Genomic DNA, 57,060 nt, shown 5'->3' on the forward strand with positions numbered 1-57,060 from the left:
CAGCGTGGCGCCCAGCCCGCCGGCGACCAGCGTGGCGCTCCCCGTCCGCAGCCGAGCGGTGAGCAGCGGGTCGTGGCTCGCGCCGAACCGACCGGCGACCAGCGTCCCGGGTCGGGCGAGGTGCGCCGGCCGTCGACCGCACGGGCCGAGCTGACCGGTGAGCACCGGCCGGTGGAGGCGCGTCGGCCGAGCCCCGGGCGGGCCGACCTGACGAGCGAGCACCGCCCGGTCGGACGTCCGGACCCGGTCGCCGAGCCCTCACGCCGCCCGGTGCCCCAGGCGGGCCTGACCGGTGAACACCGGCCGGTCCGCCCGGACCCGGTCATCGAGCCCGCGCGTCGACCGGCCGACCTGGCGAACGAGCACCGCCCGGCGGCCCGCCCCGACCCGGTCGCCGAGCCGTCGCGGCGTCCTGCCGTGCGGGCCGACCTGACGGGTGAGCACCGCCCGGTGGTTCGCCCCGGTCCGGTCAGTGAGCCGTCGCGGCGGGCCGAGTCGATCGGCGGCGAGCACGGTCCGGGGTCCGGTCGGCCGGTGGCGGGTCGGTCGGAAGCGGCGGACGCGTCGCCCACCGCGACCTCGTCCGAGGGCCGTCGTCGGGCGCACGAGGCCACCGACGGCGACTCGGGCGGTCGTCGTCGGGCCGACGAGGCCTGGGACTCGTGGGAGGACACCCCGAAGCCGTCCGGTCGGCGCAGCGCTCCCGAGCCGGCCGAACCCGCCGGCGCCCACGCGGACGGCAAGTCGGTCAGCGAACTGCTCGCCGCGTTCGGCGAACCCGAGTCGCCGCGCCGCCGTCGCCGACGCGAGGACTGACGTCCCGGGACGCCGGCTCGCCCCTACTTGTCGATGTCCCCGACGACCACGGCGAACGACCCGAGCACCGCGGGCAGGTCGGCGACCTTCGTGCCCGGCAGCAGCGCCGACAGGGCCTGGACGTTGTTGAACGACGGCGTCCGCAGCTTCAGCCGCCACGGCGTCTTCTCGCCCCGTGACGCCAGGTGCACGCCGGACGTGCCCAGCGGCGCCTCGACCCACGTGTAGACCGAACCCTCCGGCGCCTTGACCGCCTTGGGCAGGCGCACGTTGACCGGGCCGCCCGGCAGCCGGTCGAGGCACTGGCGGGCGAGCGCGACGGACTGGTGGACCTCGTCCACCAGTCCTCGCACGCGGGCGAGCGCGTCGCCCTCGGTCCGGACCACGGGACGCACGTCGAGGTCGCGGTAGCCGGGCAGCGGGTCGTCGCGGCGCAGGTCGAAGTCCACCCCGGACGCCCGGCCGATCGGACCGGTGACCCCGAACGCGAGCGCGGCGTCCCGGGTCAGCACGCCGAGCCCGGCCAGGCCCGCCGGCGGCTCACCGGGGTCCACAGTGGACAGCACTTCGCGCACCCGGTCGGTCCAGCCGGCCGGCACGTCCTCGCGCAGGCCGCCGATCCGGTTGAACATGAAGTGGATTCGACCGCCGGACGCCTCCTCCAGCACGGCCTGCACCGCGTCGCGGTCGCGCGCGCCGGTGAGCGGCGCGAGGAACACCAGGTGCGCCATGATCCGGTTCAGCTCGCACAACAGCGCCCGCAGGGCCTGCGCGCGGGGCGGGACGTCCATGCCGGTCATCCGCTCGACGGCCAGGGCGACGGCCAGCTCGTTGCAGAACGCGGCGAGCCAGTCGTGCCGGTTGGCCAGCGTGAGGACCTGCCGGTAGTCGCGCACCTCGAACAGCTTCTCCGCGCCCCGGTGCAGGTGCCCGACCAGCGGTTCGGCGGCGGTGATGACCTCGTCGTCCCGGACCGCCAGGCGCAGCCGGTACGCGCCGTGCGCCGACGGGTGCAGCGGGCCGAGGTCGACCACCCGGTCCACCCCGAGGTGCCGCGCCCCGGCGCCGACGCCAACCGTGATCTCCACCCGTTCATGCTCGCACGACCGCGTCGTCACCGGAGGTGAGGGCTAATCGCGTGTGATGGCGAACAGAAAGCACCCGTGGAAAACGCTGCGGACCTGGATTTCGGCCACCAGCGGATTGTCGAGCAATGCGGCGACGCGGTCCGGCAGGGTTTCCGGCCGGGCGATTTCGCCGTCGTGGATGCGGCCTTCGGCGGTGTAGGCACGGAGCGCTCGCGGCGCGTGGCGGAACGCTTCGGGGAACTTCGTGGTGCTCTCCGGTCCTTCACACGGTTCGGCGTGCGCGAACACGGGACCGACTTCCTCGTACGGCCCGACGCCGGCGGTGGGCGTGTGGCGGAAAAGGATCACGGGTTCGCCGGCTTCGGCTTTGCGCAGGCAGCAGCGCAGCGGTGCCCCAGGGGATTCCGCGTGCGACTCGTGGTGCTCGTCGGCGCCGGCCCGCTCACGCGCGCGGTCCAGGACATCGGCCGGGAGGGCGTGGATTCTCATGGCCGCGACCCTTGTCCGGAACGCCCCGCGCCGCCGGCGGTCTTCGGCCCTGTGAATGGCGGCCGGCGCCGATGGAGAGGTTCAAGGCCGCCACGGGGGCAAGGGCGGCAGCAGGGACGACACCGGCACGCCCAGCCCGTGCAGGAGCCACCCGAACGACCCCAGCCCGCCTTCCGCCCGCAGTTCCGCGATCCGCGACGCCCTTTCGGCCGCCGTCAGCCAGGCCGCGCCCTCGCCGTGCGCCGTGCCGACCAACCCCAGCGCCGCCAAGGCGTCCCGCTGCGACACCAGCACCCACTCACCCCCGGCCGCCGCCGCGCACGCGTCCAGCGCCACGTGGGCGGTCAGGTCGCAGCTCCCGTCGAACACCGGCTCCACCCGCCGACCGCCCCGGTACGCCGCGAACGTCCCGGACGCGTACCGCCCGGCCGCCCGGTCGGCCAGCACGTGCCCGTAGTCGATCGCCAGGGCCGCCCCGCGCACCCGCGACACCGCGTCCGCCCACGCCGCGTCCCTGGGCGCGCCGATCTCGGCCTTCTCCCCCTCGCCCACCGGCCACCACCGGTCCAGCCAGGGGTGCGGCAGCGGCCCGGTGACGAGCGGACAGGGCACCGCGTCCAGCCATTCGTGCCCCACCAGCAACCCGCACACCGACGACGGCAGCGACGACGTCCACCGCACACCCGGCAGCGACCGCGAAGGCCCGACGTCCACCGCCGTCACGACCAGCCGTGCCGCCACCGACCCCGAAGCGACAGACCGCACCGTCGCTGACAGCTCCCCGCCGCCCGCGCCGACGTCCACGAAGTCCAGCCGCGCGGGACGTCCGAGCGCGAAGTCCACCCGATCGAGCAGCACCAGCAGCGCTTCCGCCAGCTCAGGGCCCACCAGCGGCGCGGTGCGGAAGTGGTCGGCGGGCACCGCGCCGCGGGTGAAGAACCCCGTCGGCCCGTACAACGCCTCCCGCCACAGCGCTTCCGAGTCAACCATCAGTCAAGTGTCCCTTTAAGGTTGCTCCCCGTGACCACTCCCGCCCGCAAGCGCGCCGACCAGCACCGCTGGACCGTGCTGCTCCCGGTGGTGGGCCTGATCGGGCTGGGCGTCTGCGGGCTGGTGCTCCTCGGCCTCGGCACGAGCAGCGTCGGCCTGCTGCCCATCCTGGTAGGCGCGCTCGCCGCGCTGGTGCCCGTCGTCGGCGTGATCGGCGCCTACCTGTGGGTCGACCGCTGGGAACCCGAACCGGCGAAGATCCTGCTGCTGGCGTTCCTGTGGGGCGCGTGCGGCGCGACGATCACCTCGCTGGTGTTCAACCAGACCGCGCACGTGCTCGGCCAGCTGATCGACGGCGGCGACGGCAGCATGTTCGCCGCCGTGGTCGGCGCCCCGATCACCGAGGAGGCCGCGAAGGCGGCGTTCATCGTGGTGCTGTTCCTGCGCCGCCGGCAGGAGTTCGACGGCGTGGTGGACGGCGTGGTCTACGCGGGCGTGACGGCCGCGGGCTTCGCGTTCACCGAGAACATCTGGTACTTCGCCCGCGTCTTCTCCGACAGCGGGTTCGGGGACCTCAGCAGCGGCGTGATCGCGCTGTTCATCCTGCGCGGCGTGCTCTCGCCGTTCGCCCACCCGCTGTTCACGTCGATGACCGGCATCGGGATCGGCATCGCCACCATCACCACGAACCGGAAGCTGAAGATCGCCGCGCCGATCCTCGGCTACCTCGCCGCGGCCGGCCTGCACTCGCTGTGGAACTTCTCCACCACCGTCGGCACCGGCTCCACGTTCATCAACCTGTACTTCCTGATCATGGTGCCGATCTTCGCCGGCATGGTGTTCATGGTGGTCTGGCAGCGCCGCCGGGAGCAGCGGATCGTCGCGGGCCAGCTGCCCGACATGGCCGCCCGGAAGTGGATCGCGTCCAGCGAGGTGACCCTGCTGGCCAGCCTCCAGGGCCGCAGCCGCTGGCGCCGCACGGTCCGGCGCAAGGTCGGCGACGAGGCGGCGAAGGCGGTCGCGGGCTACCAGGTCGCCGCCACCGAACTGGCGTTCCTGCGGCACCGCATCGCCAACGGGACCGCGGGCCACGACGCCGACGAACGTCACTCGAAGCTGCTCGAAGCACTCGTCGCCGCACGTCAGGCCGCTGTCGACGCACCCGGCGCGCTGAAGGCCGCAGGTGGCGTTCGTCGCAGTTGACGGCCCACCGCACCCCACCGGATTACGCTCGCGGCCGTCGTCCGGTACCCACGCCAAGGGACTGGAACGCCGCCCTAAGGAGTACGTCGCATGGATGCGACCCCCCGCCCCGCGCGGCTGGCCGTGGGAGTGGTCTCGGCCGGCCGGGTCGGTTCGGTGCTGGGTGCCGCGCTCGCCCGAGCGGGGCACGCCGTGAGCGCCGTCTCCGCCGTCTCCCGCGACTCGCTGCGCCGCGCCGAAGAGCTGCTGCCGGACGTGCCGGTGCTGCCCCCGCCCGAGGTCGCCGCCGCCGCGGACCTGGTGCTGCTCGCCGTGCCCGACGACGAGCTGCGGGGCCTGGTCCGCGGGCTCGTCGCCACCGGGTCGCTGCGGGCCGGCCAGATCGTCGTGCACACCAGCGGCGCGCAGGGTGTCGACGTGCTGCGGCCCGCCGCCGAGCGCGGCGCGCTGTGCGTGGCGCTGCACCCCGTCATGACGTTCACCGGCCGCGCCGAGGACGTGCAGCGGATGAACGCCTGCTCGGTCGGCGTCACCGCGGCAGACGGCGACGAGATCGCCTGGAACGTGGGCGAGGCGCTGGTGGTGGAGATGTCCGCCGAACCGGTGCGCATCCCCGAAGCCGCCCGCCCGCTCTACCACGCCGCCCTCGCGCACGGCGCGAACCACCTGATCACGCTGGTCGCCGACTGCGCGGACCTGCTGCGCGGCGCGGGCATCGCGGACGCCGAGCGGATGCTCGGCCCGCTGCTGTCCGCCGCGCTGGACAACGCCCTGCGGCACGGCGACCGGGCGCTCACCGGTCCCGTGGCACGCGGTGACGTGGGCACCGTGGCCAAGCACCTGGCGGTGCTCGCCGACCAGGACACCCTGCCCGCGTACCGGGTTCTCGCGCACCGCACCGCGGCGCGCGCACAGGCCGCCGGACTGCTCAAGCCCGAACTGGCGTCCGACGTCCGCGACACTCTCGACGAGGAACAGGCATGACCAAGCCGCTCACCAAGGACGACTACGCGCCGAACGACGTCACGGTGCACCGCGACCCGGACCGGCTGCGCCGCGTCACGAGGGCGCTGAAGGCGGCGGGTCGCAACATCGCCCTGGTGCCGACCATGGGCGCGCTGCACGAGGGCCACCGCCAACTGATCCGCGAAGCCCACGTGATGCAGAACACCGTGGTCGTCGTCTCCATCTTCGTCAACCCGAAGCAGTTCGCGCCGAACGAGGACTTCGAGCGCTACCCGCGCAGCCTGGAGTCCGATGTGGACATCTGCCGGGCGGAACGCGCCGGTCTGGTGTTCGCGCCGTCGGTGGACGACATGTACCCGCCCGGCGGCACCGTCACGGTCGACCCCGGCCCGCTCGGCGACGAGCTGGAGGGCACCACCAGGCCCGGCCACTTCACCGGCGTGCTGTCCGTCGTGGCCAAGCTGTTCAACATCGTGCAGCCCACGTACGCGGTGTTCGGCGAGAAGGACTACCAGCAGCTCACGCTGATCCACCGGATGGCGCGGGACCTGAACTTCCCGCTGGACGTGGTCGGCGTGCCGACGGTGCGCGAGCCGGACGGCTTGGCGCTGTCCTCCCGCAACCGCTACCTGTCCGATGAGGAGCGTTCCGCCGCGACCGCGCTGTCCGCCGCCCTGGTGGCGGGCGCGTACGTCAGCGGCCAGGGGCCGGACGCCGTGCTCAAGGCCGCGCGCGACACCCTCGCCGCGGTGCCCGGCGTCGACCTCGACTACCTGGAGCTGCGCGCGCCCGACCTCGGTCCGGCGCCGGAGAACGGCGACGCCCGCCTGCTGGTGGCCGCCCGCGTCGGCTCCACCCGACTGATCGACAACACCGCCGTGCTGCTCGGCACCGGTGACGAGTAAGGGGACCGCGATGTTCCGCACCATGCTCAAGTCGAAGATCCACCGGGCCACCGTCACCCAGGCCGACCTGCACTACGTCGGCTCGGTCACGGTGGACGAGGACCTGATGGAGGCCGCCGACCTGCTGGCCGGCGAGCAGGTCGCGATCGTGGACGTCACGAACGGCGCGCGGCTGGAGACCTACGTCATCCCCGGCGCGCGCGGCACCGGCGTGATCGGCATCAACGGCGCGGCGGCGCACCTCGTCAAGCCGGGCGACCTGGTGATCCTCATCGCGTACGGGCAGATGGACGACGTCGAGGCGCGAGAGTACGAACCGAAGGTGGTCTTCGTCGACGCCGACAACAAGGTCGTCGAGCTCGGCGCGGACCCGGCGCACGCGCCCGCGGGTTCGGGGCTGGTGAACGGGTCCACGACCGCGCAGCCGGAGGCGGTGGCGGCGGAGACCGAGGACGCGGCGGCGCTGGACGCGTTGATCCAGGCCGAGAACCAGTAGGCCGAGAAAAGGGGAGACCCGCAGTGCTGCTCGCCATCGACGTCGGCAACACCAACATCGTGCTGGGCCTGTACGACGGCACCGGCGCCGCCGCGGCGCTGGTCCGCGACTGGCGGATGCGGACCGACGCCCGGATGACCGCGGACGAGCTGGCGCTGACCATGCGGGGTCTGCTCGGCGAGTACGCCGACAGGATCACCGGCATCTCGGCGCTGTCCACCGTGCCCGCGGTGCTGCGCGAGCTGCGCGTGATGCTCGGCCGCTACTACTCGGCCGTGCCGAAGGTGCTGGTGGAGCCGGGCGTGCGGACCGGCGTGCCGCTGCTGGTGGACAACCCCAAGGAGGTGGGCTCGGACCGCGTGATCAACACGTTGGCCGCGCACCACCTGCACAGCACCGCGTGCGTCGTGGTCGACTTCGGCACGTCCACGAACCTCGACGTGATCTCGGCCAAGGGCGAGTTCCTGGGCGGCGCGCTGGCGCCCGGCATCGAGATCTCGGTGGACGCGCTGGCCGCGCGCGCCGCGCAGCTCCGGAAGGTCGAACTCGTCCGGCCCCGGTCCGTGATCGGCAAGAACACCGTGGAGTGCCTGCAGTCCGGCATCGTCTACGGCTTCGTCGGCCAGGTGGACGGCCTGGTGCGCCGGATCGTGGACGAGCTCCAGCTCAGCGAGCCGGGTCCGGTCACGGTGATCGCCACCGGCGGTCTCGCGCCGCTGGTGGTCACCGAGTCGGCCACCATCGACTCGCACGTGCCGGACCTGACCCTGCTGGGCCTGCGATTGGTGTTCGAGCGCAACATGAAGTGACCGCCGCGTGGCGGGGATCAGGTGCGCCGCAACCGCTTCACGTAGACCGTGAACGGGACGTCGAACTCGCCTTCGGCGGTTTCGGGGCGGGACTTGAGGAACGCGAGCATCCGCGCGTTCAGCCCGGCCCGTTCGTCCTCCGGGACCACCAGCGCGTGCGAGTGCGTGTTGACCATCGCGACCAGGGACTCGGCGGTGCGCCGGTGCGCGTGCCGGAAGGAGGCGTGCGCCGGGTCGGTGAACAGCTCGTGGTCCGTCAGCGGGTCGAAGGCCAGCTCGTCCTCCGCGCTGACGGTGGTCCGGGCGACCCGGACGAACTCCGCCACCCACGGCGCGGAGGTGTCGTAGTCGTTCCACAGCGCGGCGAGCACACCGCCCGGCCGCAGCACGCGCGCGATCTCCGGCAGCGCCCGTTCCGGGTCGAACCAGTGGAACGCCTGCCCGACCACCACCGCGTCCACCGTGCCGTCCGGCACCGGGATCCGCTCGGCGCTGCCGGGCAGGGCGCGCACCGAACCGTGGTGCCGCACCAACTCCGAGAGCATCGCCTCGTCCGGTTCGACCGCCGTCACGTGGTGGCCTTCGGCGACCACGCAGCCGGTCAGCTTGCCGGTGCCCGCGCCGAGGTCCAGCACGTCGTGCGGTCCTTCGCCCAGTGGCTCCAGCGCCCAGTGGACGGCCGCGATCGGGTAGTCCGGTCGGTGTTCCGCGTAAGCCGAGGCGTGCGCTCCGAAGGAGTTCGCCCGCCGGGCCCGCAAGTCATCTCCGGTCACCACGCACAGCCTAGTGAGATCCGGTTCGTTTTCCCGAGTGGTCTTTCCGTACTCTTCCACTTGTGCGTGCGCGGACGGTGCCGGGTTCCCGGGTCCGGTTCGGGTCTCCGGTTCCGTGACCAGGGAGGATCTCCACGAGCCGGTGATGCGCATCGGGGTCGGTGGCGGACGGCGGACGATGGCCGCGAAGAAGACGCGTCGACCGGGCATCCGCGATCCGGCAACACGACGCGTTGTGCCGCCCGGTCGGTGAAGAAGTCACGCGCGAAACCACGGTGTCGACCTCGCAGTTTCACCCTCGGCGCGGTGGCCGGTGGATGAAGACTTTCCGCGATCGTCGCGGTACGGAATGCCACGGTGGGGTGGTGTGAATGGGCATCGGCGAGCCGCTGCTGGCGCTCGGGGGCGCGGTATCGGGAGACGATCCCCTTCACGCCGGTTCACCGCCGTTCGCCCTGAATGAGTAACTTCTCGGACTCCAGGCGGCGCATTCCGGGAGTTGTGCGCTAACCTGCACTCGCCAATGCTTTAGGTCGCGGTCGGGGAACACCGCGCATTCGAGTCCAGGAGGATACGCATGGCGCAGAAGGTCACCGTGACCCTGGTCGATGACCTGGACGGTGGGAAGGCCGAGGAGACGGTCGGCTTCGGATTGGACGGTGTGTCCTACGAGATCGACCTTTCCGCGGACAATGCGTCCAGGCTCCGCGACGCTCTCGCCGACTTCGTCGCCAGTGCCCGCAAGGCGGGTGGCCGCAAGCGCGGTCCGGGTCGTCCGGCCGGTGTGAAGGCAGCTCGTCCCGCCTCGGCGGATCGTGAGCAGAACCAGGCCATTCGGGAGTGGGCACGCAAGCAGGGCATGAAGGTGTCCGATCGCGGGCGCATCCCGGCCGAGGTGCTGGAGGCTTACCACCAGCAGGGCTGACCGGAGTGATTGGCGTGGCGCACGCCACGGCAATTACGTCGATCGACGAAGGGGCACCGGGTTACTCCGGTGCCCCTTGGTTGTTTTTCGGTCAGGGGTCTTCCGGGTGCAACCCCTGATAAGAAGATCCTTTTCACACTTCGCGTCGGTGTGTGGAGGTGTTCGCGAGTTTCGCTCGCAGAGTTCGGTGGCACGCAGCGTGCACGGCGGTGACCTGACAGTGTTCGGTTAGGCTTGCCTCACTGAATCCGGGTCGTCGCGGGAGGAACAGCACTGTGGCCCTCCGCACCACCCGCTTGCTGCTGCTCGTCGGGCTCCTCGTGCTGGTCGCGCTCGCCAGCGTGGCCATCGGCGCGAAACCCATCCCACTCGGTGACGTGTGGCACGCGCTGACCAGCCCGGCCGGGCTGGAGAACGACCTCGTGGTCCGCGAATTGCGGGTGCCCCGCACGCTGCTCGGCATCGCCGTGGGCATCGCGCTGGGCGTCGGCGGCGCGTTGATGCAGGGGCACACCCGCAACCCGCTGGCCGACCCGGGCATCCTCGGCGTCACCCAGGGCGCGGCCTTCGCGGTCGTGCTCTCGATCTACACGCTCGGTGTGACCAGCCTCTACGGGTACGTGTGGTTCGCGTTCGCCGGTGCGCTGACGGCCAGCGTCGTGGTGTTCCTGCTCGGCTCCGGGCGGTCCGGGCCCACGCCGGTCACGTTGGCGCTGGCGGGGGCGGCGGTGAGCGCGCTCATGCACGGGCTGGTGTCCGCGCTGGTGCTGCTCGACCGGCAGAGCCTGGACGCGTTCCGGTTCTGGCAGGTCGGCGGGATCGCCGGGCGCGACGTCGCGGTGCTGTGGCAGGTGCTGCCGTTCCTGGAGGTGGGGCTGCTGCTGGCGGCGGTCAACGCCGTCGGCCTGAACGCGCTGGCGCTCGGTGACGACGTGGCGCGGTCGCTCGGGCAGCGGGTGGTGGCGACCAGGGTCGTCGGCGTCGTCGCGATCACCTTGCTGGTGGGCGGCGCGGTGGCGGTGTGCGGGCCGATCGGGTTCCTCGGACTGGTCGTGCCGCACGCGGCGCGCGCGTTGACCGGGCCGGACTACCGGTGGCTGCTGCCGTTCGCGGGGGTGATCGGCGCCATCGTGCTGCTGGTCGCGGATGTCGTCGGACGGGTGGTGGCGCGGCCCGGCGAGCTGGAGGTCGGCGTCGTGATGGCACTGGTCGGCGCGCCGTTCTTCGTCGCCCTGGTGCGGCGGCGGAAGCTGGTGAAGCTGTGACGGGGTTCCGGCTCGGGCCGGTGTCCGGGGTGCTGCGGTGGCGGCCGTTCCTGGTCGTGGTCGTCGGGCTGGTGCTGCTGGTGCTCGCGGCGGCGGTGAGCGTGGCGCGCGGCGACTTCCCGATCCCGCTGGGACAGGTGTTCGACGTGCTCATGGGCGGCGGGCGGCGCGGGCAGCGGTTCATCGTGCTCGACCTGCGGTTGCCCAGGGCGTTGACGGGGGTGTTCGTCGGAGCGGCGCTCGGGATCGCGGGGGCGGTGTTCCAGTCGATCGCCCGCAACCCGTTGGCCAGCCCGGACATCCTCGGCGTGACGTGGGGCGCGGGGGCCGGGGCGGTGACCGTGATCACCTTCGGCGGGTCGCTCGGCGTGGTCGGCGGGACGGTGGCGGAGGTCGGCGTGCCGCTGGCGAGCCTGGGCGGCGGTCTGCTCGCCGGGCTGCTCGTCTACGGGCTGGCGTGGCGGCAGGGCATCGAGGGGTTCCGGCTGGTGCTCGTGGGCATCGGCGTGTCGGCGGTGGCGGGCAACTTCACCCACTACCTGCTGACCGTGGGCGACGTCACGGACGCGGCGCGGGTGATGATGTGGATCACAGGCAGCCTGAACGGGCGCGGGTGGGAGCACGTCGTGCCGGTCGGGGTGGCGCTGGCGCTGCTGATCCCGGCGGTGCTGGTCGGGGCACGGCTGCTGGGCGCGCTCCAGTTCGACGACGACACCGTGCGCGGGCTCGGCGTGCGGCTGAACGGCGCGCGGAGCGTGATGCTGCTGCTCGGGGTCGTGCTGGCCGCCGTGGCGACGGCCGCCGCCGGTCCGGTGGCGTTCGTCGCACTGGCGGCACCGCAGATAGCGCTTCGGCTGTCCGGCGCCGCCACGCCGCCGCTGCTCGGGTCGGCCGTGGTCGGCGGGCTGCTGGTGGTGGTGTCGGACCTGGTCGCGCGGTTGGCGTTCGGCGGGTTCGAACTGCCGGTCGGCGTGGTGACGGCCGTGCTCGGCGCGCCTTATCTCATGTACCTGCTCGTCCGCAGTCGCCGGGAGGCACGGGTATGACCGCTGTTCGGCTCCAGGCCCAGTCGCTGTCCGTCGGGTACGGGGACCGGCTGGTGGTGTCCGGGCTCGACCTGGACGTGCTGTCCGGTTCGGTGACGGCGGTGATCGGGCCCAACGGGTGCGGCAAGTCGACGGTGCTGCGCGCCCTCGGGCGGCTGCTGCCGGCCCGGTCCGGGGCGGTGGTGCTGGACGGCAAGCGCATCGACCGGACGCCGACCCGTGAAGTGGCGAAGGTGCTGGCGATGCTGCCGCAGTCGCCGCAGGCACCGGAGGGGCTGACCGTGGCGGAGCTGGTCGCGCGCGGCCGGCACCCGCACCAGGCCTGGTACCGGCAGTGGTCGCCGGGGGACGAGGTGGCGGTGACGTCCGCGCTGGAGATGACCGGCATGTCCGAGCTGGCCGACCGGACCGTGGACGAGCTGTCCGGCGGGCAGCGGCAGCGGGCGTGGATCTCGATGGCGTTGGCCCAGGGGACCGACCTGCTGCTGCTGGACGAGCCGACGACGTACCTGGACCTGGCCCACCAGATCGACGTGCTCGACCTGGTGCAGCTGCTGCACCGGGAGTTCGGCCGGACCGTGGTGATGGTCCTGCACGACCTCAACCTGGCGGCCCGCTACGCCGACCGGCTGGTGGCGATGAAGGACGGGCGGATCGTCGTGGAGGGCTCGCCGGCGGACGTGCTGACCGAGGCCAACCTCCTGGACGTGTTCGGCCTGGAGGCCCGCGTGGTCCCCGACCCGGTCTCCGGCACCCCGCTGGTGATTCCCATCGGCCACCGCCACCGTCCGGCGGCACGTTCCGAGCGTTGAACCCCGGTGTTCCGGAGGTGGGACTCGGGTGTTCCGGACGTCGGACTCACGCGTTCCGCGTAGGACTCCCGGGGTCAGCGGACGCGGGGGCAGGTGGAGCAGGCGGCGGCGTCCGGCAGGACGTAGTGGAAGCAGCAGCTCTCGCGCCGCCTGGACCAGCCGGTGTCCGTGGCCTTCAGGGTGGACGCCGAGGTGAACGGGTCGAGCTTGGCCGGCAGCAGCAGCGCCGCGTCCACCACGCCCGCCGTCTCGTCACCGCACAGCTGCCCCGCCGTCCACGCCGCGCTGTCCAGCGCGTCCGTGGCCGCCGCCCACAGCATCCGCCGGCCCAGCCGCACGGTCGACCCGAACGAGCCCACGAACTGCGCGCTGTGCGCCGCGAAGCGGGCCCGCAGCAACGCCGCCAAAGCGGTCTCGTCGGCCACCGCGGTCGCGCCGGGGTAGCCGCTCGCGGGATCGTCCGGCAGGCACGCGAACTCGTCCGACAGCAGCGCCACGCCGACCACGTGCGGGCGCCCCTCGGGCGCCAGCCTGATCGCCACGTCGGCGGGCCGCAGCGACGGCACCCGCCGGGCCCGGTGGAACAGCAGCCCGCCCAGCACGCCCACCACGTTCAGGTACCAGGTCATGACGTACCCGGCGGTGGTCCGGTCCGGGGCCTCGCCGTACTGCTCCCGCAGCCACTCGGAGAGCTGCTCGCGCCAGCGGTCGAACCGCTCCGGCTCACTGACGTACTCCGAGCAGACGACCCAGTCGCCCCGGTCGGCCGGCAGCCCGAACCGCGCCTCGAACCCCTCGTAGAGCGACACCCGCGCCAGGGACTCGGCGACCGGCGTCGCCGCGTCGCACTCCGTCTCCCGCACAGGTACGGTCATCACCAGAAGGTCCTCGTCGGGTCGCATGGGTTGAGGTATGCCTAACCTTACCGAGGTTTGCCTAACTTGCCTCGCTGTGGTGACGCCCGTCACCCTCGTGACGCCGAACGGCTGAATGTTCGCGTTGAGCGGACAACACCGGATCCGTGGAATCTGCCAGCTAGATCACGCGTTGATACCGATGTCAGAGATCCCCAGAGACGACTGCCTGCGATCGGGAACTGAGAGTGTCGGGGCTGACGACTACAGTGGTCCCACGGTGCCGCGCTCTCCACGGTCAGCCAGACGGTCGGCCAGGGGTGAGCCCGAGGACCGCCGGCGCAGCAGTCAGGGAGTGCGAATGTTCGAAAGGTTCACCGACCGCGCGAGGCGGGTGGTTGTCCTGGCCCAGGAAGAGGCCAGGATGCTCAACCACAACTACATCGGCACCGAACACATCCTCCTGGGGTTGATCCACGAGGGTGAGGGTGTCGCCGCGAAGGCGCTGGAGTCGTTGGGGATCGCGCTGGAGGGCGTCCGCCAGCAGGTCGAGGAGATCATCGGCCAGGGTCAGCAGGCCCCTTCGGGCCACATCCCCTTCACCCCGCGCGCGAAGAAGGTGCTGGAGCTGTCGTTGCGCGAGGCGCTGCAGCTCGGGCACAACTACATCGGCACGGAGCACATCCTGCTGGGTCTGATCCGCGAGGGCGAGGGTGTCGCGGCGCAGGTGCTGGTCAAGTTGGGCGCGGACCTGAACCGGGTGCGTCAGCAGGTGTTGCAGCTGTTGTCGGGTTACTCGGGCGGCAAGGAGCCGGCGGAGTCCGGTGGCCGCGGTGAGGGCACCCCGTCGTCGTCGTTGGTGCTGGACCAGTTCGGGCGCAACCTGACCGCGAGTGCGCGGGAGGGCAAGCTCGACCCGGTGATCGGGCGCACCAAGGAGATCGAGCGGGTCATGCAGGTGCTGTCGCGGCGCACCAAGAACAACCCGGTGCTGATCGGCGAGCCCGGTGTGGGCAAGACCGCGGTGGTCGAGGGCCTGGCCCAGATGGTGGTCAAGGGCGAGGTGCCGGAGACGCTGAAGGACAAGCAGCTCTACACCCTGGACCTGGGTTCGCTGGTGGCCGGGTCGCGCTACCGGGGTGATTTCGAGGAGCGCCTGAAGAAGGTGCTCAAGGAGATCCGCACCCGCGGCGACATCATCCTGTTCATCGACGAGATCCACACCCTGGTCGGCGCGGGCGCCGCGGAGGGCGCGATCGACGCGGCCTCGATCCTCAAGCCGATGCTGGCGCGGGGCGAGTTGCAGACGATCGGCGCGACCACGCTGGACGAGTACCGCAAGTACGTGGAGAAGGACCCGGCGCTGGAGCGCCGGTTCCAGCCGATCCAGGTCGGCGAGCCGTCGCTGGAGCACACGATCGAGATCCTGAAGGGTCTGCGGGACCGGTACGAGGCGCACCACCGCGTGTCGATCACCGATTCGGCGCTGGTGGCGGCGGCGACGCTGGCCGACCGGTACATCAACGACCGGTTCCTGCCGGACAAGGCGATCGACCTGATCGACGAGGCCGGGGCGCGGATGCGGATCCGCCGGATGACCGCGCCGCCGGACCTGCGCGAGTTCGACGAGAAGATCGCCGACGTGCGTCGGGACAAGGAGTCCGCGATCGACGCGCAGGACTTCGAGCGGGCGGCGAAGCTGCGCGACGCGGAGAAGACGCTGCTGGGCCAGAAGGCCGAGCGGGAGAAGCAGTGGAAGGACGGCGACCTCGACGTCGTCGCCGAGGTCGACGACGAGCAGATCGCCGAGGTGTTGGCGAACTGGACCGGGATCCCGGTGTTCAAGCTCACCGAGGAGGAGACCACGCGTCTGCTCCGCATGGAGGACGAGCTGCACAAGCGGATCATCGGCCAGGTGGACGCCGTGAAGGCGGTCAGCCAGGCGATCCGCCGCACGCGGGCGGGGTTGAAGGACCCGAAGCGCCCGTCGGGGTCGTTCATCTTCGCGGGCCCGTCGGGCGTGGGCAAGACGGAGCTGTCGAAGGCGCTGGCGAACTTCCTGTTCGGCGAGGACGACGCGCTGATCCAGATCGACATGGGCGAGTTCCACGACCGGTACACCGCGTCGCGCCTGTTCGGCGCGCCTCCCGGTTACGTCGGTTACGAGGAGGGCGGGCAGCTCACGGAGAAGGTGCGGCGCAAGCCGTTCTCGGTGGTGTTGTTCGACGAGATCGAGAAGGCGCACCAGGAGGTCTACAACACGCTGTTGCAGGTGTTGGAGGACGGCCGGTTGACCGATGGCCAGGGTCGGACGGTGGACTTCAAGAACACCGTGATCATCTTCACCTCGAACCTGGGCACCTCCGACATCAGCAAGGCCGTGGGTCTGGGCTTCACCTCGGGTCAGGACACCGCGTCCAACTACGAGCGGATGAAGAACAAGGTCAACGACGAGCTGAAGAAGCACTTCCGGCCGGAGTTCCTCAACCGGATCGACGACATCATCGTGTTCCACCAGCTCACCCAGGACGAGATCATCAAGATGGTGGACCTGATGATCGCCCGCGTCGAGACGCAGTTGAAGAACAAGGACATGGCGATCGAGCTGACGGACAAGGCGAAGATGCTGCTGGCCAAGCGCGGGTTCGACCCCGTGCTCGGCGCCCGGCCGCTGCGTCGCACGATCCAGCGCGAGATCGAGGACCAGCTGTCGGAGAAGATCCTGTTCGGCGAGATCACCGCCGGCCAGATCATCATCACCGACGTCGAAGGCTGGGACGGCGAGTCCGAGGCCGACGACAAGGCGCACTTCGTGTTCCGCGGTGAGGCGAAGCCGATGCGCGTTCCGGACGCCCCGCCGGTCGACCTCGCGTCGTCCGGTGGCGACTCCGGCGGTGAGTCGGACGCCGAAGCCGGCTGACGCCGGACGTCACGGTGTCGAAGCGCCCCCCGGGAATCCCGGGGGGCGCTTCGCGTTGCCGCGCTGTCGGCGGGCCGGTGTCAGTGCAGGGTGCCGGCGGTGGTGCGCAGGTCGGTGGGCGTGCTCAGCGACGTCCGGATGACCAGGTCCAGCGCCTTGGCCGTGGTGGCGACGGGCAGGCTCGGCAGGTCGCGGCCCTCGGCCTGAGCCGGCGAGAACGGCACGTGCACGAACCCCGCACGCAGACCGGGGTACTCGGTCGCCACCAGGTGCATGAGCCCGTAGAAGACGTGGTTGCAGACGAACGTGCCCGCCGTGTGCGACACCGACGCCGGGATGCCCTCCGCCTGGAGCGCCGCCACGCACGCCTTCACCGGGAGACCGGTGAAGTAGGCCGCCGGTCCGCCCGGCACCACCGGTTCGTCGATGGGCTGCGCGCCCGCGTTGTCCGGGATCCGCGCGTCGTCCAGGTTCACCGCGACGCGCTCCGGTGTGATCCCGCTCCGCCCGCCCGCCTGCCCCACGCTCACGACCAGGTCGTAGTGACGGGTGGCGAGCGCTGCGCGCAGCTCGGTGATCGCATCGCCGAACGCGCAGGGCAGGCGCAGCGTCGCCAACCGGTAGCCGGTCGGCTCCACCGCGACGGCCGCGTCCCACGACGGGTTGGTGTCCTCACCGTCGAACGGGTCGAAGCCCGTCAGCAGAACGTCCACTCGGGCAGACTAGATGTCGTGGTCGACATGGAGGAACGCCGGACCAGGCGAGGGGGCACGACCTTCCTGCTGGTCGTGGCCGCCATCGCGTTCGCACTGGCCGCGTTCACCCGGCTGCTCGGGATCGACGGCAACCGGTACATGCTCGCCACGACCGCTCTCACGCCCTACTTCACGGCCGCCGGGGTGGTGCTGGGTGCGCTCGCGCTGCTTTTAAGACGGTGGGCGGTCGCCACCATCACGCTGCTGCTCGCCGTCGTGCTGGTGGCGGCGGTCGCGCCGAGGGCGTTCCCCGACTCACGCCCGGTCGGTGTCGGCCAGGAAGTCACCGTGATGGCGGCGAACCTCATGGTCGGCCGGGCGGAGGCCGAGGCGGTGGTGGACGCCGTCAAGGCGCACGACGTCGACGTGCTGGCACTCCAGGAGCTGACGCCGGCCATGGTGCGCGACTTCGAGCGCGCCGGCCTGGACCGGGTGCTCCCGTACCGGCACTTCCTGGACGAGCCGGGTGGGTCCGGTTCGGGCATCGCGTCCCGCTACCCGCTGTTCCCGCGCACGCTCACGCCGCCCAGCACGTTGCGCCAGGCCGGGGCGCTGGTCGACCTGCCCGGTGAGGACATCGAGGTCCTGTCCGTGCACCCGCTGCCGCCGGTGGTCGACGCCGGGCCGGAACGCTGGCAGCGCGAGCTGGCGGGCCTGCCGGAGCGGGTGGTCGACGGGCCGTTCCGGGTGCTGGCGGGCGACTTCAACGCCACCCTGGACCACGTGGGCCTGCGCCGGCTGCTCACCAGCGGCTACGTGGACGCCGCCGACCAGGTCGGCGAGGGCCTGACCCCGACGTGGCCGTCCGGCGCGCTGTGGCCGCCGCCGGTGGCGATCGACCACGTGCTGGTGGACGGGCGCTGCCCGGTGGACACGTTCGCCGTGGTGGACATCCCCGGCTCGGACCACCGGGCCGTCGTCACCCGATTCGTCGTGCCAGCTCCGTGAGCGCATCCAGCGCGCCCATCGGCAGCGACACCCCGCGCCCGTGCCGGACCTCCGGCTCACGCGGGTTGATCCTGATCAGCGCGCCCGAGACGGCGCTCGCCAGCTCGGCCTGACGGCGCACGGTCGGCACCGCGACCCCCGCGCCGATCTCGACCACGGCGAGGTTGCGGTGCGCGCGCCGCCACTCGACCAGCGCGTCCAACGCCTTCTGCGACGGACCGCCGATCCAGGACCAGTCGCCGAACATGAGGATGTTGGGCCGCGCCAGGCCACCGCAGTTGCGGCACGCCGGCAGCGGCCCGGTCGCCCGCATGGACTCTCGATCGACGTCCACCACCGCGTCGTCGGCGGGCCACACGTCGTCCGTGCACGGTTCCACGCACTGGAGGTGGTGGATCGACCCGTGGACCTCGGCCACGTCGGCGAACCCGGCCCGCTGGAACTGGCCGTCCACGTTGGACGTGAACACCCGCGCGCCCCACTCCCGCAGCACGCGGAACCCGTCGTGCGGCACGGTGCGCCGGTACAGGTCGAGCCGGTGCCCGTAGAAGCCCCACGCGAGCGTCGGGTCGTCCACGAAGTGCACCGGGTCGGCCAGCTCCTCGAACCGCAGCCCCAGCCGGACGTACGCCGGGTACGCCTGCCAGAAGCCGGTCGCGCCGCGGAAGTCGGGCAGGCCTGAGTCGACGCCCATCCCGGCGCCCGCGCACACCAGCAGCGCGTCGGCGCCCCGGATCAGCTCCGCCGCGCGGTCGAGCGCGTCAGTCACCCGTGGGCTTGGGCACGGAGCTGAGGACGACCTCGAACTCCAGCAGGTCCGAACCGGTGCCCACCGGCTTGGCCCGCTCGCCCGAGTGCGCCTCCTTGGCCCGGCCGCCCATCCAGTTCTGGAAGGCCTCCTCGGTCTCCCACTGCGTCACCACGAAGTACCGGTCGTCGCCCTTGACCGGCCGCAGGAGCTGGAAGCCGAGGAAGCCGGGTTCGGAGTCGACCGCACCGAGCCGCGCGGCGAACCGCTTCTCCAGCTCCGGGCCCGAGCCGTCGGGCACGTGGATCGCATTGATCTTCACAACAGCCATGACCACGACGTTACCGCAGCGCGTCCGCGGTCATCGGCGCAGTGAACCCGGGTACAGGTGTTCGTCGGAGGGGACGTCGTCGCCCCGGAACCACTCGCCGAAGAACGCGTCCAGATCCTGCCCGGACAGCTCCTCCACGTGCGCCTCGAACTCCGGCCACGACGCGTTGCCGTCCTCGTTCGAGGCCGTCCAGTCCTTCAGCACCCGGTCGAACACCTCGTCGCCGATCCGGTGCCGCAACGCGTGCAGCGCGAGCTGGCCCTTGTCGTAGACGCCCTTGAACTCGTTGCCGCGACCCATGTCGTACAGCTTGCGGCCCCAGAACGCGTCGCTCGCCCCCTCGACCTCGGCGCGGTACCGGTCGTCCAGGTCGACGCCCTCCTTCGCCTCGTCCCACAGCCACTGGGCGTAGCTGGCGAAGCACTCGTTCAGGCAGATGTCGGCCCAGTTCTCCAGCGAGACCGAGTTCCCGAACCACTGGTGCGCGTTCTCGTGCACCACGGTGTCCAGGTCGGCCCACCCGGCGTAGACCGGCCGGGTCTGGGTCTCCAGCGAGAACCCGATGTCGTCGGCCAGGAAGATCCCGCCCGCCGCCCCGAACGGGTAAGGCCCGAACTTCTCCGACAGGAACGCGAGGACCTCGGGCAGCCGCTCCTGGTGCCGCCGGCCGTCCTCCGCGCCGGGCGCGTAGGCGTCCACCACGGGCGTGCCGTCGGGCAGCGTGGACCGCTCGACCGTCCACTTGTCGATCGCGATCGTGGTCAGGTAGGTGGCCATCGGCTCCTCGGCGACCCAGCGGAACGACGTCCAGCCGGCCGTGGTGATCGAGCCCTCGTCGACCCCGTTGGAGATCACCGACCAGCCCTCCGGCACCCGCGCCGTCAGCCGGAACGACGCCTTGTCGCGCGGGGTGTCGTTGGCCGGGAACCAGGTCGTCGCCGAGTGCGGCTCGCCGGCCGCGAACGCCCCGCCGGACGACGAGACCTGCCAGCCGCTGCGGCCCAGCGCCCGGTCCTGAAACACGGTCGGCTCGCCGCCGTACCGGACGGTGGTGGCGAACCGCTCACCCTCCACGAGGGGCGTCTCGGGCGTGATGACCAGCTCGTGGTCGCCCTCCTGGTGGTACGCCGCCGCCGGCTTCCCGCGCACGTCCACGGCGGTCACCTTGAGCGCGTACAGGTCGAGGTTGAACCGGGTCAGGTCGGCGGTCGCCTCGGCGGTGATCGTCGTGACCCCCTCCAGCTGCCTGGTCGCCGGGTCGTAGCCGACCGACACGTCGTAGTCGCTGACGTCGTAGCCGGTGTTGCCGTCCTGCGGGTAGTACGCGTCGCCCGCGCCGTCGCCGCCCTCGGCGTTCACCACCGGAGGGGCGGCCGTCGTGTCGGTCGCGGGCCGGGCCCGCTGTTCACCTGCCGGGTTCTCACCCGGCAGGGTGGCCACCACGATCCCGGTCGCCACCAGCACCAGGATGAGGACGAGCAGGTACGGGCGTGCCTTGGGGCTGATGGCCATGCCGACATGATGCACGCATGAGCGTTGCGGAGTTCGGGGGATCGGGGCAGGGCATCCTGCTGCTCCACGGCCTGATGAGCCGGGCGAGCACCTGGTGGACGGTCGCGCGGTGGCTGGAGCCGTACGGCCGGGTCGTGGCGCCGGACGCGCGCGGCCACGGCCGCAACCCCGTGCGCGGGCCGTTCCGGACCGAGGACTTCGTCGCCGACGCGGCGGCCGTGATCGAGCGGCACGACCTCGCGCCGGCCGTGGTGATCGGGCACTCGATGGGTGGGCTGCACGCGTGGGCGCTCGCCGCGACCCGGCCGGACCTGGTGCGCGCGGTCGTGGTGGAGGACGTGGTGCCGGACAACCGCGGCGGCTCGATCGACGACTGGAAGTGGTACTTCGACGCGTGGCCGGTGCCGTTCCAGTCCCTCGCGCACGTGCGGTCGGTGGTGGACGTGCCGCGGGTGGAGGAGATGTTCGAGGAGCGCGAGGACGGCTGGCACCTCATCGCCCACCTGCCCGACCTGTACGAGATCGCGTCGGAGTGGGGCGAGCGGGCGTACTGGGACTTCGTGGACGCCGTCCGGTGCCCGATGCTGGTGATCGAGGCCGGGCGGGGCGGGATGCGGGCCGGGCAGATGGCCGAGGTGGCGCGGCGGACCGGTGCGTCCTACGTGCTGGTGCCGGAGTCCGGGCACGTCGTGCACGAGGACGCGCCGGACGTCTACCGGGGCGCGGTGGAGGCGTTCCTGAGCGGGTCGATCCCGCCGGTCTGAGTGTCCACGATCGCCATCTCGCGGGCCTTCGCGCGGATCGGGGTGATCGGGTGCAGCTCGGCGAAGGCGGCCTTCACGTCGGTGTCCTCGCCGTCCACGAGCGTGCAGTGCGGGACCCAGTTGCCCGGCAGGTGCCGGCTACTGGGGTGCTTCACCCGGCCCGCGAGGACGTCGTGCACGGCCGAGTGGACGGCCAGCAGCTCGCTGTCCACGACGGCGCCGAGCTGGAGGGCGTCCCCGGTGGCGCTCAGGGTGTGCAGCCACACGTCGGGCAGCCACAGCCGGGACAGGTCCTCGCGCAGCTCGTGCCGCACCTTGGGGCCGATCGTGCCCGCCGCCGCGTACGTGAGGTGCGGTGGCAGCTCGGACTTCGCGCCGATCCGCCGCCACAGCGCCCGCACCGCGTTGTCCGCCTCGGCGTCGAAGAACACCACGAGCGCGTGCACGTCAGTGCTCGCCGGGCAGCGCGAACAGGCCTTCGCTGGTCTGCTCGACCAGGCCGTCGGTGAGCAGCGAGTGCAGGCACCGGTCCCGCTGGCCCGAGTCCGACCAGACGACGTCCAGCCGGGCCTTCGCCACCGGTTCGGCCGTGCCGCGCAGCACGTCCAGCAGGAGGCCGCGGACCTGCCGGTCGGTGCCCGCGAACTTCTGCACGGCCTTCGCGGGACCGTCGTACGCGGGACGGCCGTTGAGCTGCCACGCGCACGCCTCGAACACCGGGCAGTCGGCGCATTTCGGCGCACGGGCCGTGCAGACGAGCGCGCCCAGCTCCATCAGCGCGGCCGAGTAGACGGCGGCGTGCTCGTCGTCCTCCGGGAGGAGGGCTTCGACGTCCTTCATGTCCTTCGTGGTGGACGGCGGGCCCGCGTCACCCGCGCCGTGCACGGCGCGCGCCACGACGCGTCGGACGTTCGTGTCGACCACGGGGCACTTCTGCCCGTACGCGAACGCCGCGACCGCCCGTGCCGTGTAGGCGCCGATGCCGGGCAGGGCCAGCAACGCGTCCACGTCCCGGGGGACGACGTCGCCGTGCTGCTCGGCGATGGCCTGTGCGGCGGCGTGCAGGCGGAGCGCGCGGCGCGGGTAGCCGAGCTTGCCCCAGGCGCGGACGACGTCGCCCTGGCTCGCCTTCGCCATCGCGGACGGCGTGGGCCACCGGGCCAGCCACTCGCGCCAGATCGGCTCGACGCGGGCGACCGGCGTCTGCTGCAGCATGATCTCGCTGACCAGCACGCCCCAGGCCGTGCAGTCCGGCCGTCGCCAGGGCAGGTCACGGGCGGTGTCGGCGAACCAGTCGAGGAGGAGCTCGGCATCCAGGCTCATAGCGCCGCACAGTCTTCCACGGCGGGTGGTCCGTCAGACGACCTCGGTCAGCTCTCCGGTGTGCACGTCGTAGACGAAACCGCGCACGTTGTCCCGGTGCGGCACGAAGGGGCTGTGGCGTACCCGGTTCACCGAGCCGCGGACGCTGTCCTTGACCTCGCGGAACGCCTCGACCGACCAGGTCGGGCGCATCCCGGAGTCCTGCTCCAGCTCGTCCTTGAAGGCGTCTTCGGTGACCAGTTCGAGGCCGCAGTTCGTGTGGTGCACGAGCAGCACCTCGCGGGTGCCGAGCTTGCGCTGGCTGAGCGCGAGCGACCGGATCATGTCGTCGGTGACGACGCCGCCGGCGTTCCGGAGCACGTGCGCCTCGCCCTGCTTGAGACCGAAGATCTCGAACACCCGGATGCGGGAGTCCATGCAGGTGAGGATGGCCACCTGCATCGAGGGACGGGGCGAGGAGCGGTCACCGGGCACGATGTTGCCCAGTTCGGCGTTGCGGCGGAGCAGTTCGTCGATCGCGGTCATCGCGCACCTCCTGTGTTCCCTGGGATTGGAACCCGTGTCCCGCATGTCGGGCAAGAGATCCGGGTGAGGATCACGTTCATCACATCGGGGGACCGACGCCTCCCCGATGATTCCACGTGGCCCGGCTACGTTCGGCGGGTGATCGAGCGCACCGGTCCCCAGCCGTCCTCGGTGTACTGGCGGCGACGTGCCCTGGCCATCGCCGGTTCGGTGATCGCGCTGGTCCTGGTGGTCTGGCTGGTGGGCGCACTGATCGGCCCCGAGGACGAGACCCCGGTCGCATCCCGGGGCGCGACGTCGTCCAGCCCGCCCCCGCCGCGCGAGACGCCGGTGGCGTCGTCGTCCGCGACCACGTCGCCTCCACCAGCGGCTCAGCCTTCGCCCGCGGCCCCGCCCTCGCCCACGTTGCCACCCGGTCCGCCGCCGCCGTGCGAGGACGCGCAGGTGGCCGTGGTGGCGGAGATCGAGAAGCCCGCGTACGCGGTGGGGGAGCAGGTGGGCATGAAGATCGTCGTGTCGAACACCGGGCCGCTGCCCTGCACCAAGGAGATCGGCCGGCACGTGCGCGAGCTGGTGGTGACGTCGGCCGACGGCGCGACCAGGTTGTGGTCCAGCAACGACTGCTTCGCCACCGCGGGTTCGGAAGTCCGCGTGATGGGTCCGGGTGAACTGTTCACCTACGGCCTGCGCTGGGTGGGCAGCACCTCGGAACCGGGCTGCCGCGTGCACACCCGACTGGGCCCCGGCGACTACCTGCTCACGGCCCACGTCGCCGGGAAGGCAAGCCCTCCGGTCGTCTTCCGCCTCACCTGAGGCCGTTGTCCCGACGCGGCAGGCGGCTGTCGGAAACCGGCGGTGACCAGGCGTTCGCACGCGGCCTGGACGTCGGCGGGGGACGCCTTGTTCCGATGACTCCGGGGTCACGCCACTGCTGTCGGTAACGCCCACTGGCCGCGGCACGGGGGAGACGAGAGCAGGGATCCCCTGGAGCGGGGATCCCTGCCGGTGTCCGAGAATCGTGCCGGTCAGCCCGGCGGGGGTGTCACGGGCCGAACCAGCGTTCCTCCGCCGTGCCGCGCGGAGAGGCGGCGGTGGAGCCGAGGACCAGTTCGGTGGACAGGGTGACGGCTCGGGGACGGGTGCGCTCGGCCGAGTCGAGCAGCAGCTTGCCCGCCGCGCGCCCCTTCTCCAGCACCGGCTGCCGCACCGTCGTCAGCCCGGCCTGCTCCGCCTCCCGGATGCCGTCGAACCCGGTCACGGTGATGTCCTCGGGCACTCGCATGCCACGCCGGCGCACCTCGCCCATGGCACCCAGGGCCAGTATGTCCGACGTGCAGATCAGGGCCGTGATCTGCGGGTCGCGCTCCAGCACCTGCGCCGCGGCCGCCGCACCGGACGCCATGGTGTGGTCGAACCGCTCCGCCACCGGCACCGTCGCCCAGTCCACGCCGACCGACGCGAACGCCTGCGCCAGACCGGCCAACCGGGCCCGCTGCACGTGGAAGTGCGCGGCCTGCTGCCGCTCCGGCGTCACGAAGTCGTCGTTGCGGTCCCGCGCCAGCCGCATGCACACCACGCCGACCCGCCGGTGCCCCAGCGAGATCAGGTGCTGCGCCAACGCGTGCATGGCCGCCTGGTCGTCGATGCCGACGCGGTCGACGTTGCCGAGGTCGGGCTGGTCGCACACCACCGTCGGCACGGGCCGTTCCAGCACGGCCGCCAGGTGAGGGTCGTCGTCGGGCACCGAATACACCACGAACCCGTCCACCCCCGCCCGGTGCACGGCCGCCACGTCCTCGCGCTCGGGGTTCGCCGGCACGAGCATCAGCCCGGTCCCGGCGTCCTCGCACGCGAGCGCCAATCCCTCGAGGAACCCGATCGCAGCCGGGTCGCGGAACGCGTAGGACAGGTTCTCGGTGAGCAACAGCCCCACCGCACCGGCCTTCCGGGTCCGCAGGGAACGGGCCACCGGGTCGGGCCCCGGGTACCCGAGTCGTCTTGCTGTCTCCAACACCCGGCGTCGCAGCTCTGGCGAGAGCTGGTCGGGACGGTTGTACGCGTTGGACACCGTTGTCCGGGAAACACCCAGCTCCGCCGCCAGTGAGGCGAGCGTCGCGGGGCGTCGCACATGCATCGACCGCGCCATGAAGTGACCGTAACGGTTCAGAACCACTTACAGAAGTGGGGGTGACGGGCGTCCCTTGGATTTGCCATCTGTGCAGCTAGGGCGACGTTACCTCACGGTACGGTGGTCTAAACCAATACGGGTGCCGCGGACGACTCGCGCACCACCAGCCTGGGCCGGAAAACCCGCGTGTAGTTGCCCGCCGGACGCCTGCGCCGATCCGGGTCGAGCCGGTGCACCAACTCGTCCACGGCCGCCGCCGCCATCTCCTCGATCGGCTGCGCGAGCGTGGTGAGCGACGGCGAGCAGTACGACGCCAGCGGGATGTCGTCGAACCCCACCACGGACAGGTCGCCGGGCACGGACAGCCCGCGCCGGTGCGCCTCCCGCAGCACGCCGATCGCCATGTGGTCGGACGAGCAGATCACCGCCGTCGGCCGCACGGTGTCCAGCAGCGTCGACACCGCCTCCGCGCCGCCCTCCGGCCCGAACGGCCCGTGCGCCACGAAGTCGGACGACGCCGGCAGCCCGTCCTCCTCCAGCGCCGCCGCCCACCCGGCCCGCTTGAGCCGCGACGGCAACGCCCGCCCCGGTCCCGACACGAACCCGATCCGCCGGTGCCCCAGCTCGACCAGGTGCCTGGTCGCCGCGTACCCCGCGTGCTGCTCGTCCACGGTCACGTCCGGCACGTCCAGCGACGGCGTCGCCCCGTTCACGAACACCATGTGCACGCCGTCCGCCAGCAGCTTCGCGTAGTACGACGGCCGCGGCGCCTGGCCGAGCGGCACCTCGACGTTGGTGATCTCCGGCGACACGAACACCATGCCCTCGACGCCGCGCGCGAGGAGCATCCGCACGTACTCCTCCTCGCCCATCGCCCCGGCGCCGGTGGCGCGCGTGTTGCACAGCAGCGACGAGTACCCCAGCCGGGCGGCGCGCACCTCCAGCGCCTCGGCGAACGCCGGGAACACCGGGTTGGACAACTCGGGCACCAGCAGCCCGATCACGCCGGTCCGCTGGAGCGCGCCCAGCCCGCGCGGCGTGTAAGGCATTTCCGCAAGCACCGCGAGCACGCGCTGGCGCGTCTCGTCGTTGACGCCCGCCCGGCGGTTGAGCACCCGGCTGACCGTGGAGATGCTCACCCCGGCTGCCCTGGCGATCTCGGACAGACCGGACACCGTGCCTCCTCGCGTGGTTACGTCGGCATGCCGATCTTCGGCCTGGGTGACGTGCAGCCTGCCGCCAGCGGCAAATTTTTGCAACGCCTACCTCGGTTTCCGTGGGGCGAGCCGTGCCGTTACGGCTTGGTTACGTGCGAACCCTTGACCCGGCCCTGGTCGGCGGGATGAAATCCGCGTCAACAATTTCGCAAGTTCTTGCAAGCGCCTTCATCACGGTGGGGGCGAGCAGGAGGGACGACAGCAACGATGCGACGTACCACCCTCGTGACCGCAGTGGCGGCAGTCGGCGCCCTCGTCCTCACCGCGTGCGGTGGTGGCGACGGCGGATCGGCGTCCGGCGACTCCGGTGAGATCACCTTCTGGGACACCAGCGGCCCGAACGAGAGCCCGGTGTTCACCAAGATCGCGCAGGACTGCGCGGCCAAGGGCGGCTACCAGGTCAAGACCGAGACGGTCGCCTTCGACCAGGCCCTGAACAACTACCGCACCGCCGCCCAGGGCGGTCAGGGCCCGGACGTGTTCCGCGCCGAGGTCGCCTGGGTGCCGCAGCTGGCGAAGCTCGGCTACGTGGTCGACCTGACCGGCACCGAGCTGGCCGCCGACACCGCCGACTTCCTGGACACGCCGCTCGGCTCGACCAAGTTCGACGGCAAGTCGTACGGCGTCCCCCAGGTCACCGACTCGCTGGCGCTGTTCTACAACAAGAAGCTGCTGGCCGACGCCGGTGTCGAGCCGCCGAAGACGTGGGACGAGGTGAAGGACGCCGCGGCCAAGCTCGGCGGCGAGAAGACGATCTTCATCAACAACGACGCGTACTACGCGCTGCCGTTCATCTACGGCGCGGGCGGCGACCTGGTCGACGCCGACTCGAAGAAGATCGTGGTCAACTCGCCGGAGAACGTGAAGGCGCTGGAGACCGCGAAGAGCCTGCTGGACGCCAAGGCCGCCTCCACGGCGCTGGACCCGGCGAACTCCTACAACAACATGCAGGCCGCGTTCACCTCCGGCGAGGTCGCCATGGTGATCAACGGCCCGTGGTCGGTGGCCGACTACCTCAAGGGCGCCGCGTTCACCGACGCCGCCAACCTGGGCATCGCGCCCGTCCCCGGTGACACCGCGGGCAAGGGCTCCGCGCCCGTCGGCGGCCACGACTACGTGATCCGCCAGGGCACCAAGGCCAAGGACTCGGCGATCAAGTTCGTCGCCTGCATGAGCAGCGTCGAGTCGCAGGTCCAGGTCGCCAAGGAACTGGGCCTGCTGCCCACCCGCAAGTCCGCCTACGAGAACGCGGACGTGAAGGCCAACGCGGTCGTGTCCGCGTTCGAGCCGGTCGTCACCGCCGCCCACCCGCGCGCGTGGATCCCCGAGGGCGGTCAGCTGTTCGACCCGCTGAAGATCGCCTACGCGGACGTGCTGGCCGGCAAGAAGGACGCCAAGACGGCGCTGGACGAGGTCGCCAAGGCCTACAAGGACACCGTCGTCCCCGAGTACACCGTCGGCTGACACTCCCCTCGCGGTGGCCGCTCCCGGTGAGCGGCCACCGCGCGGAGGCGAAGGGAGACTTCGGTGCGCAGGTTCCTGGACCGGCACTGGTACGCGTACGCGATGGTGCTGCCGGTCGTGGTGGTCATCGCCGTGTTGGTGCTGTTCCCGCTCGCCCAGGGCGTGTTCTTCACCTTCACCGACATCAACGAAGGCAACATCGCCAACCCGATCCTCGACCGGCCGGCGTCCTACGTCTCCGTTGGCCTCGACAACTACGTGAACATCCTGTCCGGCGACCCGAGCTACGGCGCGTTCTGGTCGACGCTCGTGCGCACGCTGGTCTGGACGTTCGGCTGCGTGTTCTTCCACTACACGATCGGCCTCGGCCTGGCCCTGCTGCTCAACCGCGAGGTGCGCGGGCGGTCGCTGTACCGGGTGCTGCTGATCCTGCCGTGGGCGGTGCCCGCGTTCATCAGCGCGTTCGCGTGGAAGTACATGTTCAACGCGCAGTACGGGATCATCAACCAGTTCCTGCGCTACCTCGGGCTGGACGACCCGCCGGTGTGGCTCGGGCAGTCCGACTGGGCGCTGGTCGCCGTGATCATCGTGAACGTGTGGCTGGGCGTGCCGTTCATGATGGTGGCGCTGCTCGGCGGGCTCCAGTCGATCCCCGGTGACCTCTACGAGGCGGCCGAGGTGGACGGCGCGACGCCGTGGCAGCGGTTCCGGAACGTGACGCTGCCCGGCTTGAGGTCCGTGTCCAGCACGGTGGTGCTGCTCGGCATCATCTGGACGTTCAACATGTTCGCGATCATCTACCTGATCACCGGGCCGAACCCGAACACCAGGATCCTGGTGACCTACGCGTTCGAGCGGTTCTTCTCCGGGGCGTCCCGGGACTTCGCGGTGGCGTCGACCTACGGCGTGCTGATCCTGTCCGTGCTGCTCGTGTTCGCGGGCGTGTACCGGCGCGCGCTGCGCAAGCAAGGCGAGGTGTGGTGATGACGGTCGAAGCGGCTTCGGTGCAGGTGGCCCCGCCCGAGCGGGTCGCGGGGCGGCCGGTCCGGCCCCGCAGGCGTTCGGACCGGTCGCGGTTGGCGAGCGTCGGGCTGCACGGGACGCTGGTGGTGGCGTCGCTGATCGCGGTGTTCCCGGTGTTCTGGGTGCTGGTGACGTCGTTCAAGCCGGACGCGAAGGCCGTGGAGACCACGCCGAAGCTGGTGAACGACTCCAGCCTGGACAACTACGTGCGGATCCTCGCCGGCGAGAAGGGCGACTTCCTGGCGTGGTTCGGCAACTCGGTGCTGATCGCGTTGTTGACCACGGTGCTGGCGGTGTTCCTGTCGGCGACGACGGGGTACGCGGCGTCGCGGTTCCGGTTCCCGGGCAAGCGGTCGCTGATGCTGTCCTTCCTGGTCGTGCAGATGTTCCCGTTCGCGGTGTTGATCGTGCCGCTGTACAACATCCTGCTCGCGCTGGGGCTCCAGGGCACGTCGATGGGCCTGGTGCTGGTCTACTGCACGACCGCCGTGCCGTTCTGCACGTACATGCTGAAGGGCTACTTCGACACCATCCCCAACGACATCGACGAGGCCGGTCGGGTGGACGGCCTGTCGCCGTTCGGCGTGTTCTGGCGGCTCGTGCTGCCCCTGGCCCGGCCTGGCCTGGCCGTGACCGCGTTCTACGCGTTCCTCACGGCGTGGGGCGAGGTGGCGTTCGCTTCGGCGTTCCTGTCGGCGGCGGACGAGTCGAAGACGCTGGCGGTCGGCCTTCAGGTGTTCGTGCAGCAGAACCGGACCGAGTGGGGTCACCTGGCGGCGGCGTCGATCCTGGTGGCGATTCCGGCGATCATCGTGTTCTACCTGGTGCAGCGGTTCCTGGTGACCGGCTTGTCGTCGGGCGCGGTGAAGGGCTGAGCTGTCCTGGGGGCCTCCGCCCGGCGCGGAGGCCCCCGCTCGGACCCCCATGCCTCGACCACCGATTCCAGGCCTCCGAGGGCTGAACCGATCCGGAACTAGACCAATCCACCTGTTCCCGTAAGCGCTTGCAATCCCTAACGTTGCCGCAAAGCTTGGTAGTGAAAGGTGCGTGGCATGGCTGAGGTCGCTTATCTCAAGGCTTCGCGGATCTTCTCCGGCAACCCGCCGGTCCGCGCGGTCGACGAGTTGTCGTTGGACGTCACCGACGGCGAGTTCCTGGTTCTGGTCGGCCCGTCCGGCTCCGGCAAGTCGACCGCGCTGCGCATGCTCGCGGGTCTGGAGGACGTGGACGAGGGCGCCATCCACATCGGCGGCAAGGACGTCACCAACGTTCCGCCCAAGGGCCGTGACATCGCGATGGTGTTCCAGTCCTACGCGCTGTACCCGCACATGACGGTCGCGGAGAACATGGGCTTCGCGCTCAAGCTCCGTGGCGTCAACAAGCTCGAGGTCAAGGAGAAGGTCGCCGAGGCGGCCAAGATGCTCGACCTGAGCAAGTACCTGGACCGCAAGCCGAAGGCGCTGTCCGGCGGCCAGCGGCAGCGTGTCGCGATGGGCCGCGCGATCGTGCGCGAGCCCTCCGTGTTCCTCATGGACGAGCCGCTGTCCAACCTGGACGCGAAGCTCCGCGTGGAGACCCGCGCGAACATCGCCGCCCTCCAGGCCCGGCTCGGCACCACCACGATCTACGTCACGCACGACCAGGTCGAGGCCATGACGATGGGCCACCGGGTCGCCGTGCTCAAGGACGGCCTGCTCCAGCAGTGCGACACCCCGCGCGCGCTGTACGACAAGCCGGCCAACGCGTTCGTCGCCGGGTTCATGGGCTCGCCCGCGATGAACCTCAAGACCGTGCCGCTGACGTCCGAGGGCGCGAAGCTCGACGGCATGGTGGTGCCGCTGGAGCGCCGCATGATGGACAAGGCCGCCGGTGAGGGCCTGTCCGAGGTGACGTTCGGCATCCGGCCCGAGTCGCTGGCGCTGGTCGGCTCCTCGGAGCAGGGCATGGAGATGACCGTCGAGCTGGTCGAGGAGCTGGGCGCGGACGCGCTCATGCACGGCTCGGTCCGCATCGGCAACGTGCCCGAGCGGTTCGTGGTCCGCGTGGACGGCCGCACGCCGCCGACCCTGGGCCAGACCGTGAAGGTCGCCGTGCGCGACGCCAGCGAGGTCCACCTGTTCCACCCCGAGTCGGGCCACCGCCTGACCGACTGACGTCCGACCAGGGCGTTCCCGCACGACCACAGGGGCCATCTCCGGCGAGACGGAGGTGGCCCCTGTGGTGTGCGGAACACCCGGTCGGTGGACACCGGGGTAGCAGGGCGTTCTAAACTGAACCTGACAACGGTTTCCATTGGCTGATGTGTCAGCCCGTCGAGGAGTGCTCTGATGACTGTCCGCAACGCGTTGCTCGGCGCGGTGGCCGCCGCGACCGCCGTCGCCCTGACCGCCTGTGGCGCCCAGGACACCCCCGCCGCCCAGGACAACGGCAAGATCAAGGTCCTGGCCTCCACCAACGTGTGGGGCAGCGTGGTCAAGGCGGTCGGCGGTGACGACGTCGAGGTCACCGCGATCATCGACGACCCGTCCGGCGACCCGCACTCCTACGAGAGCAAGCCCGCCGACCTGGTCGCCGCGCGCGACGCGCGCCTCGTCATCTTCAACGGCGGCGGCTACGACGACTTCTTCGCCCGGCTGCTCGGCCCCGAGACCGACTCCGTCAAGAAGATCGAGGCGTTCCCGCTGTCCGGCCTGGCTGACGGGCACGACGAGCCCGGGACGTCCGCCGAGCCCGAGACCGGCGAAGAAGGCCACGAGGAGGGGCACGAGGGGGAGGGCCACGAAGAGGAGGGTCACGACCACGCCGTCAACGAGCACGTCTGGTACGACTTCGCGACCGTCCGCAAGGTCGCCGACCAGGCCGCCGCCGACCTCGGCGCGATCGAGCCGGACAAGAAGGCCGCGTTCGAGGCCAACGCCGAGGACTTCGGCGCGAAGCTGACCGCGCTGGAGGAGCGCGTCAAGGGCAAGGGCGAGGGCAAGAAGATCATCGCCACCGAGGCCGTCGCCCACTACCTGCTCGACACCGCGGGCGTCGAGGACATCACCCCCGAGTCGTTCAGCGAGGCCGTCGAGAACGAGACGGACATCCCCGCCGCCGCCCTCGCCGACGTCACCGCGCTGATCGACCAGAAGCAGATCACCGCGCTCGTCAACAACGCGCAGACCGAGAACGCCGCCACCCGGCAGGTCGTGGACCGCGCCAAGGCCGTGGGCGTGCCGGTCGCCGAGGTGACCGAGACGCTGCCCGAGGACGCCACGGGTTACCTTGACTGGATGACGAAGCAGGTCGATTCGCTGGTGGGAGCGCTCGGCACATGAGAGTTCCCGGCACGACAGCCGAGGTGACGGACCGGCCGACCCGCGCCGCGGTCGCCTTGCGCGACGCGCGCCTGTCCTACGGCCACCGGGTGCTGTGGGACGGCTTGGACCTGGACGTCGCCCCTGGCGAGTTCGTGGCCGTCCTCGGGCCGAACGGCTCGGGCAAGACCAGCCTCATCCGGGTGCTGCTCGGCCTCCAGCCGCTGTCCGCCGGCACCGTGCGCGTGGCGGGCGGCAACCGGCGCATCGGCTACATCCCGCAGCAGCGGGCGATCGACGTCAGCCTCACCCTGCGCGGCCGTGACCTGGTCGGTTTCGGCCTGGACGGGCACGGCTGGGGCCTCGGCTGGCGCAACCGGCGGGAACGCCGGGCCAAGGTGGAGGCGGCGCTGGAGTCCGTCGGCGCGATGAAGTACGCCGACGAGCCCATCGGGCTGCTCTCCGGCGGCGAGCAGCAGCGGCTGAGGGTGGCGCAGGCCCTGGTCGGCGACCCCGAGGTGCTGCTCTGCGACGAGCCGCTGCTCTCCCTCGACCTCGCCCACCAGCGCGTGGTCAGCGATTTGATCGACGCCCGCCGCCGCGCCGCCGACACGGCCGTCCTGTTCGTCACGCACGAGATCAACCCGATCCTGCCGCTGGTCGACCGGGTGCTGTACCTGGTCGAGGGTCGGTTCCGGATCGGCACGCCCGCCGAGGTGATGACCTCGCGGACGCTGACCGAGCTCTACCGCACGAACGTCGAGGTGGTCCGCGTGCGCGACCAGATCCACGTGGTCGGCGCGCAGCACGTGTGCGAGGACGAACCGCACCACATCACGGACGAGGCCCTCTGATGGAGAACTTCCTGGACCTGGAGCTGACCCTGCGGGTGTTGGCCTACGTCCAGCCGATGCTCATCGCGGGCGCCGTGCTCGGGCTGCTCGGCGGGCTGCTCGGCCCGCTCATCGTCACCCGCAAGATGGCGTTCGCCGTGCACGGCACGAGCGAGCTGGCGTTCACCGGCGGCGCGGCGGCCTTGCTGATCGGGGTCGGCGTCGGGTACGGCGCGCTGGCCGGGTCGATCATCGCCGCACTGCTGCTGGGCCTGCTGAGCACCCGTGACGCTGACCGCGACTCCGTGATCGGCGCGATCCTGGCGTTCGGCCTCGGCCTCGGCGTGCTGTTCCTGGCGCTGTACGAGGGACGCGCGGTGACCAAGTTCGGCCTGCTGCTCGGCCAGGTGGTGAGCATCGGGTCGACGGACCTGTGGTTGCTGATCGGCGCGTCGGTGGCGGTGCTGGTGGTGCTGGCGTTCATCTACCGGCCGCTGCACTTCGCCAGCGTGGACGCGGCGGTGGCCGTGGCGCGCGGTGTGCCGGTGCGGACGCTGTCCGTGGTGTTCGCGGTGCTGGTGGGCGTGGCGGTGGCGTTGAGCGTGCAGCTCGTCGGCGCCCTGCTCGTGCTGTCCCTGCTGATCACGCCCGCGGCTGCGGCGACCCGCGTCACCGCCAGCCCGCTCAAGGCGACCCTGCTGTCCGTCGTGTTCGCCGAGGTGGCCGTGCTCGGCGGGATGGTGCTGTCGCTCTCGCCCGGCCTGCCGGTGAGCGCGTTCGTCACCGCCGTGTCGTTCCTGATCTACCTCGCCTGCCGGCTGATGAGCGGCAAGCGGGAACGAGTGCAATAACACGTTTGGCGCCGGTCCCGAGTGGGTACGCCCCGACAGGGGGCACCTGCCCGCTGCCGAACGCGGGCTGTGCGGAGACTGGTGCCATGCGACGCACGTTTACGCCCGTGAACCACGGCAGGCACGGAGGCGGTCCAGGCCGTGCCCGCGGTTGTCGTGCGCGTGACGCCGGGCACTCAGGCCCAGCGGCTGGCCCCGGCTTCCTGCCCGATGGGCTCCTCCTCCGGCTCGTCGATCCGCGGCGCGGGAAGCAGCCGGACCTCGCCGCCGGCGACCCGCACCTGGTTCCGGCCGTTCTCCTTGGCCGCGTAGAGCGCGGCGTCCGCGCAGTGCTGCGCGTCCATCAGGCAGTCCCCGTTGTCCGGCAGCACGGCCACGCCGATGGACGCCGAGATGGCGCGCACCTCCGGCCCGTCCGGCGTCAACGGCAGGTTCCGGCCGCGCAGGGTCACCGTGTTGCGGTGCTTGTCGGTGGTCACCACGGACATCTCGCCGATCGCCTCGCGCACCCGTTCCGCGATGGCCGTGCCCTGCGCCAGGCCCGTCTCGGCGAGCACCACGACGAACTCCTCGCCGCCGTCCCGCCCGGCCACGTCGCCCGGCCGCAGCTTCTCCCGCAGGATGCGGCCCACCTCGGCCAGCACCGCGTTGCCCGCCGGGTGGCCCCACGTGTCGTTGATGCGCTTGAAGTGGTCCAGGTCGATGGCCAGCACGGTCACCGGCTGCCCGTCGTGCCGGCAGCGGTCGGTGAGCCTGCCCCCGTACTCGGCCAGGCCGTTGGTGTTGAGCAGACCGGTCCGGTAGTCGGTGTGCGCGTCCTCGGCCAGCCGCGCCTGCGCCTGCTCCTGCTCGCGCAGCAGCCGTTCGAGGTGCGCCCGCCGTTCCGTCGCGTGGTAGAGCAGCGAGTTGACCAGGATCACCGGGAACACCAGCAGCAGCGGGCCGACCCAGTGGGTGGTCATCAGCATGCCGAGCATGGCGCCCGCGCCGAGCGTGCTCAGCTCCAGCATGTTGTCCGCCCGCGAGCCGAGGAACTCCTGGATCCGGGTGTGCGGGGTGACGATCTTCAACGCGATCGCGATGTTCATGCCCTGGGCGCCCCAGTTGACCACCGCGGCCACGATGAGCACCAGCACCAGACCAAGGTCGTCCGGGATGCGGCCGGAAGCCAGCAGCGACAGGCCGGACAGGTGCACCACGGCCCACGCCAGCATGGTGCCGCCGAGGATGCTCGCGGAGCTGAACACGAACCGGTACGGCTGCCGCCGCGCGATCGGCTGGATCAGGATGCGCATCCAGATCGTGGCGAGCACGGCCAGCGCGCCGGGCAGGGCGATGGCGGCGGCGAACGTCCACACGGACGTGAGGTCGATGTGCGGCCCGGCCGACTCGTCGCGCCGCGACTCCTCGGCCCGGCGGACGATCATCAGGTGGACGGTGATGGCGAACATGACCGCGCCGAACCGCAGCCAGTCCGCGTTCGACACCGAGCCCAGGGTCGTGAGGAGCCAGATGGCGGCAGCCGCTACGGCCGATTCGACGAGGAAGAAGTAGCCGAGGGCGGCCGGTCGCAACGTCCACAGATCCCAGTGGCGAATCGAGGGCCGGCCGACTGCCGCAGATGCCTTCTGGTCAGTCAAACTGTTCTTCACCACGACCCCCTACCCTCTGCGCGGCGTCGCATGGCGAACGCCGTTCGCAGCGGCACGTCCGTGCCCGGGAAGCGTGCTGAGGAGGTGTTCGCCATGCGCAACCGCGACATGTGAGACCACTCCCTCTCCATCCCCGGACCGAATGTTCACCGTACGTGCCCGCTGGCTAGCGGGCCGCAGCCGAGGGGACCTTCATGTTTGACAATCGCGATATGTGATGACTCCGTTTCAGGTCACCACTGCCTTCGTCTCGTTCCGGGAGCGGGCCCGTCGCCAGGCTACGGCCGCCTGGGTGGCCAGCAGCAGCCCGATACCGCCCGCACCCGCGATGGTCGCCGTCACCGAACCGATCGAGTGCGCCACCACGCCTGCCACGGCCATGCCGCCGCCCTGCGACGACCGCAGAGCGGCACGGCCGATGCCGTACGCCCGACCCCGGTAGGCGTCGGGCAGGATGCGCATCCACGCCGAGCGGGCGGGCGTGTGGTACGCCCCGGCCATCCCGGCGATGACCAGCAGGACGATGGTCCAGGTCAGGTTCGGGTGCAAGGCGAACATGACCAGCGGGGCCAAGGAGAGTATGGCGAGCGGGCCGATCAGCCGCTCGCGCTTGGCCGGATCACGCACCAGCCGGAACAGCACGGTCACGCCGAGGACGTTGGCGGCGGGTTCGATGGCCAGGATCAGGCCGACGGCCCAGACCGCGTCCAGGCTCGCGGCCAGGGGCACGGCGAGTCCCTCGGGCACCATGGCGAGGCCGGCCAGCAGGCGCATGCCCATCAGGCTGCGCAGCCTCGGCTCGGTGACCAGCAGCGTGAACGCGCCCTTGGGTCCTTCGGGGTCCCGATGCGCGCCGCGCGGGTCGGCGGCGGGCCGGTGCTGGACCGAGGCCTGCACCAGGATCGCCACCCACACGAAGCTGACCGCGTCGATCGCGAGCGCCACGTTGGGACCGGCGCCGATGACGAGGAACCCCGCGGCGGCGAGACCGACCATCTGGGCGACGTCCACGGACGTGCCGAACAGCGCCACGCCGTCGTCGTAGCGCTTCTCCGGCAGCACGTGGGGGAGGCTCGCCTCCTGGGCGGCCAGGAACGGCGACGAGATCATCAGGACCACGACCAGCAGCACGATCATGATCCACAACGGCATGCCGGGCACGGCCATGAGGGCGACCAGGGCGGCCTGCGACCACGCGCAGACGACCATCACCGTGCGGCGCGGGAACCGGTCCGCGACCCAGCCGAGCAGCGGGCCGGAGATCAGCGGCGGGAACAGCGTCAACGACCACGTGAGGGCCGTCCACATCGGCGACTGCGTGCGTTCGAACACCAGGAGCGACAGCGCCACCGCGGCGAGCTGGTCGCCGAACGTGGACACGGTCGAGCCGATCCACATGCCGCGGAACTCGCGGTTGCCCACGAGCGCGCGGATGGTCCCCCCGGAAGTCACAACTCCCCCAGGTTGCTCGGCCCCGATGAGTGAGTCACGTTACCCCCACCCGAAGTAACAATTCCCTCGGATAGCACCGTAGAAGCTGCCCGATGTGCGATCTCTGTCCTACCACACTGTGTACCCGAACGGAGCAGGTCGGTTACATAAAGTAGTTACAACTGCGAAAAAACGGCCACTTATTCTTCACAGTTGACGGTACGTGACACGCCGTGAGCAATCCTCGCCTACCCTACGTCCACGAAGTCGCCATTGGGGTTCGGCGGCGCTGGTCCGACCGGCCGAGCGCGTTACCTCGCTTCGCCGCGCGCGAGGGCGCCGCCAGTACGTCAATTGTGGAACAACGGCGGCTTGTCGATCTTCAGAACTGGTAGTAGAGGAACGGGCTGAACGTGCCGCTCGCCACCAGCACGGCCGCGTAGCCGACACCCGCCGTCATCAGCGAGACCCTGGCGACGGTGGCGACCCGGTCCCGGGAAGACTCCAGGTAGGGACCGGTCACCGGGTGATGGGGCAATACCACGATCGCCAGCGCGAGCAGCAGCAGGACAATGCGCTGATTGGTGGCCGCGGCGGCGACGGCTTCGGTCAGGCCGCTGAAATCAGGCAGCAGCATGTGGCCGATGATTGTGAACGCGGTGCCGAGGTCCGCGGATCGGAAGAACACCCAGCCGATTACCACCAGCAACATCGTCGAGATCCGCCGGCCAATTCGGGCACGCGTAGTGATCGGCGTGGAATCCCAGCCGAATCGGCGCTCCAGCACGAGCAGCCCGCCGTGGAACAAACCCCACACGAGGAAGGTCCAGTTGGCGCCGTGCCAGAAACCGGTGAGCACGAAAACGATCGTGAGGTTCCGGTACGTCTGGCGCACGCCGCCGCGGTTGCCGCCGAGCGGGATGTAGACGTAGTCGCGGAACCAGCGGGACAGCGACATGTGCCAGCGGCGCCAGAACTCGGTGACGGTGACCGACGAGTACGGGCGGGCGAAGTTCTCCGGCAGCCGGAAGCCGAGCATCCGGCCCAGTCCGATGGCCATGTCGGAGTAGCCGGAGAAGTCGAAGTACAGCTGGAGCGTGTACCCGATCGCGCCGAGCCAGGCGATGGCCGTGGTCATCTCGTCCGCGGGGGTGGCGAAGCAGGCGTCGACCATCGGCGCGATCGAGTCGGCGATGATCACCTTCTTGCACAGGCCGAGGGCGAACCGGGGGAAGCCGGCCGCGACGTCGTCCCAGCGGTGCATGCGGGGCTGCGGCAGCTGGTCGGCGATCTCCCGGAAGCGCACGATCGGGCCCGCGACGAGCTGCGGGAACATCGCGATGTAGGTGACGAACGCGACCGGGTCGCGCTGGGCCGGCCGCTCGCCCCGGTACACGTCGACCACGTACGAGATGTGGTGGAACGTGTAGAACGAGATGCCGATCGGCAGCGCCAGCTCGACGACCGGGAGGTCGGCGCCCACGACGGCCGCGATGTCGTGCAGCTGCGAGCTGGCGAACCCGGCGTACTTCCAGATCAGCAGGACGCCCAGGTTGATCGCGATCGAGCCGACCAGGACCAGCCGCCGGTCGCCGGGCGCGTCCGGCTCCAGCCGCCTGCCGGCCAGGTAGTTGACCACCATGCAGCCGAGCAGCAGCAGCGTCGTCCCGCCCGCGCCGGACACGTAGAACAGCAGGCTGGCCACCGCGACCACGCCGTTGCGCCAGGTCCTGGGCAGCACGAGGACGGTCGCGAGCACGACCGGCAGGAAGAACCACAGGAACAGGGGGCTGGCGAAGGACATCGCCGCAGACCTTATCCGCCGCCGATGCGCCCCGAGGTCGACTTCACCACAAACCGCCCCACCTCACACCCGCACCGGACTGGACAACTCGCGGGTCCTCGCGCGAGTTGTCCAGTCCGGCACCGCGAGTTGCGCGGTGGGGTGCTCAGCCGCGAATGTCGAGGCGGCGGCGGCGGGCGATCTCGGCCAGCACGACACCGGCGGCGACGGAGGCGTTCAACGACTCCACGCCGGCGGCCATCGGGATGGACACCGTCTGGTCGCACGTCTCCTTCACCAGGCGCGAAAGACCGCGGCCCTCGGAGCCGACCACGACCACCAGCGGACCGGTCGCCAGGTCCAGGCCGTCCACGTCCACGTCGCCGTCCGCGTCCAGGCCGACGATCATCAGCCCGGCGTCGGCCCACTCCTTGAGCTGACGGGTCAGGTTCGTCGCCACCGCGATCGGCATCCGGGCCGCCGTGCCGGCACTCGTCCGCCACGCCACCGCCGTGATGCTCGCCGACCGCCGCTGCGGCAGCACGACCCCGTGCGCGCCGAAGGCCGCCGCCGACCGCACGACCGCACCCAGGTTGCGCGGGTCCGTCACGCCGTCCAACGCCACCAGCAACGGCGGGATGCCGGACTCGTTCGCGATCTTCAGCAGTTCGCGCGGCTCGGCGTACTCGTACGGCGGCACCTGGAGCCCGAGCCCCTGGTGCATCGCGCCGCCGGTGATCCGGTCCAGCTCACCGCGCTGCACCTCCAGCACGGAGATGCCACGAGTCGCGGCCAGCTGCACCGCCTCGGCGACCCGGTCGTCCGCGTCGATGCCCAGCGCCACGTACAGCGCCGTCGCCGGGATGTCGGCCCGCAGGCACTCGACCACGGGGTTGCGCCCGGCGACCGTCTCCGGTCCGTTCTCCGCGGCCTTGCGCCGTTGCGTCCGGGCCTGGTCGGCCTTGGCCGCCGCACTGGCCCGCTTGTACGCGGGGTGGTTGGGTCGTTCGACCGCCTTGGGCGTCGGGCCCTTGCCGTGCAAGCCCTTCGGCTTCTGCCCGCCGGACCCGACGACCGCGCCCTTCTTGGAGCCGGGGTTGCGCATGGCGCCCCGGCGCTTGGAGTTACCAGCCACGAGCTCAGTCGTCCTTCAAAGTCCACAACGGACCGTCGGGGGTGTCCTCGACGGCGATACCGGCCAGGAGCAGGTGATCGCGCAGCACGTCCGCGCGCGCGAAGTCCCTGTCCTTTCGGGCCTGCGACCGCTCTTCCAGCAGCCGCTCCACCAGCACGCCCAGCGCGTGTCTGCCCACGCCGCCGGCCGCGGCGTCGTGCCACTGCGGTGACAACGGGTCCAACCCGAGCACCGCGGTCATGGCCCGCACCGACTCGGCCGCGGCACGCGCGTCCAGGTCGTCACCGGACTCCAGCGCCGTGTTGCCCTCGCGCAGCCGCTTGTGGATGGCGGCCAGCGCACTGGGCGTGCTGATGTCGTCGTCCATGGCGGCCACGAACGCGGGCGACATCCCGCCCTCCGCGCCGACGGTCCCGGTGCGCTCGACCACGCGCCGCAGGAACGACTCGATCCGCCGGTACGCGGACACCGACTCGTCCAACGCCTCGGGCGAGTACTCGATGTGCGACCGGTAGTGCGGCCCCACCAGGTAGTACCGCAGCTCCGGTGCCCGCACCCGCTCCAGCATCGTCGGGATCGCCACCGTGTTGCCCAGCGACTTCGCCATCTTCTCGCCACCCATGGTGACCCAGGCGTTGTGCATCCAGTACTGGGCGAACCCGTCACCCGCGGCCCGCGACTGGGCCTGCTCGTTCTCGTGGTGCGGGAAGATGAGGTCGATGCCGCCGCCGTGGATGTCGAACGTGCCGCCCAGGTACTCGGTCGCCATCGCCGAGCACTCCAGGTGCCAGCCCGGCCGGCCCGGACCCCACGGCGTCGGCCACGACGGCTCGCCAGGCTTCGCCGCCTTCCACAGCGTGAAGTCGCGCGGATCGCGCTTGCCGGTCGCGGCGGACTCGCCCTGGTGCACCTCGTCCGGCTTCTGCCCGGACAGCGCGCCGTACTCGGGGAACGACGTCACCGAGAAGTACACGTCGCCACCCGAGGCGTAGGCGTGGCCCTTCTCGATGAGCCGGTCCATCAGGTCGACCATCTGCGTGACGTGCCCGGTCGCGCGCGGCGAGCACGAGGCGGGCAGGCAGCCCAACGCGTCGTAGGCGTGGTCGAACGCCCGCTCGTGCGCGTAGGCCCACTCCCACCACGGCGCGCCGTTCTCGGCGGCCTTGGTGAGGATCTTGTCGTCGATGTCCGTGACGTTGCGCACCAGTCGCACGGTCGTGCCGTCCCGGCCCAGCCAGCGGCGCAGCACGTCGAAGTTCAGGCCGCTGCGCACGTGACCGATGTGCGGAACGCCCTGCACCGTGGCCCCACAGACGTAGATCGACGCCGTTCCGCTGACCTGCGGGACGAACTCCCGCATGGACCGGGTCGCGGTGTCGAAGAGGTGGAGGCTCACGTGAAGATGGTACGGGCGGTGACCAGTCGGTGTTGAGTCGCCCGGTCAGATGTGCTTGCGGAGCACCTGCAGCAGAGCCTCGGGACGGCTGCCGGTCCGGTGCGGTTCGACGATCTCCACCGCGCACCCGATCGCCGCCGCGCCACCGTCGGCTTCGGGGCTGTCACCGATCATCAGCGCCTCGGTGGGGTGCACGCCCAGCCGGTCGCAGGCGATGCGGAACAGCTTCGGGTCCGGCTTGACGAAGCCCTCCTGGTAGGAGAGCACGTACTCGTCCACCCGGTTCTCGACGCCGTGACGTGCGAAAACAGTGCGGATGTCCCAGGCGATGTTGCTGACGACCGCGGTCGGCAGCTCGGTGCCGAGGGCCTGCGCGGTGTCCGGGTAGGGCTGCCAGAACGGCGGGCTGCACAGGTCGGCGTAGAACCGCGCCGGGTCCTTGGCGCCCGCCTTCGCGAGGACCGCGAGGTGCATGTCGCGGTGCGCGTCCGGGTCGAGGTCGCGGCGTTCCCACTGCTCCGGGTCGATGCCCAGCTCCGGGTCCAGGCCGACGGGCGCGGTGAGCGCGCGCATCAGTCCGGCGTGGGCGGCCAGGGTGTCGTGCTCCAAGCGGAACAGGGTGCCGGAGAAGTCGAAGAGCACGGCGCGGATCGTCACCGATCGCACGCTACGGGGTCGGCGGAGCGGAAATCCCGCGATGCCGGGGAACCGAGACCAGGCTCACCGGGATGGCCGAGCGACCGCGACGTGGATCAGGACAGGGGGACGAGGAGCGCGGTCGCCACGGCGGCGATGCCCTCGCCGCGACCAGTCAGGCCCAGGCCGTCGGACGTGGTACCGCTGATCGACACCGGGCCGCCGACCGCCTCGGACAGCACCTTCTGCGCCTCGTCACGGCGGGTGCCGATCTTGGGGGAGTTGCCGATGACCTGCACGGCCGCGTTGCCGACCTGGTAGCCGGCCTCCTCGACCAGCCGACGCGCCTCGGCCAGGAACTCCACGCCGTGCCGCCCGGACCACCGCGGGTCGCTCGTGCCGAACACCGCGCCCAGGTCGCCCAGTCCGGCGGCGGACAGCAGCGCGTCGCACAGGGCGTGCGCCGCCACGTCGCCGTCCGAGTGCCCGGCGCAGCCGTCCGCGTCGTCCCAGCGGAGACCGGCCAGCCAGCACTCGCGGCCCTGTTCCACCTGGTGCACGTCGGTGCCGATGCCCACCCTGGGGATCACGGTGCTCCTCCGGTTCCGGCCAGGATCGCCTCGGCGACCGCCAGGTCGAACTTCGTGGTGATCTTCATGGCGTCCTGGTGGCCGGGGACCGTGACGACCGGCACGCCGAGCCGTTCGACCAGGCCCGCGTCGTCCGTGGCGTGCAGGCCGGACCGGTGCGCGCGCAGCAGCACGTCCGCGTCGAAGCCCTGCGGGGTCTGCACGATCCGCAGCGACGCGCGGTCCGGTGTGGCGACCACCACGCCGACGTCGTCGACCTGCTTCACCGTGTCGGCGAGCGGCAGCACCGGGATGACCGCCGGGTGACCCGCGGCGACGGCGTCCACCACGGCCTTGACCACGGCCGGCGGGGTGAACGCGCGGGCCGCGTCGTGCACCAGGACGATCGTCGTGTCGGGCATCTCACGCAACGCGTGCGTCAACGCCAAGCGCACCGAATCGGACCGCTCGGCGCCACCCGCCACGACGTGCACCGCCCCGCCGGCTGGGGCCGACGGGGCGGTGACGGTCTTCACAATGTCTCGTACTGCATCCACATCGGACGGGGGCGCGGCGATCACCACGTGCCGCACGCAGCCCGAGTCCAGCAGGCCGCGCACCGCACGCACGAGCAGCGGAACGCCGTCGACCGGCACGAGCGCTTTGGGCATGCCATAGCCCAACCGCTCACCCCGGCCCGCCGCGGGCACGAGCGCGACCACACTCATGTTCGCGGTTTCCGTGTGTCGGGTGGACGATCAGGACGCGGTAGCCAGGACCTCGTCGAGGAGGACCTCAGCCTTGTCCTCGTCGGTGCCCTCGGCCAGCGCCAGTTCGCTAACCAGTATCTGTCGAGCCTTCGCCAGCATCCGCTTCTCACCAGCGGACAATCCGCGATCCTTCTCGCGCCGCCAGAGGTCGCGCACCACTTCGGCCACCTTGTTCACGTCACCGGACGCGAGCTTCTCGAGGTTGGCCTTGTACCGCCGGGACCAGTTGGTCGGCTCCTCCGTGTGGGGAGCACGCAAGACCTCGAAGACCTTGTCGAGACCCTCCTGGCCGACGACGTCACGAACGCCCACGATCTCGGCGTTGTCGGCGGGGACGCGAACCGTGAGGTCGCCCTGGGCGACCTTGAGAACGAGGTACTTCTTCTCCTCGCCCTTGATCACACGGGTCTCGATTGCTTCGATGAGAGCGGCACCGTGGTGCGGGTAGACGACGGTCTCTCCGACCTTGAAAACCATGTGTCCTCTGCCCCTTTCGCTAACCCCATCCTAACACGCCGAGCAATCCCCTCCCCGGGCTGTTGAGATCGGTTCGCCCAGGTCAGCGCCGCGCGGGGGGTTGACAAATCACCCGGTCGCATGCAACGGCCCTGGTCGATCTTGCTCCACTGTGGACGTGCGTGGGACCTTCGCGCGACGCGCGCGGGACGTTTCACGAGTCGGCGCGAGCCACGCACGAGAACGGTGCGGGCGTGGTGTGGGGCACCGCATGCCGCAGGTCCCAGGGCACCCCGTTAGGCTCCACCACTGGTGGTCGGACCCGCTACTACCGGGTACGACCCGCCTCGTCAGCACACCGGGAAGGATCCGAACAGCCGTGGGTCGCGCACTCCAGAAGTCCCCAGCGTCGCGCCGCCTGGCGGTCGTGGCCGCTCTGGCCACGGGCCTCGGCTTGGCCGCAGCGGGTTGCAGCGCAGGTCAGGTCACCCAGACGGACACCCAGGTGGCCGTCGTGAACGGGGCCAGTGGCAAGGCGGGTGACATCACCGTCAGCGACGCGCAGCTCGTGTTCCCGGCGGCGCACGCCGCCTACGAGGAGGGCGACGACGCGCCGATCACGGTCGTCATCGCCAACAACGGCACCAGTGCGGACAAGCTGATCGCCGTGACCAGTGACGCCGCTTCGCAGGGCGAGGTCAGCGGGGACACGGTGCTGGAGAGCTCCTCGGTGATCATCGCCGAGGCGGACGAGCACGGCTCGGGCAGCCACGCGCCGACGTCGGGCAAGCCGTCCGGTTCCGCGTCCGCGACCACCACGCCGTCCGCCCCGGGCTCCGCCACCGGCTCCCCGACCGCGACGACCACGGACTCGGCCGCGTCCGGCACGACGTCCGCGAGCCCGACGTCGGGCAGCGGCACGTCGATCTCCCAGCCGCCGACGTCGTCGACGAAGCTGCCTTCGTCGGTGGACCCGTCCGAGCCGGGCAAGGTGACCATCGTGCTGAAGGGCATGAAGAAGAAGCTGCGGCCGGGCGAGACGATCCGGGTGACGTTCCTGTTCGAGAAGGCCGGCGAGATCACGCTGGAAGTGCCGATCGGCTCCACCTCGGAACCGCGCCAGGACGCGCCCGCCGAGCACTGATCCACACCGAGCACTGATCCACACCGGACGCCGGCGGGCCGCGCCGAACCGAGTCCGGGACGAACGCACAGCAGGGGTCCCCTCCCGGGGACCCCTGCTGTGCGTTTACCGGCGGGGACCGACATTCCGCGGTGGCCGGCGTTGGAAGCGGGACACCGCGACGTGCCTGGTCGGTGACCGCCGCACCGCGCGGATGGCGGTCGCAGCGCCTGCCGTGGTGGGCGGCGCACCGGCTGACGCAGGGTGCGCGGTCCGTGCCCGGCACCGGTGGGTGGGCGATCTTCGCGCCGGGTTGTCGGGGGTGGCGGATAGCCTGCGGGGCGTGGCGAAGACAGCACGGGTGGCCAGGCCGACGTACCGGTGTGCCGAGTGCGGGCACGAGGTGGGCAAGTGGGTCGGGCGCTGCCCGGAGTGCCAGGCCTGGGGCACGGTGGAGGAGCGGGGGGTCGCCGCCGCGCCGCGGTTCCTCGCGGGCGCGCCGACCAGCGAGGCCCGACCGATCGCCCAGGTGGACGTGGAGTCGGCCCGTGCCGTCTCCACCGGCGTGGGGGAGTTGGACCGGGTGCTCGGTGGCGGGCTGGTGCCCGGCGCCGTGGTCCTGCTGGCGGGCGAGCCCGGGGTGGGCAAGTCGACCTTGCTGCTGGAGGTCGCGCACCAGTGGGCGTCCTCGGTCGGCCGCTGCCTCTACGTCACCGGTGAGGAGTCGGCCGGGCAGGTCCGGCTCCGCGCGGACCGCACCGGCAACCTGCACGACGAGATCTTCCTGGCCGCCGAGAGCGACATCTCCGCCGTCCTCGGCCAGGTCGACGCGGTCAAGCCGAGCATGCTGATCGTGGACTCGATCCAGACCATGTCCTCACCGGTGGTCGACGGCGTCCCGGGCGGCGTCAGCCAGGTCCGCGCCGTCACGTCCGGCCTGATCGCGGTCGCCAAGGAGCGCGGGCTGCCGGTCGTCCTGGTCGGCCACGTGACGAAGGACGGCTCGGTCGCCGGCCCGCGCGTCCTGGAGCACCTGGTGGACGTCGTCCTCCAGTTCGAGGGCGACCGGCACTCCAGCCTCCGCCTGCTGCGCGGCGTCAAGAACCGGTTCGGGCCGGCCGACGAGGTCGGCTGCTTCGAGTTGCGCGACGACGGCATCGCGGGCGTCCCCGACCCGTCCGGCCTGTTCCTGCACCGCCGCGACCAGGCGGTGTCCGGCACGGCCGTCACCGTGGTGGTGGAGGGCAAGCGGCCGATGCTGGGCGAGGTGCAGGCGCTCGTCGCGCCCACGGCCCTGCCCGCGCCGCGCCGCGCGGTGAGCGGGCTCGACTCGGCCCGGTTGGCGATGGTGCTCGCGGTGCTGGAGAAGCGCGGCAAGGTCCCGCTGGGCAACAAGGACATCTTCACCGCCACCGTGGGCGGGATGCGGCTCACCGAGCCCGCGGTGGACCTGGCGGTGGCGCTGGCGGTCGCCTCGGCCGCCACGGACCTGCCGCTGCCGCACGACCTCGTCGTGGTGGGCGAGGTGGGTCTGTCCGGTGAGCTGCGCCGGGTCAGCGGCGTCGGCCGCCGCCTCTCCGAGGCCGCCCGGCTCGGCTACACCAAGGCCCTCGTGCCGCCGGACGCCGGCCCGCTGCCCCCGGAGACGCGGGCGCTCGTCGCGCAGGACCTGCTGGAGGCGCTGCAACTGCTCAAGCTCACCAAGTAGGCCGCCGAAACGCACTGCGCCCGGCCCCCCGAAGGGAACCGGGCGCAGCGGCGCAGGAGGACGCCTACTCGGCGGCCACCGCCGCGACCGACGTCGCCGCCAGCAGCTGGGCACAGCGGATCAGGCCCAGGTGGCTGTACGCCTGCGGGTGGTTGCCCAGGGAGCGCTCCGCGATCGGGTCGTACTCCTCGGGCAGCAGACCGGTCGGCCCGGCCGCGTCCACCATCTGCGCGAACAGCTCCTCGGCCTCGGTGCGCCGCCCGGTGAGCAGGTAGGCCTCGATCATCCACGCCGCGCACAGGTGGAAGCCGCCCTCGTCGCCCGGCAGGCCGTCGTCACGCCGGTACCGGTACACCGTCGACCCCGACCGCAGCTCGGCCTCGATCGCGGTCACGGTGGCCTGGAACCGGTCGTCCGCCGGGTCGATCAGACCCGACAGCCCGACGTGCAGCGACGCCGCGTCCAGGTCGTCGCCGTCGTACGCCGTGGTGAAGGACTGCGCTTCGTCGCTCCACCCGTGCTTCAGCACGTCGGTGGAGATCGTGTCGCGCAGCACCGGCCACGACGGGTCGACGTCCCGCCCGTACGCCTCGGCCAGCCGCACCGCCCGGTCGAGCGTCACCCAGCACATCACCTTCGAGTACACGTGGTGACGCGGTGCGTGGCGCTCTTCCCAGATGCCGTGGTCGGGCTCGTGCCACCGGCGGGCGACGGCCTCGGCCATCGCCTGCACCATCCGCCAGTCCTGGTCGGTCAGCGAACCGCGCGCGGCGGCCAACTGCACGACCAGGTCCACCACGGGACCGAACACGTCCAGCTGGACCTGCTGGTTCGCCAGGTTGCCGACGCGCACCGGCCGCGACCCGGCGTACCCGGGGAGCGTGTCGATGACGGCCTCGGCGCCCAGCATGGTGCCCTGGAGCGTGTACAGCGGGTGCAGCCGCTCCGGGCCGGGCAGGGTCGCCAGGACCCCGTGCACCCACCCCAGGAACGCCTCCGCCTCGCCGAGCGACCCGACCGACACCAGGGCCTGGGCGGTCAGCGCCGCGTCGCGCAGCCAGCAGTACCGGTAGTCCCAGTTCCGGATGCCGCCCAGCTCCTCGGGCAGCGAGGTGGTGGCGGCGGCCATGATCGAGCCGGTGTCGTGGTGCACCAGGCCCTTCAACGTCAGCGCCGACCGCAGCACCAGGTCCGACTCGACCGGCGGGATCTTCAGCGTCGCCGCCCAGTCCGACCAGAACGCGCCGGCCCGCGCGCGCCGCTCCGGCTCGCCCAGGGTGGCCTCGGACAGGTCGTCCGTGCCGCAGCGCAGCTCCAGCAGGATCGGCGCGCCCTCGCGGGGGCACACCACGGCGGTCGCCGTCTCCTGGATGCCGTCGGACGTGATCTGCCAGTCGACGCCCGGTGAGCGCAGCACCATCGGGTCCGAGGTGCCGACGACCCGCAGGCCGTCGCGCTCGCGCAGCAGCCGCACCGGGACCTGGCCGAACTCGGGCCGCGGCGCGAACGTGATCAGCGCGTTGGTCGAGCCGGAGATGCGCCGCACCAGGTCGGTGCGGTGCGAGGCCAGCTCGTGGTCCAGGTAGTCGGTGACCAGCAGCCGCGACCAGCGGGTCTCCACGATCATCGTGCCCGGCACGTACCGCTGGCCCAGGGGCAGCGAGCCGTGTTCGGGCTTGATCGAGAAGTGGCCCGCGGCCGGTCCGCCGAGCAGGTCGGCGAACACCGCCGCCGAGTCCGGCTCCGGGTGGCACAGCCAGTTCAGCCGGGCGTCGGGGGTGAGCAGCGCCACCGAACGCTCGTTGGCCAGCATGGTGAGCCGCTCGATCGGCACGGCCTGGTCGCCGTGCAGCCACGCGCGCCGTTCCTCCAGCAGGAACGCCAGCATGGTGGCCACGTCGACGCTGTCCTCGACGTGGTACTCGGCGAGCGTCTCGCCGTCGCCGACCTTGATGCCGACGTCCGGCCCGCTGAGCCGGGCAAACGCTTTCTCGTCGGTCACGTCGTCACCGACGAAGACGGCCGCGGTCGCCGACGCGCGGTGCCGCAGGACGTCCAGGGCGTGGCCCTTGTCCGTCTGCACCACGGCCAGCTCGATCACGGCCTTGCCCTCGGTGACCTGCACCCCGTCCCAGGTGGCCGGACCGGTGCGCACGGCTTCCAGAACCCGCTCCCCGACGGCGGGGTCCGCCCGGCGCACGTGCACCGCGATGCTCGCGGGTTTGACCTCCAGTCCGACGCCTTCACGGCCGTCGACGATGTCTTCCAGTTCGGTTTCCAGGCGGCGGTGCAGTGATCTCGCGTCCGCGTCCAGCGCGTGCACGAAACCGACGTCGAACTCGGATCCGTGCGAACCCACCAGGTGCACCTCGGACGGCAGCCGCGACAGCGTCGCCAGGTCGCGCAGCGCGCGCCCGGAGATCACCGCGGTCGTCGTCTCGTGCAGACCGGCCAGGGAGCGCAACGCGCCCACCGACTCGGGCAGCGGACGGGCGTCCTCTGGGTTGGCCACGATCGGAGCCAGTGTCCCGTCGTAGTCGCAGGCGACCAGCAGGCGCGGTGTGCGTGCCAACTGCACGATCGCACGGCGAAGTTCGGCGGGGAGGGCCTCGGCGGTCAACGCCCCTCCTCAATGCTCGGTGGGACAGGTCGGGAACAACATTCGTCTGAACTGATTCAGATCGCGGTCTGCGTGCCCAAGGCATCAAGAAACGATCGAGCCCAACGGTCGACGTCGTGCGTGAGGACTTGGCGGCGCAGCGCGCGCATCCTACGGCGGCCTTCGGCGGGATCCAGCGTGAGGGCGGCATCGAGCGCGTTCTTGACGCCGTCGAGATCGTGCGGGTTGACCAGGAACGCGCTCGTGAGTTCGGCCGCCGCGCCGGCGAACTCGGAGAGCACCAGCGCGCCGCCGAGGTCGTAGCGCGTGGCGACGTACTCCTTGCAGACCAGGTTCATCCCGTCGCGCACGGGGGTCACCACCATGACGTCGGCGGCGCTCATGAACGCGGTCAGCTCGCGTCGGTTCACCGATTGGTGCAGGTAGTGGACCACCGGGTGACCCACGGTCGAGAACTCGCCGTTGATCCGGCCGACGGCCTGCTCGATCTCGCCCCGCATCTGCCGGTAGTGCTCGACGCGCTCCCGGCTGGGTGTCGCCAGCTGGACCATGGTGACCTCGCTGGGGTCGACGCGTCCGTCGGCGAGGAGTTCGTGCAGCGCGCGGAGGCGCACGTCGATGCCCTTGGTGTAGTCGAGCCGGTCCACCCCCAGCAAAATCTTCTTCGGATTCCCGAGGTCGGCGCGAATTTGCTTCGCGTGTTTCTGGACTTCTTTGTCGCGGGCCAGCGCGTCGAGTCCGGCGGAGTCGATCGAGATCGGGAATGCCCCGACCCGGACGGTGCGGTCGCCGACCTGGACCACACCGGGGCGGGTGCGCACGCCGACCGCGCCGCGGCTCGGCTCCAGGCCCACCAGGCGGCGGGCCAGCCACAGGAAGTTCTGCGCGCCGCCGGGCCGGTGGAAGCCGACCAGGTCCGCGCCGAGCAGGCCGCGGATGATCTCGGTCCGCCACGGCAGCTGCATGAACAGCTCCACCGGCGGGAACGGGATGTGCAGGAAGAAGCCGATCCGCAGGTCCGGGCGCAGCTCGCGCAGCATCGCCGGGACGAGCTGCAGCTGGTAGTCCTGCACCCACACGGTGGCGCCGTGCCCTGCGACCTTCGCGGTGACGTCGGCGAACCGCTGGTTCACCCGCACGTAGGCGTTCCACCAGGTCCGGTGGAACGCGGGCGGCGCGACGACGTCGTGGTAGAGCGGCCACAGCGTGCCGTTGGAGAAGCCCTCGTAGTAGTCGGCGACCTCGGTGGCGCTCAGCATCACCGGGTGCAGCTGGAGGCCGTCCTCCTCGAACGCGTCCACGTCGGCGTCCGCGATGCCGGGCCAGCCGACCCACGCGCCCTTGTGCGTGCGCAGGAACGGTTCAAGGGCGGTGACCAGGCCTCCGGGGCTGTGCTTCCAGCGCTGCGTCCCGTCGGGCAGGCGCTCCAGGTCAACCGGTAGGCGGTTGGCCACGACCAGGAACTCCGCGCCGTTCTCGCCAATGCTGCTCACCGGGTAGCGCCTCCTAAGGATTCGTCTCGCCCACGTCGAGGTTAGTGGGAACGTGCAGGCTGGATGCCCTGTCGTCAGACCCGTCACACAGTGTTGACTTGACGAAAGTCCGTCAGGTGGGCCATCTCACGTGGAAAGCGCGTGTTCAGGTGTTCAGCGCCGGGAACGGGCGGCGAGCCGGCCCAGGCCGGTGCGGACCGGACGCCCCAGATGTTCACCCAGTACGACGCCGGCCGCCAGCGCGAGCGCCGTGGCGGCGGCCAGCACGAGCGTGGACATGCCGGCCGGGTCGCCCTCCGCGGTCAGCTGGTAGAGGCCGCGGTAGGTGGTCCAGCCGGGCAGCAGCGGCACCATGCCGGCCACCGCGAGCAGCAGCGGCGGAGTCCGCAGCCGGCGGCCGACGATCGTGCTGCCGAAACCCACGAGGGTGGCCGCGGCGGCGGCACACGTGACCGTGTTGATGCCGGTCACGGCGAGCAGGCCGTAGGTGGTCGTGCCGCCCGCGCCCGCGGCGGCGGCCATCGGCAGCGCGCGGAGCGGGGCGTAGCCGGCCAGGGCGAAGAACGCGGACGTCGCCGCGCCCGCCGCGAGCTGGAGCGGGACGTCGGAGATCAGCGGCGGCAGCGGCTCGGCCATGTTCGTCCGCACGCCGAACTGCACGCCCGCCCGGAGCGTGAGCGTGATGCCCGCGATCAGGCCGGCGGTGAGCAGCGCGACTTCCATCGTCCGGCCGGCGGCGGTGACGTTGTAGCCGGTGATGGCGTCCTGCACGGTGCCGACCAGCGACAGGCCGGACAGCAGCACCACGATGCCGGTGGCGATCAGCAGCGACGGCCGCACGTTCGGCAGCAGGTCCGTCGCGTACATCGCCAACGCGACCGAGGTGGCCAGGGCGCCGCCGACGACCTGCTGGAAGAAGAACGGCAGCGCGCGCCGGTTGAGCAGCCGGCCGACCCGGTCGATCAGCGCCGTGACGATGGCCGCCGTCAGGGCGAGCACCGCGCTGCCGCCGACCAGGACCGCCACCGCGGCGGCCATGCCCGCCCACGCCAGCGTCGACACCCAGCGCGGGTACGGGTGGTCGGCGAGGCTGATGCGGTCGATCTCGGCGTACGCGTCGAGGGCGGAGATGCCGCCGGACGTGATCCGCCGGACCAGCCGCTCCACGGCGGCGAGGCGCGTGTAGTCGACGCTGCGGCTGAGGACCACCCGCATGGACGTGACGGGCGAGGCGTCCGTGCCGCGGTGGCAGGCGACGGTGATCGACGTGTAGATCACGTCGACCTCGGTGTGCGGCAGCCCGTACGCGTTCGTCACCGCCAGGATGGTGGCGGTCACGTCGGCCGCGCCCGCCCCGCCGGCCATCTGCGCCTCGCCCACGCGCAGCGCGAGGTCGAGCACGAGGTGGACGGTCGAGTCGTCCGGCAGGGACGGCCCTTCGACGGGTCGTGCCTGCACGGTCTCGTTATGCCGCTTGCGCCACAGCCCCACCCGGCGCACCTCCCTCTTGTCGCATGGCCGCCACGCCCGACCGTGTCACATTGGGGGCTGTGTCATGCGCCACCCCCGGAAGAGGTACCCGGGAAGGGTGGCTTGATCACCGTGCGTTCAGTACTGTTGATACCGCTGGCCAGCGGTTTTGCGGGGTTCGGGCACCACCCGGACGGTACCCGCAACCCCCGGACGGCCCAATGCGAGCCCGCGACGAGCAGACCGTTCGCCGCAGGTGGCACCCCGTGCGGGCGCTTACGATGTTCCCGGCCTCCGGGCCATGCCGGTGTAGCTCAATTGGCAGAGCACTCGCCTTGTAAGCGAAAGGTTAGGGGTTCAAGTCCCCTCACCGGCTCCACAGACCCCCTGACCAGCCGCTACGGCAGGTCCCGGGGGTGAAGTTGATCAAGGCGTATCCTTGCACAGCGCTTCGCGCCGCGTGCTCGCGGCCCACGTCGGCCGTGGGCCGCGAGCACTGTGCGGGTGCCGGTCGCGATGGATCAGGACCGGTCGATCAGGACCTCGTAGGCGACGCCTCCCTGGTCCTCGCCGTCGACCGCCTGGACGACGTGCGTCAGGAACTCGCCCGCCGCTCCGGCCGTGAAGGTCAGCTCCGTCCGGAAGCGCTCACCGGGGTTGATCAGCAGACCCCGCAGCGCGGCGCGTTGCGGGTCGACCTGGACCTGCGTCTCGCCGACCTGCTTCACGCCGTCGCCCTGGCCGCCGCCGGCGCGCCAGCGCTCGAACAGGCGCGGGCCGAGGTCGATCACCACGGTGCCCGCCACCGGCTTCACGCCGGTGATCACCAGGTCCGACTTGACCTGCCGGTCGGTCGTGTTGCCCAGGGTGAACCAGGACTTCACCGGCTCCATGACCTTGCCGCGCACGGTGACGACGTTGCGCCACGCGATGTTGTTGTTCCTCTGCGCGTTGAGCGCCGTGGCCGGACCCTCGGCGAACGTCATCGGGTCGGTCGCCGACACCCAGCGCGCGAGCAGGCAGAAGTGGTCGGGGCCGGGGATGTTGCTCCACGGGATCTTGACCACGGTCGCACCCGCGGGCACCGACACCGACTGCTGGCCGATGAAGATCCAGTCGCCGTTGGTGGCGCTGTTCCACGTCGTCGCACCGCCGGCGGGCGTGCGGTACAGCTTGAGCGTGCCCAGGCCGGTGCCGCTGCCGTAGGGGCCCGGGTTGTGCAGCCGCACGTGGATGTAGTTCGTCGCGCCCACGACCGGCTGGATGCCGGCGCAGTCGGCCAGGGTCGGGCACACCTTGATGTCGGGGCTCTGCCACACCGAGCCGTTCGGGTTCGGCTCGACGCCGCTGTCGGTGGGCTGGTCGTGCATGAACACGTCGGTCTGCTTGCAGTCGGCGAGGAACTGCTGGATCGCCGTCGCCGTGCCGGCGCCGTTGGCCGCCGCCTGCACGAACGCCCCACCGGTGGTGGTGGCGTAGTTCTGCATGATCGGGGTGATCACGGCGTTGGAGCCGGGTGACGTCGGGACGTACACCGCCGAGATCTTGATCCCGTTCGCCAGCGCCTGGTTCGCCCTGGTCGACGCGTTCGCCACGTCCGCCGCGGTGTGGACGTCGTCGAAGCCGCCGGGCCGCGCGTCGGTCACCAGCACGACGAACTTCATCGCGTTCGACCGCCACACCCCGTTGAAGGCGGTGTTCTGCGGCCGTCCCAGGGCGGACAGGTTGTTCACCACCGTGTTCAGCGCCTCGTCGGAGGCTTCCGGCTCACCGTTGCCGGCGCTCGCGGCGAGGGTGTTGGTGATGTAGTTGGTCACCGGCGCGGCGTTGCCGGGCGCGAGGTTGGCGTGGACGGTGATGTCGTCCTTGAACGTCACCAGGCCGAACTGGTAGTCGCCGCCGGACGCGACGACCACGTCGTTGACGATCGAGTTGATGCCGGCCTTCAGGTTGGTGATCGCACCGCCCATGCTGCCGGTGTCGTCGAGGACGAACGTGACGTCGAGCGGACCGCAGCGGGAGACCGCCTGCGCGGGTGATGGCGAGGGGGCGGGGGCGGCCAGGGCGGCAGGGGTCGCCTGGACGGTGGAGAGAGCCAAGGCGGCGACGGCCACCAGGGCGCCGCGTCTGTGCGGGGTTCGCATTGCGTTGATCTCTTCTCGCTCGTGCTGCCGGGCACCGGGGCCCGGATGCCCGGACAGCGTCGTCCGGGCATGTCAGGCGGATGGCGCAACCACGTCCCGAGTACGGTCCGATAAGAGCAACTTGTCGGGAGCTCCTGTCCGGCAAACGGCAGTAGCGCGTGCCAAGCTGGTGTGTGGCCTACGAACCGGACGAGTCGCGCTACGACCGGATGACCTACCGCCGCACCGGGCGCAGCGGGCTGGTGCTGCCCGCCGTGTCGCTCGGCCTGTGGCACAACTTCGGGGACGACCGGCCGTACGCGTCGGGCCGGGCGATCGTGCGGCGGGCGTTCGACCTCGGCATCACGCACTTCGACCTGGCCAACAACTACGGCCCGCCCTACGGCTCCGCCGAGGTCAACTTCGGCCGGATGGTCGCCGACGACCTGCGCCCGTACCGGGACGAGCTGGTGATCTCCACCAAGGCGGGCTACGACATGTGGCCCGGCCCGTACGGCGAGTGGGGTTCCCGCAAGTACCTGCTGGCGTCGCTGGACCAGTCGCTGTCCCGGCTCGGCCTCGACTACGTCGACATCTTCTACTCGCACCGGTTCGACCCGGACACGCCGCTGGAGGAGACGGTCGGCGCCCTCGTCAGCGCCGTCCAGCAGGGCAAGGCCCTCTACGTCGGCATCTCGTCCTACTCGGCGACCAAGACCCGAGAGGCGGCGGAGCTGCTGCGCACGGCGGGCGTGCCGCTGCTGATCCACCAGCCCTCCTACTCGATGCTCAACCGGTGGATCGAGAACGAGCTGCTGGACGCGCTGGGTGGGTTGGGCGTCGGCTGCATCGCTTTCTCGCCGCTGGCGCAGGGCATGTTGACCGACAAGTACCTGCACGGCGTGCCGGAGGGCTCACGCGCCACGCAGGGCAAGTCGCTGTCCGAAGACCTGTTGAGCGAGGCGAACCTGGCGCACGTGCGGGCGCTGGACGAGATCGCGTCGTCACGCGGGCAGTCGTTGGCCCAGCTCGCCCTGACCTGGGCGCTGCGGGACGAGCGCGTCACGTCGGTGCTCATCGGCGCGAGCAGCGTCGAGCAACTGGACGCCAACGTGGCCGCCCTGGACGGCCCGCCGCTCACCGACGACGAACTGGAGCGGATCGACGAGCACGCGGTCGAGTCGGGCGTCGACCTGTGGGCGGAGTCCTCGAACGCCGGTTAGCGCGGCAGGGTCACCGTCACCGCGGTCGAGCCGGGACGGCTTGCGAGGTCGACCGCGCCGCCGTGCGCGAGGACCAGCGAGTGCACCACCGCCAGCCCGAGCCCGCTCCCGCCCCGGTCACGCGTGCGCGAGTCGTCCACCCGGTAGAACCGGTCGAAGACGCGGGCCTGGTCGGCGGCCGGGATGCCGGGACCGGTGTCGGCGACCCGCAGCACGACCGACCCGTGCCCCACCGACGACCCGGGCTCCGCGGACGGCCGGGGCTCCACCGACGGCCGGGGCTCCGCGGGCGGCCTGGGCTCGACTGACAGCGACACCGACGTGCCCGGCGGCGTGTGCACGGCGGCGTTGGTGAGCAGGTTGTCCACCACCTGCCGCAGCCGCAGCGGGTCGAACGCCAGCCGCACCGGCCCGTCCGGCACGGTCAGCGTCAGCGGGTGCGCCGGGTGGGCCGCGCGGAACGCGTCCGCCGCCTCCCGAGCCAACGCCGCCAGATCGCCGTACGCCACCCTCAGCGGCGTCTCCGCCTCCGCCGAGTCCAGCCGGGCGAGCAGCAGCAGGTCGTCCAGCAGCACGCTCATCCGCGCCGCCTCCGACCGCAGCTTCTCCAGGTGCGCCTCGCGTTCCTCCGGCGCGTTCGCCGCCGCGTACCGGAACAGGTCCGCGTAGCCCCGGATGGACGTCAACGGCGTCCGCAGCTCGTGCGACGCGTCCGCGATGAACCGCCGCAACCGCTGCTCGGCGGCGGTGCGGGCGGCCAGCGAGGTGTCGATGTGGTCCAGCATCGTGTTGAACGCGCTGCGCAGCTCCTCCACCTCGACGCCGCCGCTGCCGCCCTCCGCGCGCACCGGCAGCCGGGCCGAGTCGGTCAGGTCGTGCGACGTGATGTCGTGCGCGGTCCGCGCCATGTCGCTCAACGGCTGGAGCCCGCGCCGCAGCACCGCCCGCCCGATCACCACGAACGCGGTCAGCGCGAGCAGGAACGTGATCACCTCCACGATCACCAGCTGCCGCACGGTGGTGGCGATGTCGTTCATCGGCGCCGCCGTGACCAGCACGACCCCGTCCGAGACGGGGGATCCGCGCAGCCGGTAGACGCCGTCGCCCTTCAGGTGGTCCGTCCAGTACACCGGCTCCGGCCCGTCGACCTTCAACGCCACGTCGGTCATGTCGTCGCGGTCGGCCGGCTGGTCGTCCGGGTTCCTGGGCACCGCCCGGCCGTCACGCACGTCGTAGACCACCGAGTACCAGCCGTAGGCGGCGCCCTTGAGCGTGCCGGTGGCGGCGAGGTTCTTCTTCACCGAGGCCTGGGTGGTCTCCATCTGCGCGTCCAGCCGGCGTTCCAGGAACTCCTGCATCCGCTCCGCCATCACCGTGCCGACGACCGCGAACAC

Annotated in this window: 52 protein-coding genes and 1 tRNA gene (2 of these 53 running past the window's edge); 25 read left to right on the top strand and 28 right to left on the bottom strand. The window is 71.3% G+C overall.

Annotated features, from left to right (window positions below; genetic code table 11):
* Nucleotides 1-816, top strand: partial view of a DUF6779 domain-containing protein gene (locus ACRAKI_RS01695; protein WP_447005284.1) — the 3' portion only. The gene continues 1,005 nt to the left of window position 1, outside the view; the window shows 816 of its 1,821 coding nt (coding positions 1,006-1,821); its start codon lies off the left edge, out of view; its stop codon occupies nt 814-816.
* Nucleotides 817-839: 23 nt separating this feature from the next.
* Here the strand turns inward: ACRAKI_RS01695 and ACRAKI_RS01700 are convergent, their stop codons facing one another.
* The 3 genes from ACRAKI_RS01700 to ACRAKI_RS01710 form a co-directional block, all read right to left on the bottom strand.
* Nucleotides 840-1,904, bottom strand: coding sequence for an NADH-quinone oxidoreductase subunit D (locus ACRAKI_RS01700; RefSeq protein WP_447005285.1), 1,065 nt, complete (start codon nt 1,902-1,904; stop codon nt 840-842).
* Nucleotides 1,905-1,946: 42 nt separating this feature from the next.
* A complete protein-coding gene (locus ACRAKI_RS01705; RefSeq protein ID WP_447005286.1) occupies nt 1,947-2,393 on the bottom strand; it encodes a DUF1203 domain-containing protein in 447 nt (148 codons plus the stop codon).
* Nucleotides 2,394-2,474: 81 nt separating this feature from the next.
* Complete coding sequence (locus tag ACRAKI_RS01710; RefSeq protein WP_447005287.1) at nt 2,475-3,383, bottom strand: SAM-dependent methyltransferase; 909 nt, start codon at nt 3,381-3,383, stop codon at nt 2,475-2,477.
* A 75-nt stretch (nt 3,384-3,458) separates the two neighbouring features.
* Between ACRAKI_RS01710 and ACRAKI_RS01715 the strand changes: the two genes are divergently transcribed.
* From ACRAKI_RS01715 to ACRAKI_RS01735, 5 genes are all read left to right on the top strand, one after another.
* Nucleotides 3,459-4,586: a PrsW family intramembrane metalloprotease gene (locus ACRAKI_RS01715; RefSeq protein ID WP_447008303.1), complete on the top strand. Its 1,128-nt coding sequence runs from the start codon at nt 3,459-3,461 to the stop codon at nt 4,584-4,586.
* Between the two features lie 90 nt (nt 4,587-4,676).
* On the top strand, nt 4,677-5,570 hold the full coding sequence (locus ACRAKI_RS01720) for a Rossmann-like and DUF2520 domain-containing protein (RefSeq protein ID WP_447005288.1): 894 nt from the start codon (nt 4,677-4,679) through the stop codon (nt 5,568-5,570).
* Nucleotides 5,567-6,457, top strand: coding sequence for a pantoate--beta-alanine ligase (gene panC, locus ACRAKI_RS01725; protein WP_447005289.1), 891 nt, complete (start codon nt 5,567-5,569; stop codon nt 6,455-6,457). Before ACRAKI_RS01720 ends, panC begins: the two co-directional genes overlap by 4 nt.
* Nucleotides 6,458-6,467: 10 nt before the next feature.
* Nucleotides 6,468-6,953, top strand: coding sequence for an aspartate 1-decarboxylase (gene panD / locus ACRAKI_RS01730; RefSeq protein WP_447005290.1), 486 nt, complete (start codon nt 6,468-6,470; stop codon nt 6,951-6,953).
* Between the two features lie 23 nt (nt 6,954-6,976).
* Nucleotides 6,977-7,762, top strand: coding sequence for a type III pantothenate kinase (locus ACRAKI_RS01735; RefSeq protein WP_447005291.1), 786 nt, complete (start codon nt 6,977-6,979; stop codon nt 7,760-7,762).
* 17 nt (nt 7,763-7,779) lie between these two features.
* On the opposite strand, the gene ACRAKI_RS01740 is transcribed toward ACRAKI_RS01735, so the two are convergent.
* Nucleotides 7,780-8,535: a class I SAM-dependent methyltransferase gene (locus tag ACRAKI_RS01740; protein ID WP_447005292.1), complete on the bottom strand. Its 756-nt coding sequence runs from the start codon at nt 8,533-8,535 to the stop codon at nt 7,780-7,782.
* Nucleotides 8,536-9,112: 577 nt separating this feature from the next.
* Between ACRAKI_RS01740 and ACRAKI_RS01745 the strand changes: the two genes are divergently transcribed.
* The 4 genes from ACRAKI_RS01745 (at nt 9,113) to ACRAKI_RS01760 (ending at nt 12,583) form a co-directional block, all read left to right on the top strand.
* Nucleotides 9,113-9,460: a histone-like nucleoid-structuring protein Lsr2 gene (locus ACRAKI_RS01745; protein ID WP_073886911.1), complete on the top strand. Its 348-nt coding sequence runs from the start codon at nt 9,113-9,115 to the stop codon at nt 9,458-9,460.
* A gap of 275 nt (nt 9,461-9,735) precedes the next feature.
* Nucleotides 9,736-10,725 carry a FecCD family ABC transporter permease gene (locus ACRAKI_RS01750; RefSeq protein WP_447005293.1) on the top strand — a complete coding sequence of 330 codons (990 nt, stop codon included), beginning with the start codon at nt 9,736-9,738 and terminating at the stop codon, nt 10,723-10,725.
* Complete coding sequence (locus tag ACRAKI_RS01755) at nt 10,722-11,771, top strand: FecCD family ABC transporter permease (RefSeq protein WP_447005294.1); 1,050 nt, start codon at nt 10,722-10,724, stop codon at nt 11,769-11,771. Before ACRAKI_RS01750 ends, ACRAKI_RS01755 begins: the two co-directional genes overlap by 4 nt.
* Nucleotides 11,768-12,583 carry an ABC transporter ATP-binding protein gene (locus ACRAKI_RS01760; RefSeq protein WP_447005295.1) on the top strand — a complete coding sequence of 272 codons (816 nt, stop codon included), beginning with the start codon at nt 11,768-11,770 and terminating at the stop codon, nt 12,581-12,583. Before ACRAKI_RS01755 ends, ACRAKI_RS01760 begins: the two co-directional genes overlap by 4 nt.
* 74 nt (nt 12,584-12,657) lie before the next feature.
* On the opposite strand, the gene ACRAKI_RS01765 is transcribed toward ACRAKI_RS01760, so the two are convergent.
* Nucleotides 12,658-13,458: a (2Fe-2S)-binding protein gene (locus ACRAKI_RS01765; protein WP_447005296.1), complete on the bottom strand. Its 801-nt coding sequence runs from the start codon at nt 13,456-13,458 to the stop codon at nt 12,658-12,660.
* A gap of 340 nt (nt 13,459-13,798) precedes the next feature.
* Between ACRAKI_RS01765 and ACRAKI_RS01770 the strand changes: the two genes are divergently transcribed.
* Nucleotides 13,799-16,357 carry an ATP-dependent Clp protease ATP-binding subunit gene (locus tag ACRAKI_RS01770; RefSeq protein ID WP_447005297.1) on the top strand — a complete coding sequence of 853 codons (2,559 nt, stop codon included), beginning with the start codon at nt 13,799-13,801 and terminating at the stop codon, nt 16,355-16,357.
* Nucleotides 16,358-16,437: 80 nt separating this feature from the next.
* Here the strand turns inward: ACRAKI_RS01770 and pcp are convergent, their stop codons facing one another.
* A complete protein-coding gene (gene pcp, locus ACRAKI_RS01775) occupies nt 16,438-17,070 on the bottom strand; it encodes a pyroglutamyl-peptidase I (RefSeq protein ID WP_447005298.1) in 633 nt (210 codons plus the stop codon).
* A gap of 27 nt (nt 17,071-17,097) precedes the next feature.
* Between pcp and ACRAKI_RS01780 the strand changes: the two genes are divergently transcribed.
* Nucleotides 17,098-18,060 carry an endonuclease/exonuclease/phosphatase family protein gene (locus ACRAKI_RS01780; RefSeq protein ID WP_447008304.1) on the top strand — a complete coding sequence of 321 codons (963 nt, stop codon included), beginning with the start codon at nt 17,098-17,100 and terminating at the stop codon, nt 18,058-18,060.
* Here the strand turns inward: ACRAKI_RS01780 and ACRAKI_RS01785 are convergent.
* From ACRAKI_RS01785 to ACRAKI_RS01795, 3 genes are read right to left on the bottom strand one after another with little or no spacing between them, the layout of a single operon-like run.
* Nucleotides 18,032-18,829 carry an SIR2 family NAD-dependent protein deacylase gene (locus ACRAKI_RS01785; protein WP_447005299.1) on the bottom strand — a complete coding sequence of 266 codons (798 nt, stop codon included), beginning with the start codon at nt 18,827-18,829 and terminating at the stop codon, nt 18,032-18,034. The two genes, ACRAKI_RS01780 and ACRAKI_RS01785, sit on opposite strands and share 29 nt — an antisense overlap.
* Nucleotides 18,822-19,139: an antibiotic biosynthesis monooxygenase family protein gene (locus tag ACRAKI_RS01790; protein ID WP_447005300.1), complete on the bottom strand. Its 318-nt coding sequence runs from the start codon at nt 19,137-19,139 to the stop codon at nt 18,822-18,824. The genes ACRAKI_RS01785 and ACRAKI_RS01790 overlap by 8 nt, the downstream gene beginning before the upstream one ends.
* Before the next feature lie 30 nt (nt 19,140-19,169).
* The gene (locus ACRAKI_RS01795; RefSeq protein WP_447005301.1) at nt 19,170-20,651 is read right to left on the bottom strand and encodes a M1 family metallopeptidase; all 1,482 of its coding nucleotides are present in this window, start codon (nt 20,649-20,651) and stop codon (nt 19,170-19,172) included.
* Between the two features lie 17 nt (nt 20,652-20,668).
* On the opposite strand from ACRAKI_RS01795, the gene ACRAKI_RS01800 reads away from it, so the two are divergent.
* A complete protein-coding gene (locus ACRAKI_RS01800) occupies nt 20,669-21,415 on the top strand; it encodes an alpha/beta fold hydrolase (RefSeq protein ID WP_447005302.1) in 747 nt (248 codons plus the stop codon).
* On the opposite strand, the gene ACRAKI_RS01805 is transcribed toward ACRAKI_RS01800, so the two are convergent.
* From ACRAKI_RS01805 to ACRAKI_RS01815, 3 genes are read right to left on the bottom strand one after another with little or no spacing between them, the layout of a single operon-like run.
* Nucleotides 21,364-21,861 carry a 2'-5' RNA ligase family protein gene (locus tag ACRAKI_RS01805; protein WP_447005303.1) on the bottom strand — a complete coding sequence of 166 codons (498 nt, stop codon included), beginning with the start codon at nt 21,859-21,861 and terminating at the stop codon, nt 21,364-21,366. The genes ACRAKI_RS01800 and ACRAKI_RS01805 overlap by 52 nt on opposite strands.
* 1 nt (nt 21,862) lies before the next feature.
* Nucleotides 21,863-22,738: an A/G-specific adenine glycosylase gene (locus tag ACRAKI_RS01810; RefSeq protein ID WP_447005304.1), complete on the bottom strand. Its 876-nt coding sequence runs from the start codon at nt 22,736-22,738 to the stop codon at nt 21,863-21,865.
* A gap of 33 nt (nt 22,739-22,771) precedes the next feature.
* On the bottom strand, nt 22,772-23,263 hold the full coding sequence (locus tag ACRAKI_RS01815; RefSeq protein ID WP_447005305.1) for a beta-class carbonic anhydrase: 492 nt from the start codon (nt 23,261-23,263) through the stop codon (nt 22,772-22,774).
* Nucleotides 23,264-23,401: 138 nt separating this feature from the next.
* On the opposite strand from ACRAKI_RS01815, the gene ACRAKI_RS01820 reads away from it, so the two are divergent.
* Nucleotides 23,402-24,076, top strand: a complete 675-nt coding sequence (locus ACRAKI_RS01820) for a hypothetical protein (RefSeq protein WP_447005306.1) — start codon at nt 23,402-23,404, stop codon at nt 24,074-24,076.
* Between the two features lie 229 nt (nt 24,077-24,305).
* Here ACRAKI_RS01820 and ACRAKI_RS01825 read toward each other — a convergent pair whose 3' ends face one another.
* Nucleotides 24,306-25,409, bottom strand: coding sequence for a LacI family DNA-binding transcriptional regulator (locus tag ACRAKI_RS01825; protein ID WP_447005307.1), 1,104 nt, complete (start codon nt 25,407-25,409; stop codon nt 24,306-24,308).
* Nucleotides 25,410-25,516: 107 nt separating this feature from the next.
* Complete coding sequence (locus tag ACRAKI_RS01830) at nt 25,517-26,566, bottom strand: LacI family DNA-binding transcriptional regulator (RefSeq protein ID WP_447005308.1); 1,050 nt, start codon at nt 26,564-26,566, stop codon at nt 25,517-25,519.
* A 249-nt stretch (nt 26,567-26,815) separates the two neighbouring features.
* Here ACRAKI_RS01830 and ACRAKI_RS01835 point away from each other — a divergent pair, with 249 nt between their 5' ends.
* The 7 genes from ACRAKI_RS01835 (at nt 26,816) to ACRAKI_RS01865 (ending at nt 34,078) form a co-directional block, all read left to right on the top strand.
* Entirely contained in the window at nt 26,816-28,072 is a 1,257-nt protein-coding gene (locus ACRAKI_RS01835) for an extracellular solute-binding protein (protein ID WP_447005309.1), read from the top strand.
* Nucleotides 28,073-28,135: 63 nt separating this feature from the next.
* Nucleotides 28,136-29,056 (top strand): carbohydrate ABC transporter permease, encoded by a 921-nt coding sequence (locus ACRAKI_RS01840; RefSeq protein ID WP_447005310.1) that lies wholly within the window; start codon nt 28,136-28,138, stop codon nt 29,054-29,056.
* Entirely contained in the window at nt 29,056-29,970 is a 915-nt protein-coding gene (locus ACRAKI_RS01845; RefSeq protein WP_447005311.1) for a sugar ABC transporter permease, read from the top strand. Before ACRAKI_RS01840 ends, ACRAKI_RS01845 begins: the two co-directional genes overlap by 1 nt.
* 177 nt (nt 29,971-30,147) lie before the next feature.
* Nucleotides 30,148-31,248, top strand: coding sequence for an ABC transporter ATP-binding protein (locus ACRAKI_RS01850; RefSeq protein WP_447005312.1), 1,101 nt, complete (start codon nt 30,148-30,150; stop codon nt 31,246-31,248).
* A gap of 174 nt (nt 31,249-31,422) precedes the next feature.
* On the top strand, nt 31,423-32,415 hold the full coding sequence (locus tag ACRAKI_RS01855; RefSeq protein ID WP_447005313.1) for a metal ABC transporter solute-binding protein, Zn/Mn family: 993 nt from the start codon (nt 31,423-31,425) through the stop codon (nt 32,413-32,415).
* Entirely contained in the window at nt 32,412-33,248 is an 837-nt protein-coding gene (locus ACRAKI_RS01860) for a metal ABC transporter ATP-binding protein (RefSeq protein WP_447005314.1), read from the top strand. The genes ACRAKI_RS01855 and ACRAKI_RS01860 overlap by 4 nt, the downstream gene beginning before the upstream one ends.
* Nucleotides 33,248-34,078, top strand: coding sequence for a metal ABC transporter permease (locus tag ACRAKI_RS01865; RefSeq protein WP_447005315.1), 831 nt, complete (start codon nt 33,248-33,250; stop codon nt 34,076-34,078). The genes ACRAKI_RS01860 and ACRAKI_RS01865 overlap by 1 nt, the downstream gene beginning before the upstream one ends.
* Before the next feature lie 176 nt (nt 34,079-34,254).
* Here ACRAKI_RS01865 and ACRAKI_RS01870 read toward each other — a convergent pair whose 3' ends face one another.
* The 9 genes from ACRAKI_RS01870 to ACRAKI_RS01910 form a co-directional block, all read right to left on the bottom strand.
* Entirely contained in the window at nt 34,255-35,652 is a 1,398-nt protein-coding gene (locus ACRAKI_RS01870; protein WP_447005316.1) for a GGDEF domain-containing protein, read from the bottom strand.
* Nucleotides 35,653-35,958: 306 nt separating this feature from the next.
* Nucleotides 35,959-37,182, bottom strand: coding sequence for an MFS transporter (locus ACRAKI_RS01875; RefSeq protein ID WP_447005317.1), 1,224 nt, complete (start codon nt 37,180-37,182; stop codon nt 35,959-35,961).
* Between the two features lie 361 nt (nt 37,183-37,543).
* Entirely contained in the window at nt 37,544-38,965 is a 1,422-nt protein-coding gene (locus ACRAKI_RS01880; RefSeq protein WP_447005318.1) for an MBOAT family O-acyltransferase, read from the bottom strand.
* A gap of 145 nt (nt 38,966-39,110) precedes the next feature.
* Entirely contained in the window at nt 39,111-40,079 is a 969-nt protein-coding gene (gene rlmB / locus ACRAKI_RS01885; protein WP_447005319.1) for a 23S rRNA (guanosine(2251)-2'-O)-methyltransferase RlmB, read from the bottom strand.
* Nucleotides 40,080-40,083: 4 nt separating this feature from the next.
* Nucleotides 40,084-41,475 (bottom strand): cysteine--tRNA ligase, encoded by a 1,392-nt coding sequence (gene cysS, locus ACRAKI_RS01890; RefSeq protein ID WP_447005320.1) that lies wholly within the window; start codon nt 41,473-41,475, stop codon nt 40,084-40,086.
* 45 nt (nt 41,476-41,520) lie between these two features.
* Nucleotides 41,521-42,132, bottom strand: a complete 612-nt coding sequence (locus tag ACRAKI_RS01895; protein ID WP_447005321.1) for an HAD family hydrolase — start codon at nt 42,130-42,132, stop codon at nt 41,521-41,523.
* 95 nt (nt 42,133-42,227) lie between these two features.
* A complete protein-coding gene (gene ispF, locus ACRAKI_RS01900; protein WP_447005322.1) occupies nt 42,228-42,701 on the bottom strand; it encodes a 2-C-methyl-D-erythritol 2,4-cyclodiphosphate synthase in 474 nt (157 codons plus the stop codon).
* Nucleotides 42,698-43,408, bottom strand: a complete 711-nt coding sequence (gene ispD, locus ACRAKI_RS01905; RefSeq protein ID WP_447005323.1) for a 2-C-methyl-D-erythritol 4-phosphate cytidylyltransferase — start codon at nt 43,406-43,408, stop codon at nt 42,698-42,700. The genes ispF and ispD overlap by 4 nt, the downstream gene beginning before the upstream one ends.
* 30 nt (nt 43,409-43,438) lie before the next feature.
* Nucleotides 43,439-43,927, bottom strand: a complete 489-nt coding sequence (locus ACRAKI_RS01910) for a CarD family transcriptional regulator (protein ID WP_012782996.1) — start codon at nt 43,925-43,927, stop codon at nt 43,439-43,441.
* 358 nt (nt 43,928-44,285) lie between these two features.
* Between ACRAKI_RS01910 and ACRAKI_RS01915 the strand changes: the two genes are divergently transcribed.
* A complete protein-coding gene (locus ACRAKI_RS01915; protein WP_447005324.1) occupies nt 44,286-45,050 on the top strand; it encodes a hypothetical protein in 765 nt (254 codons plus the stop codon).
* A 322-nt stretch (nt 45,051-45,372) separates the two neighbouring features.
* A complete protein-coding gene (gene radA, locus ACRAKI_RS01920; RefSeq protein WP_447005325.1) occupies nt 45,373-46,737 on the top strand; it encodes a DNA repair protein RadA in 1,365 nt (454 codons plus the stop codon).
* A 64-nt stretch (nt 46,738-46,801) separates the two neighbouring features.
* Here the strand turns inward: radA and otsB are convergent, their stop codons facing one another.
* The 3 genes from otsB to ACRAKI_RS01935 form a co-directional block, all read right to left on the bottom strand.
* The gene (otsB, locus tag ACRAKI_RS01925) at nt 46,802-49,357 is read right to left on the bottom strand and encodes a trehalose-phosphatase (RefSeq protein ID WP_447005326.1); all 2,556 of its coding nucleotides are present in this window, start codon (nt 49,355-49,357) and stop codon (nt 46,802-46,804) included.
* Between the two features lie 56 nt (nt 49,358-49,413).
* On the bottom strand, nt 49,414-50,850 hold the full coding sequence (locus ACRAKI_RS01930) for an alpha,alpha-trehalose-phosphate synthase (UDP-forming) (RefSeq protein ID WP_447005327.1): 1,437 nt from the start codon (nt 50,848-50,850) through the stop codon (nt 49,414-49,416).
* A 153-nt stretch (nt 50,851-51,003) separates the two neighbouring features.
* Entirely contained in the window at nt 51,004-52,341 is a 1,338-nt protein-coding gene (locus tag ACRAKI_RS01935) for a threonine/serine ThrE exporter family protein (RefSeq protein WP_447005328.1), read from the bottom strand.
* Between the two features lie 282 nt (nt 52,342-52,623).
* Here ACRAKI_RS01935 and ACRAKI_RS01940 point away from each other — a divergent pair.
* Nucleotides 52,624-52,699: transfer RNA gene (locus tag ACRAKI_RS01940), tRNA-Thr, on the top strand.
* 142 nt (nt 52,700-52,841) lie between these two features.
* On the opposite strand, the gene ACRAKI_RS01945 is transcribed toward ACRAKI_RS01940, so the two are convergent.
* Nucleotides 52,842-54,464, bottom strand: coding sequence for a vWA domain-containing protein (locus tag ACRAKI_RS01945; protein ID WP_447005329.1), 1,623 nt, complete (start codon nt 54,462-54,464; stop codon nt 52,842-52,844).
* 173 nt (nt 54,465-54,637) lie between these two features.
* On the opposite strand from ACRAKI_RS01945, the gene mgrA reads away from it, so the two are divergent.
* A complete protein-coding gene (gene mgrA, locus ACRAKI_RS01950) occupies nt 54,638-55,666 on the top strand; it encodes an L-glyceraldehyde 3-phosphate reductase (protein WP_447005330.1) in 1,029 nt (342 codons plus the stop codon).
* Here mgrA and ACRAKI_RS01955 read toward each other — a convergent pair.
* Nucleotides 55,663-57,060, bottom strand: the 3' portion of a protein-coding gene (locus tag ACRAKI_RS01955; protein WP_447005331.1) for a sensor histidine kinase. The gene runs 60 nt beyond the window's last position; 1,398 of the gene's 1,458 nt are visible here — the last part of the coding sequence; its start codon lies off the right edge, out of view; the stop codon is at nt 55,663-55,665. The genes mgrA and ACRAKI_RS01955 overlap by 4 nt on opposite strands.

The organism is Saccharothrix isguenensis, assembly GCF_052936305.1.

Excerpts from the sequence above, each read along its gene's own strand:
- ACRAKI_RS01705 (WP_447005286.1), bottom strand. The coding sequence starts at position 2,393 with ATGAGAATCCACGCCCTCCCGGCCGATGTCCTGGACCGCGCGCGTGAG.
- ACRAKI_RS01710 (WP_447005287.1), bottom strand. The coding sequence starts at position 3,383 with ATGGTTGACTCGGAAGCGCTGTGGCGGGAGGCGTTGTACGGGCCGACG.
- ACRAKI_RS01720 (WP_447005288.1), top strand. The coding sequence starts at position 4,677 with ATGGATGCGACCCCCCGCCCCGCGCGGCTGGCCGTGGGAGTGGTCTCG.
- panC (WP_447005289.1), top strand. The coding sequence starts at position 5,567 with ATGACCAAGCCGCTCACCAAGGACGACTACGCGCCGAACGACGTCACG.
- panD (WP_447005290.1), top strand. The coding sequence starts at position 6,468 with ATGTTCCGCACCATGCTCAAGTCGAAGATCCACCGGGCCACCGTCACC.
- ACRAKI_RS01745 (WP_073886911.1), top strand. The coding sequence starts at position 9,113 with ATGGCGCAGAAGGTCACCGTGACCCTGGTCGATGACCTGGACGGTGGG.
- ACRAKI_RS01760 (WP_447005295.1), top strand. The coding sequence starts at position 11,768 with ATGACCGCTGTTCGGCTCCAGGCCCAGTCGCTGTCCGTCGGGTACGGG.
- ACRAKI_RS01765 (WP_447005296.1), bottom strand. The coding sequence starts at position 13,458 with ATGACCGTACCTGTGCGGGAGACGGAGTGCGACGCGGCGACGCCGGTC.
- ACRAKI_RS01770 (WP_447005297.1), top strand. The coding sequence starts at position 13,799 with ATGTTCGAAAGGTTCACCGACCGCGCGAGGCGGGTGGTTGTCCTGGCC.
- ACRAKI_RS01780 (WP_447008304.1), top strand. The coding sequence starts at position 17,098 with ATGGAGGAACGCCGGACCAGGCGAGGGGGCACGACCTTCCTGCTGGTC.
- ACRAKI_RS01790 (WP_447005300.1), bottom strand. The coding sequence starts at position 19,139 with ATGGCTGTTGTGAAGATCAATGCGATCCACGTGCCCGACGGCTCGGGC.
- ACRAKI_RS01795 (WP_447005301.1), bottom strand. The coding sequence starts at position 20,651 with ATGGCCATCAGCCCCAAGGCACGCCCGTACCTGCTCGTCCTCATCCTG.
- ACRAKI_RS01800 (WP_447005302.1), top strand. The coding sequence starts at position 20,669 with ATGAGCGTTGCGGAGTTCGGGGGATCGGGGCAGGGCATCCTGCTGCTC.
- ACRAKI_RS01810 (WP_447005304.1), bottom strand. The coding sequence starts at position 22,738 with ATGAGCCTGGATGCCGAGCTCCTCCTCGACTGGTTCGCCGACACCGCC.
- ACRAKI_RS01815 (WP_447005305.1), bottom strand. The coding sequence starts at position 23,263 with ATGACCGCGATCGACGAACTGCTCCGCCGCAACGCCGAACTGGGCAAC.
- ACRAKI_RS01825 (WP_447005307.1), bottom strand. The coding sequence starts at position 25,409 with ATGGCGCGGTCGATGCATGTGCGACGCCCCGCGACGCTCGCCTCACTG.
- ACRAKI_RS01835 (WP_447005309.1), top strand. The coding sequence starts at position 26,816 with ATGCGACGTACCACCCTCGTGACCGCAGTGGCGGCAGTCGGCGCCCTC.
- ACRAKI_RS01845 (WP_447005311.1), top strand. The coding sequence starts at position 29,056 with ATGACGGTCGAAGCGGCTTCGGTGCAGGTGGCCCCGCCCGAGCGGGTC.
- ACRAKI_RS01850 (WP_447005312.1), top strand. The coding sequence starts at position 30,148 with ATGGCTGAGGTCGCTTATCTCAAGGCTTCGCGGATCTTCTCCGGCAAC.
- ACRAKI_RS01855 (WP_447005313.1), top strand. The coding sequence starts at position 31,423 with ATGACTGTCCGCAACGCGTTGCTCGGCGCGGTGGCCGCCGCGACCGCC.
- ACRAKI_RS01860 (WP_447005314.1), top strand. The coding sequence starts at position 32,412 with ATGAGAGTTCCCGGCACGACAGCCGAGGTGACGGACCGGCCGACCCGC.
- ACRAKI_RS01865 (WP_447005315.1), top strand. The coding sequence starts at position 33,248 with ATGGAGAACTTCCTGGACCTGGAGCTGACCCTGCGGGTGTTGGCCTAC.
- ACRAKI_RS01880 (WP_447005318.1), bottom strand. The coding sequence starts at position 38,965 with ATGTCCTTCGCCAGCCCCCTGTTCCTGTGGTTCTTCCTGCCGGTCGTG.
- ispD (WP_447005323.1), bottom strand. The coding sequence starts at position 43,408 with ATGAGTGTGGTCGCGCTCGTGCCCGCGGCGGGCCGGGGTGAGCGGTTG.
- ACRAKI_RS01910 (WP_012782996.1), bottom strand. The coding sequence starts at position 43,927 with ATGGTTTTCAAGGTCGGAGAGACCGTCGTCTACCCGCACCACGGTGCC.
- ACRAKI_RS01945 (WP_447005329.1), bottom strand. The coding sequence starts at position 54,464 with ATGCGAACCCCGCACAGACGCGGCGCCCTGGTGGCCGTCGCCGCCTTG.